General features: G+C 66.4%; 60 protein-coding genes and 1 tRNA gene (2 of these 61 running past the window's edge). 28 read left to right on the forward strand and 33 right to left on the reverse strand.

Annotated features, from left to right (window positions below; genetic code table 11):
* From ACZLIB_RS18160 to ACZLIB_RS18210, 11 genes are all read right to left on the reverse strand, one after another.
* Positions 1 to 230: the beginning of a lysis system i-spanin subunit Rz gene (locus ACZLIB_RS18160; RefSeq protein ID WP_478468337.1), read on the reverse strand. The gene continues 247 nt to the left of window position 1, outside the view; the window shows 230 of its 477 coding nt (coding positions 1–230); the start codon lies at positions 228 to 230; the stop codon falls past the left edge of the window.
* Positions 227 to 541: a hypothetical protein gene (locus tag ACZLIB_RS18165; RefSeq protein ID WP_032129818.1), complete on the reverse strand. Its 315-nt coding sequence runs from the start codon at positions 539 to 541 to the stop codon at positions 227 to 229. The genes ACZLIB_RS18160 and ACZLIB_RS18165 overlap by 4 nt, the downstream gene beginning before the upstream one ends.
* Positions 538 to 1,026 carry a glycoside hydrolase family 24 protein gene (locus ACZLIB_RS18170; protein WP_478468338.1) on the reverse strand — a complete coding sequence of 163 codons (489 nt, stop codon included), beginning with the start codon at positions 1,024 to 1,026 and terminating at the stop codon, positions 538 to 540. Before ACZLIB_RS18170 ends, ACZLIB_RS18165 begins: the two co-directional genes overlap by 4 nt.
* Before the next feature lie 97 nt (positions 1,027 to 1,123).
* Positions 1,124 to 1,822, reverse strand: coding sequence for a hypothetical protein (locus ACZLIB_RS18175; RefSeq protein ID WP_478468339.1), 699 nt, complete (start codon positions 1,820 to 1,822; stop codon positions 1,124 to 1,126).
* 109 nt (positions 1,823 to 1,931) lie between these two features.
* A complete protein-coding gene (locus ACZLIB_RS18180) occupies positions 1,932 to 2,312 on the reverse strand; it encodes a hypothetical protein (protein WP_478468340.1) in 381 nt (126 codons plus the stop codon).
* A complete protein-coding gene (locus ACZLIB_RS18185; RefSeq protein WP_478468341.1) occupies positions 2,309 to 2,512 on the reverse strand; it encodes a hypothetical protein in 204 nt (67 codons plus the stop codon). Before ACZLIB_RS18185 ends, ACZLIB_RS18180 begins: the two co-directional genes overlap by 4 nt.
* Positions 2,509 to 2,877: a Ref family recombination enhancement nuclease gene (locus tag ACZLIB_RS18190; RefSeq protein ID WP_032129813.1), complete on the reverse strand. Its 369-nt coding sequence runs from the start codon at positions 2,875 to 2,877 to the stop codon at positions 2,509 to 2,511. Before ACZLIB_RS18190 ends, ACZLIB_RS18185 begins: the two co-directional genes overlap by 4 nt.
* Positions 2,877 to 3,071 (reverse strand): hypothetical protein, encoded by a 195-nt coding sequence (locus tag ACZLIB_RS18195; RefSeq protein WP_058982029.1) that lies wholly within the window; start codon positions 3,069 to 3,071, stop codon positions 2,877 to 2,879. The genes ACZLIB_RS18190 and ACZLIB_RS18195 overlap by 1 nt, the downstream gene beginning before the upstream one ends.
* Positions 3,068 to 3,739 carry a hypothetical protein gene (locus tag ACZLIB_RS18200; protein ID WP_478468342.1) on the reverse strand — a complete coding sequence of 224 codons (672 nt, stop codon included), beginning with the start codon at positions 3,737 to 3,739 and terminating at the stop codon, positions 3,068 to 3,070. The genes ACZLIB_RS18195 and ACZLIB_RS18200 overlap by 4 nt, the downstream gene beginning before the upstream one ends.
* Positions 3,729 to 4,622, reverse strand: a complete 894-nt coding sequence (locus ACZLIB_RS18205; RefSeq protein WP_032129810.1) for a helix-turn-helix domain-containing protein — start codon at positions 4,620 to 4,622, stop codon at positions 3,729 to 3,731. The genes ACZLIB_RS18200 and ACZLIB_RS18205 overlap by 11 nt, the downstream gene beginning before the upstream one ends.
* A 15-nt stretch (positions 4,623 to 4,637) precedes the next feature.
* Entirely contained in the window at positions 4,638 to 5,159 is a 522-nt protein-coding gene (locus tag ACZLIB_RS18210) for a phage regulatory CII family protein (protein ID WP_478468343.1), read from the reverse strand.
* A gap of 67 nt (positions 5,160 to 5,226) precedes the next feature.
* On the opposite strand from ACZLIB_RS18210, the gene ACZLIB_RS18215 reads away from it, so the two are divergent.
* A complete protein-coding gene (locus tag ACZLIB_RS18215) occupies positions 5,227 to 5,589 on the forward strand; it encodes a hypothetical protein (protein ID WP_478468344.1) in 363 nt (120 codons plus the stop codon).
* Between the two features lie 118 nt (positions 5,590 to 5,707).
* Entirely contained in the window at positions 5,708 to 6,481 is a 774-nt protein-coding gene (locus tag ACZLIB_RS18220; protein ID WP_478468345.1) for a S24 family peptidase, read from the forward strand.
* A gap of 69 nt (positions 6,482 to 6,550) precedes the next feature.
* On the opposite strand, the gene ACZLIB_RS18225 is transcribed toward ACZLIB_RS18220, so the two are convergent.
* Both ACZLIB_RS18225 and ACZLIB_RS18230 read right to left on the reverse strand, forming a co-directional pair.
* Complete coding sequence (locus tag ACZLIB_RS18225) at positions 6,551 to 6,760, reverse strand: hypothetical protein (protein WP_478468346.1); 210 nt, start codon at positions 6,758 to 6,760, stop codon at positions 6,551 to 6,553.
* 89 nt (positions 6,761 to 6,849) lie between these two features.
* Positions 6,850 to 7,365, reverse strand: a complete 516-nt coding sequence (locus ACZLIB_RS18230; RefSeq protein WP_227852987.1) for a hypothetical protein — start codon at positions 7,363 to 7,365, stop codon at positions 6,850 to 6,852.
* Positions 7,366 to 7,864: 499 nt separating this feature from the next.
* Between ACZLIB_RS18230 and ACZLIB_RS18235 the strand changes: the two genes are divergently transcribed.
* The 9 genes from ACZLIB_RS18235 to ACZLIB_RS18275 all read left to right on the forward strand — a co-directional run bounded on the left by ACZLIB_RS18235 (position 7,865) and on the right by ACZLIB_RS18275 (position 11,594).
* Positions 7,865 to 8,056: a hypothetical protein gene (locus tag ACZLIB_RS18235; protein WP_478468348.1), complete on the forward strand. Its 192-nt coding sequence runs from the start codon at positions 7,865 to 7,867 to the stop codon at positions 8,054 to 8,056.
* Positions 8,053 to 8,268, forward strand: coding sequence for a hypothetical protein (locus ACZLIB_RS18240; protein ID WP_180835492.1), 216 nt, complete (start codon positions 8,053 to 8,055; stop codon positions 8,266 to 8,268). The genes ACZLIB_RS18235 and ACZLIB_RS18240 overlap by 4 nt, the downstream gene beginning before the upstream one ends.
* Positions 8,265 to 8,528 (forward strand): hypothetical protein, encoded by a 264-nt coding sequence (locus ACZLIB_RS18245; RefSeq protein ID WP_478468350.1) that lies wholly within the window; start codon positions 8,265 to 8,267, stop codon positions 8,526 to 8,528. The genes ACZLIB_RS18240 and ACZLIB_RS18245 overlap by 4 nt, the downstream gene beginning before the upstream one ends.
* On the forward strand, positions 8,525 to 8,743 hold the full coding sequence (locus tag ACZLIB_RS18250) for a hypothetical protein (protein ID WP_478468351.1): 219 nt from the start codon (positions 8,525 to 8,527) through the stop codon (positions 8,741 to 8,743). Before ACZLIB_RS18245 ends, ACZLIB_RS18250 begins: the two co-directional genes overlap by 4 nt.
* Positions 8,740 to 9,075, forward strand: coding sequence for a hypothetical protein (locus ACZLIB_RS18255; RefSeq protein ID WP_478468352.1), 336 nt, complete (start codon positions 8,740 to 8,742; stop codon positions 9,073 to 9,075). The genes ACZLIB_RS18250 and ACZLIB_RS18255 overlap by 4 nt, the downstream gene beginning before the upstream one ends.
* 109 nt (positions 9,076 to 9,184) lie before the next feature.
* Positions 9,185 to 9,427 (forward strand): hypothetical protein, encoded by a 243-nt coding sequence (locus tag ACZLIB_RS18260; protein WP_478468354.1) that lies wholly within the window; start codon positions 9,185 to 9,187, stop codon positions 9,425 to 9,427.
* Between the two features lie 77 nt (positions 9,428 to 9,504).
* Positions 9,505 to 9,717, forward strand: coding sequence for a hypothetical protein (locus tag ACZLIB_RS18265; protein ID WP_478468355.1), 213 nt, complete (start codon positions 9,505 to 9,507; stop codon positions 9,715 to 9,717).
* The gene (locus ACZLIB_RS18270) at positions 9,714 to 10,712 is read left to right on the forward strand and encodes a phiTE_015 family protein (RefSeq protein WP_478468356.1); all 999 of its coding nucleotides are present in this window, start codon (positions 9,714 to 9,716) and stop codon (positions 10,710 to 10,712) included. The genes ACZLIB_RS18265 and ACZLIB_RS18270 overlap by 4 nt, the downstream gene beginning before the upstream one ends.
* A 195-nt stretch (positions 10,713 to 10,907) precedes the next feature.
* A complete protein-coding gene (locus ACZLIB_RS18275) occupies positions 10,908 to 11,594 on the forward strand; it encodes a hypothetical protein (protein ID WP_478468358.1) in 687 nt (228 codons plus the stop codon).
* Positions 11,595 to 11,599: 5 nt separating this feature from the next.
* On the opposite strand, the gene ACZLIB_RS18280 is transcribed toward ACZLIB_RS18275, so the two are convergent.
* A complete protein-coding gene (locus tag ACZLIB_RS18280) occupies positions 11,600 to 12,082 on the reverse strand; it encodes a hypothetical protein (RefSeq protein WP_478468359.1) in 483 nt (160 codons plus the stop codon).
* Positions 12,083 to 12,132: 50 nt separating this feature from the next.
* On the opposite strand from ACZLIB_RS18280, the gene ACZLIB_RS18285 reads away from it, so the two are divergent.
* From ACZLIB_RS18285 to ACZLIB_RS18300, 4 genes are all read left to right on the forward strand, one after another.
* Positions 12,133 to 12,426: a hypothetical protein gene (locus ACZLIB_RS18285; protein ID WP_478468360.1), complete on the forward strand. Its 294-nt coding sequence runs from the start codon at positions 12,133 to 12,135 to the stop codon at positions 12,424 to 12,426.
* Between the two features lies 1 nt (position 12,427).
* Positions 12,428 to 12,625 (forward strand): DUF4224 domain-containing protein, encoded by a 198-nt coding sequence (locus tag ACZLIB_RS18290; protein ID WP_478445893.1) that lies wholly within the window; start codon positions 12,428 to 12,430, stop codon positions 12,623 to 12,625.
* Between the two features lies 1 nt (position 12,626).
* Positions 12,627 to 13,667, forward strand: a complete 1,041-nt coding sequence (locus ACZLIB_RS18295; RefSeq protein ID WP_478468361.1) for a tyrosine-type recombinase/integrase — start codon at positions 12,627 to 12,629, stop codon at positions 13,665 to 13,667.
* 116 nt (positions 13,668 to 13,783) lie between these two features.
* On the forward strand, positions 13,784 to 14,044 hold the full coding sequence (locus ACZLIB_RS18300; protein WP_478468362.1) for a hypothetical protein: 261 nt from the start codon (positions 13,784 to 13,786) through the stop codon (positions 14,042 to 14,044).
* 78 nt (positions 14,045 to 14,122) lie between these two features.
* Here the strand turns inward: ACZLIB_RS18300 and ACZLIB_RS18305 are convergent.
* Together ACZLIB_RS18305 and ACZLIB_RS18310 are read right to left on the reverse strand one after the other, a co-directional pair.
* Positions 14,123 to 14,196, reverse strand: a tRNA-Gly gene (locus tag ACZLIB_RS18305).
* A 958-nt stretch (positions 14,197 to 15,154) separates the two neighbouring features.
* Entirely contained in the window at positions 15,155 to 17,008 is a 1,854-nt protein-coding gene (locus ACZLIB_RS18310; protein ID WP_032128836.1) for an autotransporter domain-containing esterase, read from the reverse strand.
* A 207-nt stretch (positions 17,009 to 17,215) separates the two neighbouring features.
* On the opposite strand from ACZLIB_RS18310, the gene thiS reads away from it, so the two are divergent.
* The 4 genes from thiS (at position 17,216) to ACZLIB_RS18330 (ending at position 20,973) form a co-directional block, all read left to right on the forward strand.
* Positions 17,216 to 17,416: a sulfur carrier protein ThiS gene (gene thiS / locus ACZLIB_RS18315; RefSeq protein WP_125892724.1), complete on the forward strand. Its 201-nt coding sequence runs from the start codon at positions 17,216 to 17,218 to the stop codon at positions 17,414 to 17,416.
* A gap of 153 nt (positions 17,417 to 17,569) precedes the next feature.
* Positions 17,570 to 18,364: a thiazole synthase gene (locus tag ACZLIB_RS18320; RefSeq protein ID WP_010481470.1), complete on the forward strand. Its 795-nt coding sequence runs from the start codon at positions 17,570 to 17,572 to the stop codon at positions 18,362 to 18,364.
* Positions 18,364 to 19,098: a tRNA (guanosine(46)-N7)-methyltransferase TrmB gene (gene trmB, locus ACZLIB_RS18325; protein WP_010481468.1), complete on the forward strand. Its 735-nt coding sequence runs from the start codon at positions 18,364 to 18,366 to the stop codon at positions 19,096 to 19,098. The genes ACZLIB_RS18320 and trmB overlap by 1 nt, the downstream gene beginning before the upstream one ends.
* Before the next feature lie 27 nt (positions 19,099 to 19,125).
* The gene (locus ACZLIB_RS18330) at positions 19,126 to 20,973 is read left to right on the forward strand and encodes an SLC13 family permease (protein ID WP_010481466.1); all 1,848 of its coding nucleotides are present in this window, start codon (positions 19,126 to 19,128) and stop codon (positions 20,971 to 20,973) included.
* 342 nt (positions 20,974 to 21,315) lie between these two features.
* On the opposite strand, the gene ACZLIB_RS18335 is transcribed toward ACZLIB_RS18330, so the two are convergent.
* Positions 21,316 to 21,651, reverse strand: a complete 336-nt coding sequence (locus tag ACZLIB_RS18335) for a Rieske (2Fe-2S) protein (protein WP_478468363.1) — start codon at positions 21,649 to 21,651, stop codon at positions 21,316 to 21,318.
* A gap of 178 nt (positions 21,652 to 21,829) precedes the next feature.
* Here ACZLIB_RS18335 and ACZLIB_RS18340 point away from each other — a divergent pair, with 178 nt between their 5' ends.
* The 4 genes from ACZLIB_RS18340 to ACZLIB_RS18355 all read left to right on the forward strand — a co-directional run bounded on the left by ACZLIB_RS18340 (position 21,830) and on the right by ACZLIB_RS18355 (position 25,027).
* Positions 21,830 to 22,111: a hypothetical protein gene (locus ACZLIB_RS18340; protein WP_005410817.1), complete on the forward strand. Its 282-nt coding sequence runs from the start codon at positions 21,830 to 21,832 to the stop codon at positions 22,109 to 22,111.
* Positions 22,112 to 22,186: 75 nt separating this feature from the next.
* Positions 22,187 to 22,903 (forward strand): fumarylacetoacetate hydrolase family protein, encoded by a 717-nt coding sequence (locus tag ACZLIB_RS18345; protein ID WP_478468364.1) that lies wholly within the window; start codon positions 22,187 to 22,189, stop codon positions 22,901 to 22,903.
* A 55-nt stretch (positions 22,904 to 22,958) separates the two neighbouring features.
* Positions 22,959 to 23,363, forward strand: coding sequence for a large-conductance mechanosensitive channel protein MscL (gene mscL, locus ACZLIB_RS18350; RefSeq protein WP_032130206.1), 405 nt, complete (start codon positions 22,959 to 22,961; stop codon positions 23,361 to 23,363).
* Positions 23,364 to 23,605: 242 nt separating this feature from the next.
* Positions 23,606 to 25,027 carry a M28 family peptidase gene (locus tag ACZLIB_RS18355; RefSeq protein WP_478468365.1) on the forward strand — a complete coding sequence of 474 codons (1,422 nt, stop codon included), beginning with the start codon at positions 23,606 to 23,608 and terminating at the stop codon, positions 25,025 to 25,027.
* A 146-nt stretch (positions 25,028 to 25,173) separates the two neighbouring features.
* On the opposite strand, the gene ACZLIB_RS18360 is transcribed toward ACZLIB_RS18355, so the two are convergent.
* The 8 genes from ACZLIB_RS18360 to ACZLIB_RS18395 form a co-directional block, all read right to left on the reverse strand.
* Entirely contained in the window at positions 25,174 to 26,007 is an 834-nt protein-coding gene (locus ACZLIB_RS18360; RefSeq protein WP_478468366.1) for a TrmH family RNA methyltransferase, read from the reverse strand.
* Positions 26,000 to 27,520, reverse strand: a complete 1,521-nt coding sequence (locus ACZLIB_RS18365; protein WP_032130211.1) for an alanine/glycine:cation symporter family protein — start codon at positions 27,518 to 27,520, stop codon at positions 26,000 to 26,002. Before ACZLIB_RS18365 ends, ACZLIB_RS18360 begins: the two co-directional genes overlap by 8 nt.
* A gap of 178 nt (positions 27,521 to 27,698) precedes the next feature.
* Positions 27,699 to 28,238 (reverse strand): GNAT family N-acetyltransferase, encoded by a 540-nt coding sequence (locus ACZLIB_RS18370; protein WP_107432154.1) that lies wholly within the window; start codon positions 28,236 to 28,238, stop codon positions 27,699 to 27,701.
* Positions 28,231 to 31,356 (reverse strand): efflux RND transporter permease subunit, encoded by a 3,126-nt coding sequence (locus ACZLIB_RS18375; RefSeq protein WP_478468367.1) that lies wholly within the window; start codon positions 31,354 to 31,356, stop codon positions 28,231 to 28,233. Before ACZLIB_RS18375 ends, ACZLIB_RS18370 begins: the two co-directional genes overlap by 8 nt.
* The gene (locus ACZLIB_RS18380) at positions 31,353 to 32,459 is read right to left on the reverse strand and encodes an efflux RND transporter periplasmic adaptor subunit (protein WP_071228524.1); all 1,107 of its coding nucleotides are present in this window, start codon (positions 32,457 to 32,459) and stop codon (positions 31,353 to 31,355) included. The genes ACZLIB_RS18375 and ACZLIB_RS18380 overlap by 4 nt, the downstream gene beginning before the upstream one ends.
* 276 nt (positions 32,460 to 32,735) lie before the next feature.
* A complete protein-coding gene (locus ACZLIB_RS18385; protein WP_478468368.1) occupies positions 32,736 to 34,799 on the reverse strand; it encodes a TonB-dependent copper receptor in 2,064 nt (687 codons plus the stop codon).
* 72 nt (positions 34,800 to 34,871) lie between these two features.
* Complete coding sequence (locus ACZLIB_RS18390) at positions 34,872 to 35,303, reverse strand: DUF2946 domain-containing protein (protein WP_032130216.1); 432 nt, start codon at positions 35,301 to 35,303, stop codon at positions 34,872 to 34,874.
* Positions 35,304 to 35,906: 603 nt separating this feature from the next.
* On the reverse strand, positions 35,907 to 36,890 hold the full coding sequence (locus ACZLIB_RS18395) for a LysR family transcriptional regulator (protein ID WP_043403003.1): 984 nt from the start codon (positions 36,888 to 36,890) through the stop codon (positions 35,907 to 35,909).
* A 207-nt stretch (positions 36,891 to 37,097) separates the two neighbouring features.
* Here ACZLIB_RS18395 and cysK point away from each other — a divergent pair, with 207 nt between their 5' ends.
* Positions 37,098 to 38,057, forward strand: coding sequence for a cysteine synthase A (cysK, locus tag ACZLIB_RS18400; RefSeq protein ID WP_014038293.1), 960 nt, complete (start codon positions 37,098 to 37,100; stop codon positions 38,055 to 38,057).
* Between the two features lie 292 nt (positions 38,058 to 38,349).
* A complete protein-coding gene (locus tag ACZLIB_RS18405) occupies positions 38,350 to 38,949 on the forward strand; it encodes an O-acetyl-ADP-ribose deacetylase (protein ID WP_032127873.1) in 600 nt (199 codons plus the stop codon).
* Positions 38,950 to 39,040: 91 nt separating this feature from the next.
* Here the strand turns inward: ACZLIB_RS18405 and ACZLIB_RS18410 are convergent, their stop codons facing one another.
* The 8 genes from ACZLIB_RS18410 to gap all read right to left on the reverse strand — a co-directional run bounded on the left by ACZLIB_RS18410 (position 39,041) and on the right by gap (position 50,849).
* Entirely contained in the window at positions 39,041 to 40,189 is a 1,149-nt protein-coding gene (locus tag ACZLIB_RS18410; protein WP_049400593.1) for a hypothetical protein, read from the reverse strand.
* Positions 40,190 to 40,318: 129 nt separating this feature from the next.
* Positions 40,319 to 41,323: a class I fructose-bisphosphate aldolase gene (locus tag ACZLIB_RS18415; RefSeq protein ID WP_010481439.1), complete on the reverse strand. Its 1,005-nt coding sequence runs from the start codon at positions 41,321 to 41,323 to the stop codon at positions 40,319 to 40,321.
* A gap of 196 nt (positions 41,324 to 41,519) precedes the next feature.
* Positions 41,520 to 42,986, reverse strand: coding sequence for a pyruvate kinase (gene pyk / locus ACZLIB_RS18420; protein WP_032127871.1), 1,467 nt, complete (start codon positions 42,984 to 42,986; stop codon positions 41,520 to 41,522).
* 214 nt (positions 42,987 to 43,200) lie between these two features.
* Entirely contained in the window at positions 43,201 to 43,854 is a 654-nt protein-coding gene (locus tag ACZLIB_RS18425) for an HAD hydrolase-like protein (protein ID WP_049463104.1), read from the reverse strand.
* Complete coding sequence (locus ACZLIB_RS18430; RefSeq protein ID WP_032127869.1) at positions 43,851 to 45,026, reverse strand: phosphoglycerate kinase; 1,176 nt, start codon at positions 45,024 to 45,026, stop codon at positions 43,851 to 43,853. Before ACZLIB_RS18430 ends, ACZLIB_RS18425 begins: the two co-directional genes overlap by 4 nt.
* A 644-nt stretch (positions 45,027 to 45,670) precedes the next feature.
* Positions 45,671 to 47,047, reverse strand: coding sequence for a DUF3999 domain-containing protein (locus ACZLIB_RS18435; RefSeq protein WP_049422663.1), 1,377 nt, complete (start codon positions 47,045 to 47,047; stop codon positions 45,671 to 45,673).
* Entirely contained in the window at positions 47,044 to 49,719 is a 2,676-nt protein-coding gene (locus ACZLIB_RS18440; protein WP_478468369.1) for a DUF2339 domain-containing protein, read from the reverse strand. Before ACZLIB_RS18440 ends, ACZLIB_RS18435 begins: the two co-directional genes overlap by 4 nt.
* Before the next feature lie 125 nt (positions 49,720 to 49,844).
* Positions 49,845 to 50,849: a type I glyceraldehyde-3-phosphate dehydrogenase gene (gene gap / locus ACZLIB_RS18445; protein WP_032127866.1), complete on the reverse strand. Its 1,005-nt coding sequence runs from the start codon at positions 50,847 to 50,849 to the stop codon at positions 49,845 to 49,847.
* A 193-nt stretch (positions 50,850 to 51,042) separates the two neighbouring features.
* Between gap and ACZLIB_RS18450 the strand changes: the two genes are divergently transcribed.
* The 3 genes from ACZLIB_RS18450 to ACZLIB_RS18460 form a co-directional block, all read left to right on the forward strand.
* The gene (locus ACZLIB_RS18450) at positions 51,043 to 51,672 is read left to right on the forward strand and encodes an OmpW/AlkL family protein (protein WP_478468370.1); all 630 of its coding nucleotides are present in this window, start codon (positions 51,043 to 51,045) and stop codon (positions 51,670 to 51,672) included.
* 559 nt (positions 51,673 to 52,231) lie between these two features.
* A complete protein-coding gene (locus ACZLIB_RS18455; RefSeq protein WP_049461819.1) occupies positions 52,232 to 53,050 on the forward strand; it encodes a S1/P1 nuclease in 819 nt (272 codons plus the stop codon).
* 11 nt (positions 53,051 to 53,061) lie between these two features.
* Positions 53,062 to 53,370: the 5' end (the start) of an MBL fold metallo-hydrolase gene (locus ACZLIB_RS18460; protein WP_478468371.1), read on the forward strand. It continues 492 nt past the right edge of the window; the window shows 309 of its 801 coding nt (coding positions 1–309); the start codon lies at positions 53,062 to 53,064; the stop codon falls past the right edge of the window.

Consider the following 53,370-nt stretch of genomic DNA (forward strand, 5'->3'; position numbering starts at 1 on the left):
GCCGCAGTGCGGTCTTCTTCATGCTTGGCTCCGATGGTTGCCAGGCTGTCGGCCTGGCGGTGTTCGACTGCGCGGGTCTGGTTCACCTGGTCCGCCACTGCCTCGGCGCCGGCGGCGCGCTTGGTGGCTTCCGTGCCCTCTGCACGATCACCACGCCAGGTCCAGCCCACGCCGAGCATGGCACCAGACCACAGGATGAAGGCTGCGCCAGCGATGGCTATGCGGTTCACTCCGATCCTCCTGCCCTGATCGTGTCGCTGTCCGGATCGAACGGCGGCGGCTCGAGGCCGGCCGCGCGCATCAACCCCTCAAGCCGGTAAATGTGGCGGATGAGCCGCAGCTCCCTGGCCTCCATGCGGCCAACCCGTTCGCCCAGCCGGGTCACTTCCTCGCGCATCAGCTGGATCACGTTGACCTCGGCCCCTTCCCTGGCTGTCTCTACGAACTGCTTGCGCCACCACAGCGCCACACCGCCGGCGCCGACCATCAGGCCGCCGACGGCCGTGCCGATTGCCTGCCAATCCACGTCGACCCCGATCATGGCGCCACCGTCCCGCCGGCCTTGCGGTACACGGCCAACAGGTCGGCAAGCGCATGTTCGTGTTGGCCGTAACCAGCACCCGGCAGGCTCGCCCAGATGTTTCTGACCGCCTTGATGGCCTCCGGGATCTTGCCCGCCTGGATCAGCGGCAGCGCGCGGCGCTCCCGGATCTGCTGCAGCGCGATCAAGTCCTGGCTCAAGGGCGCGAAGTCCTTCAGGCCCAGCGTCTTCTTGTACGCGTCGTAGTAGCGGCGAAGCAGCTGGTAGCGGCCGGCTGCCGTGGACTGAATCTTCAGCTTCGGCAGATCCACCAGCACGCGCGGATGGTCGGCGTAGCTCTTGAACAACTGCCCGCCGACGATCACGTCATAGCCGCGGTCCTTGGTGGCCAGCTTGCCGTTGTCCGTACCTTCGGACCACGCCAGCATGTCGAGGAAGGCCACGACGTTCACGCCGCCAGCCTGTTGGGGAGTGATCTGCGCCATAGCGTCTCCGGGCAAAGAAAAAGCCCCGGCTTGGCCGGGGCTTGCGATTGGATGGTGGCAAGATTGCCGCCTTTTTCGATGACCTAGGAAGTCATCGCTATGCCGCCTGCGTGAGTGCCTTGCTGAACTGCCTGGCAGCGCGCGCTTCAGCTGCACGGAAGTTGAAGAGCATCCACTCATAGACCGGTCGCCAGAACCGGCTGTAGGCAGACCAGTCGGCTCCGATGGCGGCCGCACGCTTCCGGCCGCTGAGCGGATCGAAGCCACTCCCCCCGCAGCTATCGCAGCTCACGATTCCCGCAATCGCGGGATCCAGCAGGACCTTTTTGCCCCCACAGCGCGAACACTCGCACGCCCCGGCCATCTCTTCGATCACCGCCCCGGCCAGCACCCCAAGTTGCTCCATGGTGTTGTTCGGCCACGCTGCCGCCCGTGCATCTTCCAGCGCCTGCTCGGCACGCCGCAGTTCACGTCGCTGCACATCCGTCACCGTGCCCCCACCCCAGCCCATGCTGGCCTTGGCGATCCCGAACTCCGTCCGGGCATCGGCAAGCTCGTGCATTTGCCGGGTGAACTCGGGCGCGACCAGGCCAACGACAGCCTGGCGCAACTGCTCACGTCGACGCTGGCCGCTCTCGGGCCACCACAGTGCCTGCAGCAGCTCATGGCCCAACCCGTGAGGGACATATGCCAACGCTGCGACGATCTCCTGGGTGGACGGGCCACCGGCAGACCCGTCGAAGCTCATTGTTTTTGGGCCAGTCCGGCTGGACAGCAGTTCGCGGGCGTTGTTCATTTGCATGCGCCTTCCCCTTGGTGATTTGCTCGTGCAGCGCGCGATCGCGCCTGGTGGTCATTCAGTGCGGGCCTTTTGACGACCTCTTTCACCTCCAGATGTTGGTCCATCACGAAGGCACCTCCGGGCCGGCCGGCTCGGCCGCAAAGTGCGTGATCGCCGGGTTGTCCCCGCGCCAGCTCCCGAACACCGGCCGCCTGCTCACCGAGTCCCACAGCATCAGCCGCGTGCCGTCCTGCGGCGCCTCGGCGATAGGAAGCCACTCGGGCCTCGGCGGAAGCGCGATCAGGTCCTCCAGCCACTGCAGGGCTGCGTCGGTGTCCTCGAAGAACTGTTCCTCGCTTTCGCCGTATAGCTCATCGATCTCCGGTCCGAAGTCGACAACCCATTGGGGGTAGCGCTCGCCACCACCCACCGTCCATTCCCACGCCGCGTTGACGACAGACAGGCCACGCCGCTTGGCCGCAGCGATGATCTTCCGCTTGCTCATGCTCGCTGCTCCCAACTGGCCGTCAGGCGCTGCACCTGCCCGCCGCGTGCCTTGAACTGCTCCACCGTCTCGGCCGGGCCGGTCGCGTTCTTCGCCGGTTTCAGCCGCTTGGGGCGGGAAACAGTGTTGTGATCCATTCGCCGCTCGCGTGGCGCACGCTGGGGGTTGATCCTCGGCGCAATGGCCTTCGTCTTCTTCATGCTGCCGCCCTCAATTCGTTCACGCAGGTCTGGTTTGCAATCAGCTCGTCGTCGGAGCCGTACGTCTCGTGGAAGGTCCGCGAGCCATCCATCAGGCTCGGGCCGTAGATCTGGCGCATCGTCGCGAAGGTGTTCCCCTCCAGCGGATACCGCATGTGATGCCACTTGCAGAGGCCATAGCCCTCCGCGTGACCCCGCCGCACGTTCCCGCTCTTGGCGTGGTTGTAGTCGCAGCCATAGACCACCAGCTCCGGCTCCAGCAGGCCCTGCATCTGCAGCGCCAGGCAGGCCATGCACGGGCCGGTCTTGGCCAATTCGATGCGGGCCGACTCTTCCTTGTTCGGCGGTGGTGCTTTCGACCACATCAGCGCAGCTCCGGGATCGGGCCGGCATAGCGGGTGATCGGGATCTGGCGCATCCCATCGCGCCACACCCGGGTGCCACGGGTGGCGTACAGCACCAGCGGCTTGATCCCGTACCCATAGGCCAGATACCAGCCGGCCACCGCCACCGGCTCGGACACCGGGCGCACTTCCAGTTCAACGTGGTCCTGGCTCATGCCGCGGCGTCCTGAGCAGAGCCGAGCAGCTCGGCGATCTCGGCCAGCCGCTTCCGGGTGCGCTCGTTCGCTTCCGGGCTGGCCTCCACTCGGCCGGCCAGCAGCGCCAGAGGGTTGAACACGGGCGTTGCCGCCGGGAGTGCGAGGTGTTCCGCCACCTGTTGGTGCGCAAGGCGGCCGGCGTCGACCGCCAGCTGCAGCGCCGCGGCCCGGGCGCTCGCGTCGTGGCCCAGCGAAGGCTGGTAGACGGCGCAGCCACCCACAGCGCGCGCGCTCTTCACCAACCGGGCGTACACCTCTAGGAACGCCTGCCGGGCTGCGATCTTGTCGCCCTCCTCGACCAGCGGCAGCGCAGCCGTCCATGCGTCTCGGGTCTGCTCAGTCCACACCAGGGTCACCGCTTCATCAGTGGCGCGGATGGCCACGGCCCACGCTTCGTTCGGTGCCGGGTGGCCGTCGTCGATGCGCTCCATGATCGCGGCCAGGCTCAGCCGGCCCTTTACCTCGCGGCGGCACGCTGTCAGTGCATCGGCCAGCACCCGCAGCGGGTAGGTCGCCAGATCGGTGACCATGTAGGCCGCTGCTGTCGGACGGATCTGCTCGCCCATCACCTCGGCCGTGGCCACCAGCATTTCGACCAGCCTGTCCTGATCAGCATCACTGAGCATTCGCGTTCCCCTTCAAGCGGCGCAGCAGCGCCTTGGCGTCGTCGGCCGCGTTGGCATTGGCCTGCGTCTGGTCCTGCTGTCGGGCGCTGGTGTCGGTCACCTGCCGCCCGGTCGCCCACTGCGTGCGGTACGCCTCGGCCCCGGCCAGCAGCACGCCCAGGTCGTGCATCCGCTTCACGGCGTAGTTCTCGTTGACGCTCAGGAACCAGCCCGCCACCTGCGGCGCCTCTTCCCGGCCCAGCCGCTTCACCAGATCCCGAACGTTGGTGTTGACCTTGGCGTTGCGGACAGGGTCCACGCCGTGGCGGATGCGGTAGGCGGCCCGGTAGGCAGCCCACGTCGCCTTGCAGGCCAGCTGCATCTGCTCCTCCAGCTCCGCCTTCGTCGGCGGCGTCGCCACCGGCGGCGCAATTGGCGGTTCATCTGACGGTTCAATGGGGGTTATATGACGGTTAGGCGGCACGGGGCGCACCTCCAGACCTGCGCCCGGTGCATCCCCTCCTGCAGCGGGCGCATCCCCTCCTGCACCGGGCGCACCCCCTGCATGGGGCGCAGCACCTGCGCCCGGTGCAGTACCGTTCTTTCCGGTCTTGCGGGTGCCCTTGGACGGCGCAGCGGCAGCGTTGAACTTGGCCGGCGTAACCGAGTAGACGGTGCTGCTGTTGAATCGGCGATCGCGCGCCAGCAGGCCAACGGCCTCCAGATGATCCATGGCGCTACGTACAGCGCGCGCCGACATGCAGCAGCGCGCAGCGATGGTGCCGACCGCCGGCCAGCACACGCCGTCGTCGTTCGCTTGGTCAGCCAGCGAGATCAGCACAGCCTTCTGCGTGACGCTCAGACCCTGCAGCGGCCAGCACTGCGACATGATGATGGTCGACATGTCAGAGCCCCAGCGTCATGTTTTCGCCCGGCGCCACCGGCCACCAGGTGCAGGCGCTGCGGCCCGAGACGGAGCAGGGCTTCTTCGGGCCGCGCCAAACACGGCCCGTTTCTGCCAGCTCGGGTGGCGATCAGCCATGGCCTCCACCGCAGTGCCCGACAGCCGGCCCACCCGCGTGGTGATCTCCAGCAGCTTCGTCTGGATCGCGCCGATCTCGTCCGACCAGCCACCCTCGGGCGGCGGCGGAACGGTGGCCACGGCCATTCCAAACTGCCCGGCCAGTGCCTGCATCCAGTCCAGGGCGTAGTCGCTACCCCCGGCCTTCTCCTGCATCCACTCGGTCAGCAGTTCGGCGATTTCCATCGTCACCGATTCACCCTCCAACCCGCGCAGCTTCGCGCGCAGCGTCTCCGGGTGCATCGACTTGCCGCGGCGGTCGGCCAAGAAAGCGGCTGCGTCCACCACACCGCCGGGCGTCTTGCGCACCGAGTTGTAGAGAACGTCGAGCCAGTTGAGTGCAGATGTACGGCAGGTCATGGGTCACCTTGGGGAAGGCTGTGTTTCAAGGTTTCGGGCTGGGCCCGGGTGGCGCACGATGGACGCCATGGAGATCAACAACTCAGGGACGACGGCCAGGGATGGCCTTTCAGGCGGTGTCGACCGGGGCGATGCGATTCGCGTCGGGATCCTCGTTCGCGGGCTCCGCAGCGGCCTGTGGCTCAATGCCGAGCAGGCGGCGGATCTGCGGCAGTGCCGGCAGGACGCCCTCTTCAGGCCATGCCTCGACTTCCTCAGTCGGAAGCTGGAGCAAAGTAGCCAAGTGCCTATCGCTTGCGATGCGAAGCCGCGCACGCAGCGCGCGCTTGCTCATTCGGGCGTCGACTTCAAGCCCAATTTCTCTGGCAGAAGTCCCCAGGTCGCCGGGCTTCATTGCGGCAAGACGGAACGCGGCGTCAGCGCGTGGTGAGCGCGTCCTGCCCGCCCTTATCTCGCGAACGGCATTCGGGGTAACCCCCATTCCGGCGGCCAACTGATCAACCGTGGCGCCGGCGCTCAACAACCCTTCGATGTGGGATTTCCAGTCCATGGACACGCAAGCTACAGGATTCTGTAGGTTCGATCAACAGCATTCTGTTACAGATTTCTGTGAGCATTCGGGGATGGAGACGATTGGCGATCGCGTAAAGAAGGCCCGAGAGGCCATCAACATGACCCGGCCGCAGCTGGCGACGGCTTCGGGCGTCGGCTACAGCACCCTTTCAGAGCTCGAACGGGGCGGCATGCAGACGAGCACCAAGCTCCGCGTCATCGCCGATGCCCTGGGCGTCTCTCTGTCATGGCTCGAAACGGGACGGGGAGAAAAAGCCCAGCAGCAGTCCCATGCACTCAAAGTGCGCGAGGAGCCTGTCTCATATATCTCAGAGACTGAGACACCGTCCGGCTATGTTCGCTTCGACTTGTTTGAAGGGGGTGCGGGAATGGGCGCAGGGATGGTCAACCAGGACTACCCAGAGGTGGTGAAGACCATCGAGGTCGCAGAATGGGAAGTTCGCAGGAAGCTCGGTTACCTACCCAAGCCAGGCAGGATCCAGATCATCACCGGCCGCGGGCCGTCGATGCGGCCCAAGCTCGAAGACGGCGACATTGTCTGGGTCGACACCAGCTGCGACTACTTCGACGGCGACGACTACTACCTGATCAACATCGGGGGCGAGACCCAGATCAAGATGCTGCAGAAGCGCGGCGATGGTCTCTACGTCGTGAGCGTCAACACTGACTTCCCAGCCTACCGTCCGGATCCGGACGACGTGAGCATCCTGGGGAAGGCGCTGATCCACGCAGGTCTGCGGAAGTTTTAAGTAGCGAAGAAGTTCCCACTACTGTCCCAATTTGGGACGAACAAGAAAGCCCCGCCGAAGCGGGGCTTTTTATGGTGCTCGGTCAATCTCATTGTGGGTTGCCACGCGCCTGAGCCAAGCGGTTGTGCCATTGATCTCAAACGAAATCTTGTAGTTGCCGGTGACGTGCAAGGTGTAGATGTCAGGGTTCTTGAACCCTTGCAACTTCTCGAACCCCAATCCTGGTGGCCTTGGGTTCTTCTGCAGATCGTCAAGCTTTCCATCTACACGCGTCTGCATGTCGATCGTTAGCTTCTTGTACTCTTTGGTGTAACGACGTGATGGAGTCCAGTCCGCGATGACGACTCCTCCTGAGCCTATGGACGTCATTAATGAAGAATGCCTCGCCTCAGCTCTTCAACCGTCGAGTAGCGGACTCCGTCACGGGGCTCCGCAGCAAGATCATGCGAGATGATTGCCGCCTGCAGGTCCTTCGTGACCTCGATCACAGCAGCCAACGCAACCAGCATGTCGTCATACGACGTGTGCAACATGTCGCAATGGCTTTCGTTCAAGCGGCCATCGGTGTCAATGCAGCTCTTCTTCGCAGTAAGCACGGCTAGCCCAGACTCAAAACGCGGGACGAGCTCACCCAGCCCGTCAACCAACTTGTCGTCGGGGTCCATGTACTGGCCAATACGAACGGTAGCAGTACGGGTCACCTGGACCACGGCGCGGCCAACGTTTGCAATTCCGTAATACGTCTTCACGTGCGCGGCGATAGCGTCGACAGTCTCGTCAACTGCGCGGTGGAGGCCAAGGTCTGCTAGTCCTTCAACAGTATCGGTGAAGGACACGACCGCATCGGCGATCGTCATGTCCTTCTTTAGGGACGCGGCCATCATGGTCACTGTCCTCCTTCTCCTAATCATTGGCACTTAGGGGTGCCCATCCCGCCGTTGGAGCGGTCAACGGCCAGCGAATAGTAATAGTGAAACCCCCATACCACAACTACCGTTAGCATCAATGGTTGACTTTCTATGCTGAACGAAGTTGCGGAAGGGCTACCGCATTTCCACTATCGGCACCTACCAATCAAAGTTAAGTGAAACCTTGTGCCATAAGGGTTTCACTGAGGCACGACGCCGTCTACGAGTACTTGGACCGACGACCAAGCCGAAAGTTTTAACGTTAAAGACGCTCGTTCATAGGCCGTTGCCCTCTCAGCTTTCGGGGTCCCTGCTTAGGGTCCCAGCCTGGCTCAGCCGTATCACTTGCAGGGGTGCTCGCACGCCGCCTAAAGAAAATTACAGAATCCTGTTGACTGTGATCTACAGAATCCTGTAGCTTGATCTACGTCGCCCAACACCACCCCATCCCGGGGCCGGGCGCAGGAGATCACGCATGGCCACCCTTTCCTTGGGCTGCCGATCGGCAGAGATGAAAGTCACCGCTGACCACGTCAGCGAACGCGTCATCGCAGACATGGGCGCTGCCCGCCTGCACCTCACCGCCGACGAGGCGGAGCAGCACGCTCACCAGCTGCAGGCTGCAGCCAAGCAGCTGCGCACCGCGCTCCAGGGCGCCGCCGCATGAGCGCCGCCCTCGCCCACCACTCCAACGCTCAGCGCGCCGCTGCTGCCGCCGGCATCGTCGCCCGCGCCGGCCGCCGCTGGGGCCTCCTTCCCTACCAGGTCGTCATCGCCTCCAGCATCGCCGCCAATGCCGTCCTGCGGCACGGCCAGAGCGCTGCAGGCGCAGTCGCCGCCGTCCGCCGTGCAGCGCGCGCCAAAGGCGGTGCTGCATGAACGCGCCTGGTGAAGTGCTGGCGGCCAAGCTGGCCGGCCGATGTGCGAATGGCCTCGAGCGCGGCCAGGGCACCAAGCTGCACGCGATCCCCGCCGCCCAGGTGCGGCGCAACGGCGGATATGTCGAAGCCACTGGCAAGGCACTGTGCGGTGCACAGCCTGGTCGCCGGTCCGTGGGTTGGACCGTGTGCGAGCAGCATCTGGTGTCCTGCCCTCGCTGCCAGCGGGTCATTGCCCGCGTCCAAGGCGGTGCCGCATGAACCCCTTTAAGAGCGGTGATCGAGTGAAGATCACGGCGACCGACTACGAACAGCCGCACCTCGCCGTAGGGCAGACCGGAGTGGTCGCCTACACCCTCGGTCGCAATTCGCTGATGGTCTGCATGGACTCGGGGCCCTACCGCACCCCGCCGACCGGCGACGGTTGGATCTTCCTTGTCGAAGAAGTCCGCAAGCTCGAAGGCGGCGCCGCATGAGCCGCAGATACAGGAACGAGCTGCCGCAGCTCGACACAGCACTGTCGACTTTGGAGCGGGCCGCCCGCGAGGCATTCGGTGTCGCACAGGATGACTATCCCCCCGGCGCCAGCTGCATCGTCCGTTCCCAGCGCTACGGCCATCCCGTTGTCGAACGCAGGGCGCTGATCGTCAGCACGACCGTGGATCTGCACATCGGCATCGATGGAAAGCCCTGGGCGTCGGTGAGCATCCGGACAAGGAACCTAAAAACCGGAAAGCACCGCGTCTTCTATCCATCCGTAGAGGTCGCCGGGCAGCCCAGCCTACGTGCCATGGCCGGTGCCGAATGACCGACCACGACTTCTTCGCCGCCATGGCCGTCGGCATCCCGCCCATCAGCGCGCCCGCCGGCCCGGCGCCCGCGCCGGCCGAGACCACCAGCGAACAGGAGACCGAGTAATGCGCCACCTGGCCCTGCCCTTCTTCTGCACCGTCGTCGTCGGCCTGCTCCTCGCACTGCTCCCTTGGGCACTGCGCAGCCACGTCGATGCCGTCGCCCTCGCCTGCGCCATCGGTGCCGTGTTCTTCGCATGGCGCTGCTGGGAAGACCTCCAGACCACCTGGCCAGCCTTCAAGGCCGAAATGCGACGCCGCACCGCCGAGCGGCAGCGCGCGCCGCTGGCCGCTGACGACACCCACTGAGCAACCGCCCGCCCGGGTGACCGGGCTCCGCGCCGGCCGGACTTCCACTCGCCGGTAACCCATTCCAGGAGTCCAGCGTGCGTAACCAGCTCGACATCTTCGATCACGACCCAGCCCGTATGGCCGCAGCCAATCGAGCCGCAGCCGACCACGCGCTGCACGACGTGCAGTTCACCGAGGCAGAGCGACAGGCCCGTGCCGCTCACTACCTCGGCGAGGCCGAACGCTGGGACAACCTCGCCGCGCACAGCGCGCGCGCCATTACCGAACGCAAGGAGCAGCACGCATGACCACCGACAACAAGACCCTGGCGGACGCGCAGCCCGGTGGGAGGGTGAGGCTGGGGGATCAGGCCGAGCGGGCGCGGTTTGAGGCGTGGGCCGGTGAGAACTACCACCTCCAGCGCATGGGCGATGTCTACCGTAGCGCGATCACCACCGATGCATGGCGCGCATGGCAAGCCGCCCTCTCCGCCCAGCCCTCCCCGGGTGGTCAGGGGGATGCGTTGGCGCTGATCCAACGCTACGACGAAGCCGCCCAAGCGTTCGCGCTGTCCGTGGCAGACGACCGCTACACCGACGCTCGGCGCGCCGAACTGCGCCGGGCAGTCACTGCCGCGCGCAATGAAGTGGTGTCCGCGCTCGCCGCCCGCCAGCCGGTAGAGGTAAGCGAAGGCGGGTTCCGTGCGGCTGCCTCGCGCCAGACCGCCAGCGCCGAAAGCAACGCCACGGCTGAGGCGCTGATTGCTGCCGCCCGACAGCTGAACAAGCAACCGGATAGCGTTGCTCTGGGCGAAGCAACGGAATTCTGCATCGAGAAGGGCGGACGACAGCCGGCGGGCGAGCAGCTGTGGTGCCTGCATGTCCTTGGTATGGATGACGTGTATCCGGCGCCGAGCAAGGCCCATGCCGAGAAAGCCGCCGCGTGGCACAACGAGCAGTTCAAGGACCAGGCTGCGCGCCTTGGTATCAGCATTGAGGCCAAGGCAGTGCCGTGGCCGCATAGTGCTGAGTCGCATGCTGCAGGGGTGGCGGAATTCATCCCGGATTGGCTGATCCCTCAGTGGCAGTTGGACGCGCTTGAAGCGAACGCCAAGCAGCCCGCGCAGGCCGTGGACCTGGACAAGGTTCGCCAACTGATCGGCGATCTGCGGACGCTGGATGTGAAGGAATCGACGAAGAACGACAACGCCGGCTTTGTTGATCTCCGCTGCTACTGGGCCCTGCTCGGTCTCGCGGGCGAAGTCGAGCGCTCGATGACCGACAGCCAGGCGGTGGGCAAATGAGCCGCCGCGTCGTGATCCTTGTCGGCGCGGCGATGGCTGTACTGGCGCGAGAGGCCGCGCCCGTCCAGAAGGTCGAGCGCGTCACGCACCACATCCGTGGCGTACACCACTCCGACATGCCCACTTGGACGTGTCCGATACGTGACCCCCTCCCTTACGGCAAGAAGGCGCGCAGGGCGCAGCGAGGCGGCGCCCATGGCTGACCAGCTGCTCACCGCTGCAATGGTCCACGTGTTCGACCAGCGCGCACGCGTGATGCATCGGGAGATCGGAATGGATCTCGCAGAGCGTGTCGTCCTCGACCTGCTGGAAAGCGGCTGGTCGCGACAGTCGCTGCGGAAGCACGAGGCGGCCGGGCCGACCACGTGCGGCACCGCCTTCTACCTGCTGCGGGAAGGCGGCATCGCGGTCGCCCACTTCCCCATTGCCGAGTTCACTGACGCGAACGGCCGCGGGCTTTTCTTCGCGATCCGGGACTTCTTCCCGCCGGTCCACAAGTCTGCGCACGGCGACGTCGAGAGCCTGAAGCCTTTCGAGGTGGGCGATCAAGTTCTCTCGATGGACCGCGATCTGAATGGCTCGTGGCACTACGAAGAAGAAGTGCGGGCCAGCAAGTGGCATCGTTTGATCCCGGTATTCACTGTCGTTTCGGTGCGGCCACGCGCCGGGCACCACACACAGTTCGGCGGAAGGGACTACTACCAGGTGAAGATCAAGGACCGCGTGGGCGGTGGTGGCGGCTTCCACGACCTTGTGCCCATCGCCGGCAGACCGTGGCAGATGCGTGGCGAGGGAGAGTGCCTGATCCGTGTAAGGGCTGCCGCCTTGGCCGTCGCTGCGCCGCCGCCGGCGCTGCCGGCCCAACTGGACCTGTTCGCATGACCGCCCTATCGCTTCCGACGGGCTTCCAGCTCCTGCAGTACAGCGGCCAAGCCGCCGTTGCTGGCCAGCGACCGCTCGTGTGGCGTTTGCCCCGCCTCTCCACCATGCAGCCAAGTCGACGAGTCTTTACGAAGGACCACGTTGGCCGCCTCCAGCACCACCAGGTGCCGCGCATTGCGCTGATGCTCGACCAGCTTCGGGCCGAACACCGACAGAAGGCTGGTGGCCGGATCCTGCAGAAGCTGCTCGGCATCGCCGGGGATGTGTCGGCCATGGTGTATCTGGCTGGCAAGTGCATCCAGAAGGTCGGCCAGCGACCGGTCAGCGCCCGGAGCCATGGCGGCTCGGATCTGCTGCCGCTGCCAATGCGTCGTCGGCCTCTTGGCCAATACCAAGTCCTGAACGTCAGCGCTCTGTCGCAGAGCGCCCGCCTCAGCCTTGGCGCGGAGCCACAACTCCGCATGCGTCGAATTCGCATATTGACTCATGCACGCCAGTGTATGCCTGCCATCAACCACGTTTCCAATGGAGCTGACACATGACCCAGGAACATATCAGCCACCCGGAAGGGTTGCCGAACTGCGCCGCCGGGCACCGCGCGCGCCACATCCACGACAAGCGCTGCGCCTCCGCCGGCGGTGGCCACCTGGTCGAGTGCGCCTGCAGATCGACCAGCAAGCATGCCGATCCGGAAAAGGCCATTGAGGCGTGGCGCCGCCTGAACCGTCCGGCGCGCAGCGCGCGGGCTTCGTCGCCTGCAGCTGTTGCCGACAACGTCGTACAGATGCGTCTGGTGATGGCAGGCGGAGGGAAGGTGGCCAGTGCCGTCTGACATGTACTTGTCCCGGGACGAGATCGCCGGCTTGTGCCGCACGCCACAGCGCGCGCGCCAGGCCGCATTTCTCCGCAAGAACGGAATCAAACACTACCTGGACGCACACGACTGGCCAGTCGTACTGCGCTCCAGCGTTGAGGGAACGGCGCATACACCAAAGGCGCCGCCGACATGGACTTCCAGCAAGGTCGCTTGAAATGGGACGGAAACCGAGCAAGCCGGGGGCAATCCCCCGGTTCAGGCCACGCAAGCAGAAATCGGGCGTGACCCACTACTACTACGACCACGGTGGCAAGCCGAGGCGCGAAACACCCCTCGGCAGCGACTACGGCGTGGCCATCAAGCGATGGGCCGAGATCGAGCACGCGAGCACGATCCCCGCAGCGGCCGTCGTGACCTTCCGGCACGTTGCCGATCGCTACCGAGCAGAGGTGGTGCCTACCAAAGCCGTTACCACCCAGCGCCTCAACAATCGCTGCATCACTGCGCTGCTGAGCTACTTCGACGCGCCGCCTGCGCCGTTTGAAGCCATCCGCCCGATCAACATCCGGCAGTATCTGGATTGGCGGAAGGCGAAGGTGATCGCGAACCGCGAGGTTTCGCTGTTCTCGCATATCTGGAACTGGGCGCGCGGCAAAGGCATTACCGATCTACCCAACCCGTGCGAGGGCATTCGTCGCAACAAGGAAGCCGGCCGCGACGTTTACGTGGACGATGACGCTTTCAGGGCCGTCTATGCACACGCTGACGCAGCTCTGCGCGACGCCATGGATCTGGCCTACCTGACCGGCCAGCGCGTCGGTGATGTGTGGTCCATGGACGTGCGCCAGGTTACAGCGCGCGGTCTCATCATCCAGCAGTCGAAGACCAGCAACCGCGTCACCATGGAGATCACGGGCGAGCTGGCTGCGCTGCTCGAGCGCATTGCAAAGCGTAAGGGGGAGAAGTGCCCGAACGGGCGAGAGAAGGTCTACAGCACGCGGCTGATTGTGGACGACGACGGCCTGGCCCTGGGTCGCGCAGCCCTGCGCTACCGGTTCGACAGAGCTAGGGAGGCGGCTGGCATTGCAAAGGGGGAATTCCAGTTCCGAGATCTCCGCGCCAAGGCGGGTACGGACAAGGCCGATTCGGCAAAGGACATTCGCGAGGCGCAGGCCCAGCTGGGGCACTCCTCGGTTACTACGACCGAGATCTACGTGCGAAAGAAACGAGGCTCGAAAGCAACGCCAACGAGGTAGAACCATAACGCAAGCCGCCTCAAAACCTTCCAGAAGATGACTGTTACGCGGGCGTTACTGCAGATATCAAAGACGATGGTGGGTAATCTCCGCACACAACAGGAGGAGGGAAAACCATGATGACTACCGAATCACCGTACCAGCGAGTGCAGTTTGATCGCCTGGCCCTGTCAGTCAATCCAGGTCAGCGCAAGGAGGTAATGGCGGCGCTTGATGCGGCTCCGTGCAAAGGCAGATGGGAAGCCCATGGCGGCGTGTCGAAGTTCGACGACAAACCCGGCAGCTCGGAGGTCAGCAGCGTCGGAATGTGGACGTTCTATGCGGCCAGTACTGAAGACGCGCAACGCGGCCAGCTTCAATTGGACCTGATGCCATAGAAGACGGGCGCCAACGGATTTTGCGGAGCGCCTTTCATATTGCGGAGCGCTGGAAAATCAGCAAACCGTTGGGAGACATGGAGCGGGCGATGGGAATCGAACCCACGTCAGTAGCTTGGGAAGCAACAGCTCTACCATTGAGCTACACCCGCCCAGAGCCCGTCAGGGGATAGACGCCCCAAAGGGGAGTCGTTCCCCGTTGGGTGTGAGTTTGCGAAGCCTGTCTAGCGACAGACCACCCGGTGGAAGTCAGCACCCTTTCGGGTTGGGGCGATCTTTTCATCCCCTATCCCCTCGATTACAGAGAGGCATTCGCTTACTCCACCATCCTATACCCACTTGGTCATCGTTTCTCCTTGCGGAGAACCTAGTCGCCGAGGCGACAACCAGTTGGGCTTACCACGTTCCGTACATGCAACAGAGTACCTAGGATCTCGCCTTTTCGCCGGAGGTGCAATTGTCAGCGTGTCTCTACCAAGCAGAGAAACATCCGACCTCGTCCCGTTTTGGGTAGGGCCCAGTCGCAGTTGGCCCGTCTAGCTTGACGACGTTTATATGGCGATTCGTTTGTACTGATCCTTGATACTCAGCCTAGCGCCTACTCGGTTACGACTACCGAGGTCACGAGTCCTCCCTCACGGGAGAATCGTATCCGTGAGGATGGCTACATTAACGGAGAGCTTAGCACCGGAGAATTACTTCTCCCGCACCACTCCTTGGCTACCGGTGGCTGAACACCGGGTTGGTTCGACAACCCTTGGCAGGGTGGACGACCAACAATTGCATGCACAGCCTTCGCCGTGCCAGTAGGGATGTACTCCTACCGTTCAACGTATCGTCCACCGTGTTGCTGGGGGACGTTTTGCTGTCAGACCGAGATCTGTACAGCTGTGGCCAGGAAACCGCCTGGTCGGTTGAACGTGCGGCACGGCTCGTGTCGCACGCTTGGGAAGCTACAGCTCTACCATTGAGCTACGCCCGCATTGCGGGTGAAAGTCTATGCGGAGCGGCCGGTGTTGCGCAATGGTGGCCGCCGCACCCGCCGGGCATGGCCCGGCGCTGCCGTGCAGGCATCCCAGGCACCTTGCGGTGCCCGGGATGTTGCATTCATCAGAAGCTGCCACCCACGGTGGCGAAGATCGTCGCGTCACGGGCACGCTTCTGCGCGGCCGTGGTGCTCAGGCCAACGTTGCCCTGCAGGCCGAACAGGTCCATGCGCGCACCCAGAACAGCGGTGGCGTAGTTCTTGTCGAAGTCCAGGCCCGGCACGCGGTAGCTGCCCAGTTCCGGCAGGGTCTGCAGCCACGCGCTGGCCTGCTTGGTGTCCTCGAACTCGTGGTCGTAGGTCACCTGCACGTACGGCTTGACGGTGCCGCCATCGAAGCGGGCCTGCCAGCCGATGCGGCCGACGGTCGAGTCGACGTTCTGGCGGTCGTAGCCCAGGGCGGTGGCCAGCGTGCCCGCAGCAGCGCTTTCGCTGTAACCATCGATCTTGACCTTCTGCCAGATCACCGCAGCGATCGGGCCGTGGCGGAAGCCACCTTCGGTGCCGAACTCGTAACCGGCATTCAGTGCAGCGGTCAGGTTGCTGCCGTCCGGCGAGCCACCGTGTTCGCGGGTAGCCGGGCCCAGCTGGACCTTGCGGTTCACGTCATACGACAACCAGGTGTAGCTGACCTGGCCGTTGACCCAGACGCGGTCGCCATACCAGGCAGCGAACAGGCCGGCGGTGGTGTCCTTCTGGGTGAAGTCGCCACGGCTGTTGCCGAAGTCGGCACTCATGCGACCGAAGCCGGCGAAGCCGCCGACCACCACACCGTTGCGTGCCCAGTCGACACCGAACAGGCCGGCCGGCGCCACGCCGTCGTACAGGTCGGCGTGGTCATAGCGCTGCAGGTCACCGCGCACGCCACCCCACCACGACAGGCCATCGGCCGGACGGGCGCCGAGGTGGTTGCTGACCTGGTCGGCACGCGAACGGCCGACGGTCTGTGCCGAGTGGCTCAGCACCTGCTGCAGGCGCGGAGCCTCCAGCACCGAGACGGCGTACTGGCCCAGCAGCTGGTGACCGGTAACGGTCGGATGCACGCCATCAGCGAACAGATAGGTCTGGTACGCATCGGGGCTGACGTAGGTGGTCGGGTTGCAGCCGATGATGCTGCCCGTGGTGTTGGCCGGGTTGATCTTGCAGGCGGTGCCGGTGACGTTGGTGAAACCGTACATGCCCGGGTTGGCGGTCACTTCACGCAGGATGCTGAAGGTATCGAGCGGAATGAACTCGATGCCCGCCTGCTTCAGGCCGCCATACAGCGCCTTGTTGTAGCCGACCGACATGGCGGTGGCAGCCGCTGCATTGGGGCCGCGGAACTGCGGGGTGATGCCCACGTCCGGCAGGTTCGGCACCAGCACGTACTGGGCACCGGCCTGCTTCAGGGCACCGACCAGCGCGATCTGGTCGGTGACCGCCGCACCGATGATGCCCTGCACCTGGGCCGGCGGCGCACCCGCACCGGCAGCGCCGGCGGCGGCAAACAGGTCGTTTGCGCCACCCCAGACGGTATACAGGGCGTTACGGTCAGCCTTGCCACCGTTTGCCGCCAGGTAGCGGGCCGCCTGCGACTTCAGAGACGGGATCGCGCCGAGGGCACCGCTGCCTTCGACCGACACGCGGGCGCCGCCGACAGCGTAGTTGTCGCCGTTCTGGCCGTTGCCGTTGGGGTCCTTGTTGAGGCCGTAGTAATTGGCGACCTGCTGCGACCACACCCAGCCCGGGTTGGTGGTGAACTGGCCGGAGAGCCCCTGCGTGGCCTCGGGCAGCAGCGGGCGGAAGTAGCCGGCGTCGGTGAGGCTGTCACCGAAGAACACCGCCTTGGAGTACGGATTTTCGCCTGCCATGGCCGGCAGCGCGGCCAGTGCGATCGCAGCCGCCATGAGGGAGCGGATCGGGTGTTTGCTGAGCTGCATCTAGGAACTCCTGTGGGGTAAACAAGTTGGAATCCGGCGCACGTACGCCGGCGCACGGTCAATGGTTTCACCGCGCCGCCGTTTGCTCACGCTGCGCCGCCGCATGGATTGTCGCCTGACCACGCCGAAACCTGCTGTGCCGGAGCTGGCGCCCGGTTCAAATTACAAACGTTCCGATCCCGACGGGCTATCAGCGACAATGCAGGGATGAACATCCAGCTCAACGGCGAACCCCGCACCCTGCCCGCCTCGGCGACCCTCCACGACCTGCTTGAGGCCGAGCAGCTGCTGCAGCGCCGGGTGGCGGTGGAGGTCAACGGCGAGATCGTCAGCCGCAGCCGCCATGGCGAGCATGTCCTGGTTGAAGGCGACGTGGTGGAGATCGTGCACGCGCTGGGCGGGGGCTGAGGCCATCCCGGGCAGTGCCGGCCGCTGGCCGGCAATCCGACGCTGTCAGGCACCCTGCATCTGCCGGCCAGCGGCCGGCACTAACCCTACCCATCCACGGCCTGCACGCCATTGCGTGATCCCATCTTCAGGCGGATAAGCGATAATCGCGCCATGAACGTTCATGTCTCCCCCGATTCGCTGGTGATCGCCGGCAAGACCTATGGCTCGCGGCTGCTCACCGGCACCGGCAAGTTCAAGGATCTGGAAGAAACCCGCCTGGCCACCGAGGCTGCAGGCGCCCAGATCGTCACCGTGGCCATCCGCCGCACCAACATCGGGCAGAACCCGGGCGAGCCGAACCTGCTCGACGTGCTGCCGCCGGAGCGCTACACCATCCTGCCCAACACCGCCGGCTGCTACACCGCCGAAGACGCGGTGCGCACCTGCCGGCTGGCGCGCGAACTGCTGGACGGCCACAACCTGACCAAGCTGGAAGTGCTGGGCGACCAGAAGTCGCTGTACCCGGACGTGGTGCAGACCCTCAAGGCCGCCGAACAGCTGGTCAAGGACGGCTTCGAGGTGATGGTCTACACCTCCGACGACCCGATCCTGGCCAAGCGCCTGGAAGAGATCGGCTGCGCTGCAGTGATGCCGCTGGCTGCGCCGATCGGTTCGGGCCTGGGCATCCAGAACAAGTACAACCTGCTGCAGATCATCGAAGACGCCAAGGTGCCGATCATCGTCGACGCCGGCGTGGGCACCGCGTCGGATGCGGCGATCGCGATGGAGCTGGGCTGCGACGGCGTGCTGATGAACACCGCCATTGCCGGTGCGCGCAGCCCGGTGCTGATGGCCAGCGCCATGCGCAAGGCGGTCGAGGCCGGCCGCGAGGCCTTCCTGGCCGGGCGCATCCCGCGCAAGCGCTACGCCAGCGCCTCCTCCCCGGTGGATGGGTTGATCGGCTGATGACCAATCCCTTCGACAGCGCCGGTTCCAAGGCCCCGCCCAAGCCCTTCACCGTGAGCGAGGGCCGCCGCGAGGTGCGCAGCTTCGTGTTGCGCCAGGGCCGCTTCACCCCCGCCCAGCAGCGCGCGTTCGACGAGCGCTGGCCGCGCTTCGGCATCGACTACAACGGCCAGCCGCGTGATCTGGACGCCACCTTCGGCCGCCCGGCGCACAAGGTGCTGGAAATCGGCTTCGGCAACGGTGCCGCGCTGCGCTTCGCCGCCCAGCATGATCCGTCGCGTGACTACATCGGCATCGAAGTGCACGCGCCCGGCGTGGGTCGCCTGCTGAACGCGCTGGCCGACGACAACGCCGACCACGTGCGCCTGTACCACCACGATGCGGTGGAAGTGCTGCAGAACGAGATCGCCGATGGCGCGCTGGATGAAGTGCGCATCTACTTCCCGGACCCGTGGCACAAGAAGCGCCACAACAAGCGCCGCCTGCTGCAGCCTGCATTTGCCGAGCTGCTGGTGCGCAAGCTGCGCCCGGGCGGCCGCCTGCACTGCGCCACCGACTGGGAAGACTACGCCGAGCAGATGTGGGACGTGCTCGACGCCACCGCTGGCCTGGTCAACCGCGCCGGCCCGCGTGGCAGCGTGCCGCGCCCGGACTGGCGGCCGCAGACGCACTTCGAGACCCGCGGCCAGAAGCTCGGTCACGGCGTCTGGGACCTGCTGTACGACCGCACCTGACGATCGCCTGAGGACACCGCGCCCCACATGGATACCGCGCTGACGCTGACCAACGACATGAAGCTCGTGCTCGGGCTGGTCGGCTTCACGATGGCGATGTTCCTGTTCGAGCGCATCCGCGCCGACGTGGTCGCGCTGGTGGTCCTGGTGGTGCTCGGTGTCACCGGGCTGATCGCGCCGGAGGAAATCTTCGGCGGCTTCTCCGGTAACGCGGTGATGAGCATCATCGCCACCACCATCCTCGGTGCGGGCCTGGACCGCACCGGGGCGCTGAACCGGCTGGCCGCCTGGCTGTTGCGGCGCGGCCATGGTGTCGAGCAGCGGCTGCTGATGATGACCACGGCCATTGCCGGCCTGAATTCCTCTTTCATGCAGAACCCGTCGGTGATGGCGCTGTACCTGCCGGTCGCCTCGCGACTGGCAGCGCGCACCGGGTTGACCCTGCAGCGCCTGCTGCTGCCCATTTCGGCGGCAATCGTGATGGGTGGTGCGCTGACCATGGTCGGCAATTCACCGTTGATCCTGCTGAACGATCTACTGGCCTCGGCCAACAACAACCTGCCTTCCGGCCTGGCCACGATCGAGCCGCTGCGCATGTTCGCGCCGCTGCCGATCGGCGTGGCGCTGCTGATCGCTTCGCTGCTGTATTTCCGCTACTACGGCGACCGCAAGCTGATCGAAGAAGAGAACCTGGTCAACGACGGGGTCACGCCCGCGCGCACCGAGAGCTACTTCGCCAAGACCTATGGCATCGAAGGCGATGTATTCGAGCTGGTGGTCAGTGCCGAAAGCCCGCTGGTGGGCATGACCCTGGGCGAGGCCGAGAACCTGCACGATGCCCCGCTGCTGCTGGCCCTGAAAACCGGCAATGACACCCGCCTGGCGCCACCGGCGGAGATGCGCATCTGGGTCGGCAGCGTGCTCGGCGCGATGGGCCCGCGTGAGCAGATCAACGATTTCGCGCAGAACCAGTTCCTGCGCATGTCTTCGCGGCTGAAGCACCTGGGCGACCTGTTCAACCCCAGCCGCGCCGGCATTTCCGAAGCGGTGGTGCCGCCGACCTCGAACGTGATCGGCAAGAGCGCGGCCGATCTGCGCCTGCGCAAGGAGCGCGGCATCAGCCTGCTGGCGATCAACCGCGACAAGCAGGTGATCCGCGAGGACGTGCGCGACGTGCAGCTGCGCGCCGGCGACATGCTGGTCTTCCACAGCATCTGGACCGACCTGGCGCAGGCCGCCCGCAGCCGTGACTTCGTGGTGGTGACCGACTACCCGACCGGCGAGCAGCGCCCGCACAAGTTCAAGATCGCGATGGCGATCTTCGCCTTGACCATCCTGATCGCGCTGACCAGCAAGCTGCCGGTGGCGCTGACGCTGATGACCGGCGTGGCCGGCATGCTGCTGACCGGCGTGCTGCGCATGGACGAGGCCTACGCCTCGATCAACTGGAAGACGGTGTTCATGATGGCCGGGCTGATCCCGCTCGGCTGGGCGATGGATTCCAGTGGCGCGGCGGCATGGGTGGCCGGCCATACCATCGACAAGCTACCCACCGGTATTCCGGTATGGGTACTGGAGGTGGCGCTGGCGCTGCTGACCACGGCGTTCTCGCTGGTCATCAGCCATGTGGGCGCCACCATCGTGATGGTGCCCATTGCGGTGAACCTTGCGCTGGCGGCGGGCGGCAACCCGACGGCGTTCGCGCTGATCGTGGCGCTGTCGGCGTCCAACAACCTGATGACGGCCTCCAACCCGGTGATTTCGATGATCACCGGCCCGGCCAACTACACCCCGCGCGAGATGTGGCGGGTCGGCGGCCCGCTGTCGCTGATCTACACCTGCGTGGTGGTGCTGATGATCAACCTGATGTTCTGAGGGTTGGGTTTGTTGGCAGGGCTGCGCCCTGCACCTGCAGAGGCCAAAGCAACGGCAACGGCAAAAGCGTGCATTTCGTGGGATGGCGGGGTGGGTCCGGTTGCGGGGGACGCCGTAAACCCGTCCGTGGGGGCTTGGCCGCGGCATCCATGCCGCGGACACCCCCGCAACCGGACCCACCCCGCCTTCGACAGATTGCCGCGAGCTGTCGAAACGGCATTCTGTGCTGCTGTTGGTAGGTGTCGACCTTGGTCGACACGGTAGATCCACGCCATGCGTGGATGGATCTCTGGATATCTGTTGATCCGGTGGGTGCGGACCGTTGGTCCGCACACCGATAGGTCAGGCCAGGTAGATTTGCCCGTCGCGCACATCCACCGGCACGGCGCGCAGGCGATCGCCCTTGCAGGGGCCGGCGATGCAGTCGCCGCTGTCCAGCGCGAACGAAGCGCCGTGGGCGGCGCACACCAGGTGGCCTTCGCGGCTCTTCAGGAACTGGCCCGGCGCCCAGTCCAGGCGACGGCCGGCGTGCGGGCATATGTTCAGGAACGCACGCACCTGCGCGCCATCGCGGTACAGCACCAGCGATTCGGCATCGCCATCAACCACCGCTTCGACCTCGGCAAACGCGCCGTCGGCAATGGCATCAAGGGCGATCAGGGCAGCAGCGACAGTCATGGCGAAGGCTCGGACAGTAAACGCGCATTGTCGCACGCCCACTCAGGTGACTGGCTGCAACATGAACACAAGTCATTGATTCGTAATAAGCACAGGCTATATTTAACGAGTTTTTCACTCAATGACAGTGGCACGTCCCGATACTCTGGTTTCGCTGATCCCAGCCTATCGAGCCGCCATGTTCAATCGCGCATCCGCCTTCAACCAGTTCCGCACCCTGTTCGCGCCGCGCAAGCCGCGTCACCCGCTGGTGCGCGTTGCCGTGGGCCTGCTTGGCCTGGCGATCCTGGCGGCGATGGTGTTCATCGGCGTGTTCGTCGGTGCGGCGATGATCCTGGTCGGCCTGGCGTGGAAGCTGCTGGCCTCGCGCAAGCCGGGCGTTGCCCGTCCGGTCGATCCGACCGTGGTCGAAGGCGAGTACCGCGTGGTGCGCAAGCCGGTGCTGCCGGCCTCGCGTTGATCCACGCCCTCCGCGCCCGCTGACGGCGGGCGCCATGCGTTCTAGACTGCGGGCACGCCCTTCCTGGATGCCCGCATGTCCGATGTCTCCGATGTGATCCCTGCCGTAGCCCTGCCGCGTGTGCCGGTAGCCGGTGGCGGCAGCTTCCCCGTGCACCGTATCTACTGCGTCGGCCGCAACTTCGCCGACCATGCCCGCGAAATGGGCGCAGCAGTGCCGGCGGCCGACGATCGCGGCCGTCCGATGTTCTTCAGCAAGCCGGCCGATGCGATCGTGGTCGGCCACGACGATGCCATTCCCTATCCCCCGGCAACCGCCAACCTGCACCACGAAGTGGAGCTGGTGGTGGCGATTGGCCGTGACGCGCCCGTGGGCGAGCTGGCCATGGCCGACGCCGAGGCGCTGGTCTACGGCTATGCCGTGGGACTGGACCTGACCCGCCGCGACCTGCAGGCCGCCGCCAAGGACAAGGGCCATCCGTGGGATGCAGCCAAGGGCTTCGATGCCTCGGCACCGATCAGCGAGATTGTCCATGCCGCTGAAGTGGGCGACCTGGCCGCGCTGAACCTGTCGCTGGAGGTCAACGGCGAAGTGCGCCAGCAGGCGCTGCTGGACCAGATGATCTGGAACGTGCCGGAGATCCTGCATGAGCTGTCCAAGCTGTGGCAGCTGCGTGCCGGCGACCTGGTGTTCATGGGTACCCCGTCCGGAGTGGCCGCGCTGAAGCCCGGCGACCGCTTCAGTGCCCGCCTGGAAAACGTGGCCGAGCGCCACGGCGTGATCGCCGGCTGACATCACCTGCGCTACCCTGCGCGCTGTCCACTTCCCCCACCGGAGAAAAACAACAATGGGAATGCTCACCGAGTTCAAGGAATTCGCGATGCGCGGCAACGTCATCGACCTCGCCGTCGGCGTGGTGATCGGCGCGGCCTTCGGCAAGATCGTGACCGCACTGGTCGAGAAGATCATCATGCCGCCGCTGGGCATGCTGATCGGCAAGGTGGATTTCTCGCAGTTGGCGTGGACGTTGTCACCGGCCAGCATCGGTGCCGACGGCAAGGAAATCCCGGCCGTGGTGATCGGCTACGGTGACTTCATCAATACGCTGATCCAGTTCGTGATCGTGGCCTTCGCCATCTTCCTGGTGGTCAAGACGATCAACCGCCTGTCGCGCAAGCAGGAAGCCGCCCCGGCCGCACCGGCCGAGGAAGTGGTGCTGCTGCGCGAGATCCGCGACAGCCTGAAGAAATGAGGGTGCTGGGCGCCGACTGGCGCCCCCCCCATCTGTAGAGTCGAGCCATGCTCGACTGGGCGAAATGAAGCAGTCGAGCATGGCTCGACTCTACATAAGCATGTGAAAGCCCCGCCCCGGCGGGGCTTTCGCTTTGCCGGTCATGGCGGAAAACAGCGTTCGCGCCAGCCATGACCTCCCGCCCATGCGCCGGGCTGAACGACTGTTAAGCTCCAAGGCTTGGTCCCTTCCCGGAGCTGTCCATGCGTCGCCGCGTCCTTGCCATCGCATCCTCCCTCGCCCTGCTGGCCGCCCCGGCCTTCGCGGCGCCGCATACCACCACCCTGCCCCCGGCGTCGCTGTCCACCGCTGCGCAGCTGCGCGACCAGGCGCTGGCTGACGACACCGGCTGGAAGGTGGTTGAATCGCTCACCACCGAAATCGGCCCGCGCATCGCCGGCAGCGAGGCCGACGCCCGCGCCGTGGCCTGGGCCGAAGCCAAGTTCAAGGCCCTCGGCTTCGACAAGGTATGGAAGGAACCGGTGACGTTCCCGAAGTGGGAGCGCCGCAGTGAACACGCCGCGGTGACCGGCAGGAATGCGCAGCCGCTGCAGATCACGGCGCTGGGTGGCAGCCCGGGCGGCACCGTTGAAGCCGAAGTGGTCCGCTTCGCCGACCTGGCCGCACTGCAGGCCGCACCGGCCGGTTCGCTGAAGGGCAAGATCGCGTTCGTCGATTACCAGATGCTGCCGTTCCGCGATGGCCGCGACTATGGCCGTGGTGGCGCGATCCGCAGCAAGGGCCCGTCCGAAGCAATTCGCAAGGGCGCGGTCGGTTTCCTGATGCGCTCGGCCGGTACCGACTCGCACCGCGTGCCGCACACCGGCATCACCCGTTTCGATGACGGCCTGACCCCGGTGCCGTCTGCAGCACTGTCGGTGCCCGACGCCGACCAGCTGGCCCGCCTGCTGGCCCGCGGCAGCACCACGGTGAAGGTGGCGCTGGACTGCGGTTGGGATGGCACCGCCACCTCGTACAACGTGATCGGTGAGATCACCGGCCGCAGCCTGCCGAAGGAAGTGGTGGTGATCGGCGGCCACCTGGATTCCTGGGACCTGGGCACCGGCGCGGTGGATGACGGCGCAGGCGTGGGCATCACCATGGCCGCCGGCCACCTGATCGGCCAGCTCAAGCAGGCGCCGAAGCGCACCATCCGCGTGATCGCCTTCGCCAACGAAGAACAGGGCCTGTACGGCGGCAAGGCCTACGCCGAGGCGCATGCCAAGGACGTGGCCCTGCACCAGCTGGCGGCCGAGAGTGACTTCGGTGCCGGCCGCATCTATGCCTTCAATACCGGTTCGCCGAACCCGGAAGGCTCGCGCGAAGCGACGAAGCAGATTGCCGAAGTGATGAAGCCGCTGGGCATCGAGTACCAGGCCGACAAGGGTGGCCCGGGCCCGGACGTCGGCCCGTTGGCCGCCAAGGGTGGCGCGTGGGCATGGCTGGCGCAGGACGGCTCGGACTACTTCCACCTGCACCACACCGCCGACGACACGCTGGACAAGATCGACCCGAAGGCGCTGGCGCAGAACGTGGCCGCGTACACCGTGTTCGCGTACCTGGCCGCGGAAGCCGATGGCAGCTTCGGCAGCGAGGCCAAGGCGACCACGCCGCCGAACGAGTGATGCGGTAGCGCCGGGCCATGCCCGGCGAACGCAGCGGGAAGGGCGGTGCGAACCAAGGTTCGCACCCACCACTGCAGATCCTGCACCGGGAACCGGACGGGGTCAGATCCCTCGCCTTGGCAAGGGATCTGACCGCGCGCAGAGGTTCAATCGCGGCGGCTCGCCCACTGTGCCAGCAGCACGGCCGTGGCCGAGGCCACGTTCAGGCTTTCCACCGCGCCGCTGCCGGGAATCGACAGCTGCTGGTCACACTGACTGGCGAGCCCGCGGTCCATGCCCTCGCCTTCGGCGCCCATCACGTACACCAACCGTTCCGGCAGCGACGCACGGAACACGTCGTCGCCACCATCAACGAGGGTCGCGGCCAGCCCGAAGCCGGCCGCACGCAGCTGCGCCATCGCCTGGGCGGTCTCCGGCAACTGCACCAGCGGCACCGACTCCGCACCACCTTCGGCCACGCGCGCAGCGGCACCGGACAGCGCCAGCGTGCTGCCAGCCGGCAGCAGCAGCGCCTTGACGCCGAAGTGCGCGGCCGAGCGCAGGATCGCACCGAAGTTGTGCGGATTGCCGACACCGTCCAGCCACAGCGCCATTGCCGGGCCTTCGCCCAGATCCTCCAGCCACTGCGCCAGCGGCACGACGGGCGCGCGCAGCACGTCGGCCACCAGGCCTTCGTGGTGCGTGGTAGCGGCCAGTTTGTTGAGGTCGCCCTCCTCCACCACGCGGTAGCCCACACGGTTGGCCACGCACCACTTCAACACCGGCTGCATGCGCGGAATCAGCGCGTCCACCAGGTACAGCTTGCGCAGCGCCTGCGGGCGCTTGGCGAACAGGGCCTGCACGGCGTTCCAGCCATACAGGCGCAGTTCGTCATTGCCACGCCCCGGCGGTGGCGGGGTGCCGCCCTCACGCGGTGGCAGCGGGGTGGCCCGCGGCGGTCGCGACGACGGGCGGCGGGCGTTCTTCCAGGGATCATTCACTACGGGACAACTCCAGCTTGCGTTGACGCCAGAAATCGGCGTTCTTGATGCCCAGGGCATCGGGGTCGAAGATCGGATCGAGGCCGAGCTTCTTCTGTCGTTCGTAATCACGCAGGGCCAGCATGGCCGGCTTCTGGATGATGAGGATGGCAATGATGTTCAGCCAGGCCATCAGGCCCACGCCGATGTCACCCAGCGCCCAGGCCAGGGTTGCATTATGGAACGCGCCGAACACCACCATGCCGATGATGCCCAGGCGCAGCACCAGCACGGTCAGCGGTCGCTTCTTGTTGTGGTTCACATAGCTGAGATTGGTCTCGGCCATGTAGTAGTACGCCATGATGGTGGTGAAGGCGAAGAAGAAGATGGCGATGGACACGAACGCCGAACCCCAGCCCGGCAGCACGGCTTCCACACCCGCCTGGGCGTAGCCCGCGCCTTCCGGAATGCCGGCCAGGCCCTGGAAGATCGGCGGGGCGCCGGCACCTGCCGGCGAGTACACGTTGTAGGTGCCGCTGGCCAGGATCAGGAACGCGGTGGCGGTGCACACCATCATGGTGTCGAAGTAGATGGCGAAGGCCTGCACGTAGCCCTGCTTGGCCGGGTGCGAGACTTCCGAGGCGGCTGCCGCGTGCGGGCCCGAGCCCTGGCCGGCTTCGTTGGCGTAGATGCCGCGCTTGATGCCCCACTCCACCGCCAGGCCCATCATCGCGCCGAACGCGGCGTGGGTGCCGAAGGCGCTGCTGAAGATGATGTTGAACATCTCCGGCACACGGTCGTAGTTGATGATCATGATGACAATGGCCATCAGGATGAAGCCGGCTGCCATGAACGGCACCACCACTTCGGCGAAGTTGGCGATGCGCTTGACGCCACCGAAGATCACCACGCCCAGCAGCAGCGCCACCACGATGCCGATGCCCAGCTTCAGCGCCTGCACCGACTCCATGCCGAAGGCCTGGCCATCGAGCGGGCCGCACAGTGCGGTGCCACGGCAGGCGTTGATGATGCTGTCGGCGATGGCATTGGCCTGCACGCCGGGCATCAGGAAGCCGGCGGCAATGATCGTGGCGATGGCGAAGGCCAGCGCGTACCACTTCAGGCCCATGGCCTTTTCGATGTAGTACGCCGGGCCACCACGGTAACGGCCTTCGGCGTCCTTGGTCTTGTAGATCTGTGCCAGCGTACATTCCACGTACGAGGTGGATGCGCCGAGGAAGCCCATCACCCACATCCAGAAGATCGCACCGGGGCCGCCGAAGGCGATGGCGGTGGCCACGCCGGCGATGTTGCCGATACCCATGCGCCCGGCCATCGACATGGCCAGGGCCTGGAAGGACGACACACCGGCGTCGGATTTCTCACCCTTGACGGTGAGGCGGCACATCTCGAGGAAGCCGCGGATCTGCATGAAGCGCGTGCGCAGGCTGAAGAACAGGCCGGCGCCCAGGCACACGAAGATCAGTGCCTTGCTCCAGATGATGCTGTTGATGAAATGTACGGTAGCTTCCACGCGCGCTCTCTCCAGTCGGCGGGTTGTGAGGACGTCCCGTCGGCTGGAGGGGACCGGTCGATTCTCCCTGATCGAAGGCCGCTGCGGTAGCGCTGTGTTGTAGAGCCGAGCCCATGCTCGGCGTGGTGATGACGGCGGCTGAGCACGGCCTCGGCTCTACCGCGGCCGGCCCGCGTGTTCAGGGCAGCTGCGTGCGCACCCGGGCGAAGCGGCGCAGGTCGTGCAGCACCCCGCGCTTGTAGACCGCGCAGCGGTCCACGCCTTCTTCCTGGAAGCCGTTCTTTTCCAGCACCCGGGCCGAGCCGAGGTTGAAGTCGACCACCCCGGCCTGCAGCCTGAACAGGCGCAGCTCGTCCATCACCCAGGGTGCGAACAGGCCGACCACCCGGGTCATCAGCCCCTGGCCCCAGTAGGCCTGGCCCAGCCAGTAGCCCAGTTCCGCCATGTGCCCGCGCTCGGCACTGCCCTGCTGGGCCCCGACGCTGCCGCAGGCCTGGCCGTCGATCTCGATGGCCAGGTTCAGGGTGCCAGGGGCCAGCACGCGACCGGCGAGGAAGGCCTCGCCATCCTCGCGCGTGTACGGGTAAGGGAAACGATCACGCAGGCCCCGCGATACCTCGGCGTCGTTGGCATGGCGCAGCAGCGATTCCAGATCATCCGGGCGCCAGGGGCGCAGTTGGAAGCCGTCGCCTCGCAGCACGGTGGTCGGATCAGGCATGACCACCCACCGAGGGCGACTCCGCCTCCTGCTTCTCCAACTCGCGCTTCACCGCTTCCGGCGAGCGCGTGTACGGCGCCAGCCGCGCGTAGAACGCCGGCACCACGAACAGCGACAGGAACGTCGAGAGGGTCACACCGAAGATGATCACGATGCCGATGGTGCCACGGCTGGCCGAACCGGGGCCACCGGCCACCACCAGCGGAATCGCACCGACCACGGTGGCGATCGAGGTCATCAGGATCGGGCGCAGGCGCACCATCGCCGATTCGATGATCGCCTCGCGCACGGTTCTTCCGTCGTCACGCAGCTGATTGGCGAATTCAACAATGAGGATGCCGTTCTTCGCGGCCAGGCCGACCAGCATGACGATGCCGATCTGGCTGAACAGGTTCACGGTACCGCCACTCACCCACAACCCGACCAACGCGCCGAGCACGCCCAGCGGCACGGTCAGCATGATGGTGAGCGGGTGGATGAAGCTCTCGAACTGCGCGGCCAGCACCAGGTACACCACCAGCAGCGCCATGGCGAAGGTCAGCAGCACCGCGCCACCGGCACTCTGGTATTCGCGCGATTCACCCTTCCAGTTCACCTGTGCGTACTGCGGCAGCTCCTCGCGCGTGACCTGCTGCGCCCAGGCAATGGCTTCACCCAGCGGATAGCCCGGCGCCAGGCCCGCGTTGATGGTGATCGAGCGCAGGCGATTGAAGCGGTTCAGGGTGCCGGCCTCGGCCACCTCACTCAGCGTGACCAGGTTGGACAGCGGCACCAGCTCGCCGGACGTCGCGCGCACGCGGATGGCGGCCAGGTCGGCCGGGCTGGCACGGCCATCGCGACCGGCCTGCACCAGCACGTCGTACTCTTCGCCGTTGTCGACGAAGGTGGTGACGCGGCGCGAACCCATCATGGTTTCCAGTGCCGAACCGATCGCGGTGACCGGCACGCCGAGGTCGGCCGCACGCTGGCGGTCGATGTTGACCCGCATCTGCGGCCGCGTTTCCTTGTAATCCGAGTCCGGACCGACCAGGCCGGGGTTGTCGGCCATGCGCAGCAGGATACGGTCGCGCCACTGCGCGATCTCGGCATATTCCGGGCCGCCCAGCACGATCTGGAACGGCTGCCCGCCGCTGCGCACCAGGCCACCGCCCACCTGCGTACGCACGCGCACGCCGCGGATGGTGTCCAGTTCCTTCTGCAGTTCGTTGGCCACTTCCGGCGTGCCTTCGCTGCGCTGGCGCCACGGCTGCAGGAAGATGCTGACGCGGCCGGTATGCATTTCCTCGCTGGCGCCCCAGCCACCCGGCACGCGCGGGTTGGCGCGCACGATTGGCTTGTCCGGGCCGACATGCGGTGCCAGCATCGCTTCCACCTGCTGCACCTGCTGCACGGTGTAGTCGTAGCCGGCGCCTTCCGGGCCGTCGATCATGATCTGGAACGAACCGCGGTCTTCGGCCGGCGCCAGTTCCGACGGCAGCAGCTTGAGCAGGCCCCAGCTGGCGGCCAGTGCAGCCACCATCACCAGCAGGTAGATCCAGGTGCGGTCCACGTGGTGGTCGAGCACCCGCCCATAGGCCCCTGCCAGGCGCTCCAGGTTGCGGTTGACGAAGCCATGCAGGCCACGCGGCGCGTGCCCGGTGTGCGGCTTGAGCAGCTTGGAGGCCATCATCGGCGTCAGCGTCAGCGCCACGAAGGCGGACAATGCCACCGCGGCGGCCAGCGCTACCGCCAGCTCACGGAACAGGCGCCCGGTGTTGCCTTCCAGGAAACCGACCGGCAGGAATACCGCCACCAGCACGGCGGTGGTAGCAATCACCGCGAAGGCGACCTGCGCGGTGCCGCGCTTGGACGCCACCAGCGGGGGTTCGCCCAGATCGATGCGGCGCTGCACGTTCTCCACCACCACGATCGCATCGTCCACCACCAGGCCGATGCACAGCACCAAGGCAAGCAGGGTCAGCAGGTTGATCGAGAAGTCGAACGCATACAGCGCGATGAACGCCGCGACCAGGCAGACCGGCACGGTCACCGCCGGAATCAGCGCAGCGCGGAAGCTGCCGAGGAACAGCCAGATCACTGCCAGCACCAGGATCATCGCCTCCACCAGCGTGGCGTAGACGCGGTCCACCGCGGCTTCGATGAAGGTGGTGTTGTCGAAGGCAACGAAGATCTGCGTGCCCTTGGGCAGCGTCAGCGCGACCCGCTCGGCTTCAGCGCGCGCAGTACGCGCCACGTCCAGCGAGTTGGCGGTGGAGGTCTTGACGATGCCCAGGCCGATGCCCGGCTCGCCGTTGCTGCGGTAGTACGCGCGGCGCTCGGCCGAGGCCAGCTCGATCTTCGCCACATCGCCCATGCGCACCACGTAACCGTCACGCCCCTTGCCCAGCGGGATGGTCGCGAAGTCTTCGGGCTTGATGTAGTTGCGCTCCACGCGCAGGGTGAAATCGCGGTCGGTCGACTCGATGCGGCCGGCCGGCAGTTCCACGTTCTCGTTGCGCAGCGCGGTTTCCACGTCGCCGGTGGTCAGTCCGCGCGCCGCCAGCTGGTCACGGTCCAGCCAGATCCGCATCGCATAGCGCTGGCGGCCGCCGATGCGGACCTGGGCCACGCCATCGAGACTGGAGAAACGATCGACCACGTAGCGGTCGGCGTAGTCGCTCAGCTCCAGCGTGTCCATGGTCGAGGAGACCATGTTGAACCAGATGATCGGGTCGGCATCGCTCTCGACCTTGGCGATCTCCGGCGGACGCGCTTCCTCCGGCATGCGGTCGGCGACGCGGCTGACCGCATCGCGCACATCGTTGGCCGCCGCTTCGATATCGCGGTTGGAGGTGAATTCGATGCTGACCTGCGAGCGGCCGTTGGTGCTGCGCGCGTTGATCGTATCGATGCCTTCGATGCCGGCCAGCGCATCTTCCAGCACCTGGGTAATGCGGCTTTCGATGACCGCGGCCGAAGCGCCGGTGTAATCCACCGATACCGAAACGATCGGCGGATCGATGGCGGGCAGTTCGCGCAGGGTCAGGCGGGTGAAGGACATCACGCCCAGCACCAGCAGCAACAGGCTCATCACCACGGCGAACACCGGCCGCTGGATGGAGATGTCGGACAGCTTCATCCGCCGTGGCCCTCGGCCGCGACCGGCGCCGGTGCATCAGCCGGCTTGGCACCCGTGGCCGGTGCCGCGTCCTTGGCTGCGACCTTCAGGCCCGGGCGCAGCTTGCCGGTGCCATCGACCACGATGCGCTGGCCCGCTTCCAGCCCCTGCCTGATCTCGACCACGCCGGCACGGCGCGCGCCGGTGACCACATCCACGCGTTCGACACTGTCGTCGGCGGTGATGCGGTACACGAAGGTATCGCGACCGACCTGCACCACGGCGATTTCCGGAATCACCAGCGCCGGGCGCTCGGGGTGGAACAGGCGCACGTCCAGCAGCATGCCCGGGCGCAGGGCATGGTCGCCGTTGGCGAAGTCGGCCCGTACGGTCACCGCACGGGTGGCCGGATCGATGCGTGCGTCGACGGTGCTGACCACCCCCTCGAAGGTACGGCCTGGCCACGCCACGCTGGTGGCACTGACCTTGTCACCGACGCCGAGCGCGGCCAGTTCCACTTCCGGCACCTGGAAATCGATGTGCATGTGTTCGATGTCGTCGAGCGTGGCGATCACCGTGGTCGGCGTCAGCAACGTGCCCGGGCTGACCTGGCGGATGCCGAGCACACCGGCGAACGGTGCACGCACGCGGCGGTCACCGATGTCCGACTGCATCTGCGCCACACGCGCCTCGGCGGCATCGCGGATCGATTTCTGCGTATCCAGCGTGGCGCTGGACACCAGCCGCTGCGTGGCCAGCTCGCGCTGGCGCCTGTACAGCTGGTCGGCCTCATGGAAGGTGGCCTGCGCCTGCACCAGCGCGGCCTCCTGGGCCTGCCCGCGCAGGGTCACGATCGGCGCACCAGCGGCAACATGCTGGCCGCTTTCGAAGTGCACCTTCTCGACGATCTCGCTGACCTTGGCGGTGACGCTGATCGATTCGCGCGCCTTGGCCGTACCCAGTGCCTGCAGCGTGTCATTCCACTGCGTGGACTGCACGACCTGCGCGGTGACCGGCACCGCTTCTCCCTGCCGACGGGCGGCGGCCTCCTGTTTGCCCGCGCACCCGGCCAGCACGGCCAGGCTGAGGCCAAGGGCCAGGGTCGAAGCGATGCGAGCCAACATGAACGGTCCTGAGTGATCCACGGCCGCCGAGTGTAGGCAAGCGCCCACAGAAGCGATATGTGCCAAGCGTTTACTGGCGTGGAACCGGCGTCGCGATAGCGCCGTGAACCCGTTCCGTGCAAGGCTGACCGCAGCGGTGTCGGCATGTGTCGAGGTGTATCCAGCCGTGCACCGCAGGCGTTGCCATCGTAGAGTCGAAGCTGCCCGGCAGAGGGCGTCGGGCGGGGGCGGATCCTGGCGGGGATCCGGCCCCGGTTTTTTTTTACACCCGGCGGATCAGTACCGGTAGTTCACCTTCATCCACAGGCTGCGGCCCGGCTCGTTGATGCGCACCGGGTCAGCCGGAAAACCGAAGTCGGCGCTGCCGGCCAGATTCAGGTGCTCGCTGTAGGCACGGTCGAACAGGTTGTCGACGCCCGCGCTGAGCTGCAGCTGCGAACTGAAGCGGTAAGCAGCGTTGAGCGCGAAGGTGGCGAAGCCGGCACTCGGCCCCAGGTCCTGCGCGACCACATTGCCTTGGCCATCTGCCACACGATGCTGGTGGGTCACCGCGCGCAGCAGCGCACCGGCACTCCAGCGCTGGCCTTCCCAGTTCGCGCTCAGGCGTGCTTCCAGTGGTGGCATCTGCGGCAACGGGCGATGCTGGTCGCGGTTCTCACCCCATGCATAGGCCAGCGTGCCGCCCAGCTTCCACTGCTCGGCCATGCTCACTTCCAGGCCCGCCTCGGCACCGGCAATGCGGGCATCGACGTTGCGGGCCTGGCTCATGCCCATCATGCCGCTGCCGTGGTAGGTGAACAGGATGTAGTCCTGGATCTGCCCGGCGTACGCCGACACCCAGGCCTGCACACGGGGCCCCTTGTATTGCATGCCGACATCAAGCTGGGTGGTGCGCTCGGGCTGCACGCCGGTGAACGCGTTCACCGCACCGGCCGGGCCGTGGTTGGGCGAGAACAGCTCCCAGTAGTCGGGCATGCGTTCACTGTGGCCGAGGCCGGCGTACCAGGTCAGGCCATCGGCCAGGTCCTGCTCGTAGCGCAGGAAGCCGCTGCCAAGCCATTCCTTGCGCTGCAGGCCAGCGGTCGGGTTCGGCCGGTTGCCCATCATCCCGCGCACCGACTGCCGCTCATCGCGGACGCTGGCGCGGTCGATGCGCAGGCCGCTGATCCAGCGCTGCTCGGTGCCCGCACCCAGGGTCAACTCGGTGAACACGCCATAGCGGCGGAAGTTGGCATCGGTTTCCCAGGCGGCCTGGCGGTAGGTGTCGCGGCCCATGCCCATGCGGCCACGATGGCGGCTGTCTTCGCCATCCATACCCGCCACCAGCTGCACATCCTGCCAGCGCCACTCGGAACTGACCCGGCCGCCCTGGGTACGGCGATCCACGTTCGACGCCATCGGCATCGGCATCATGCTGTTCGGGTTCGGCGTGCGCAGCGTGTAGTTGTCCATCACATGGTCGGCGTTGTTGTAGTACACGTTGGCCTGCAACGTGTCCCATGCCCCCGGCAGGTTGCGCTTCTCGAAACGCGCCGCGTAGCTGGTGCGTTCGAACGCGGCACCGTCCATGCCACGGCCCGCGTAACGCGCGATCGCATCACCGGCACCGGCGGAAATTTCCAGCAGCGTGTCGGCATCCGGCGTCCAGCCGATGGCCACGTCGCCGTTCCACTTGCGCCACTTCGACGGCACCACGTCACCGTGGCCGTCCTTGTAGTCATCGGCTTCGGAACGGTTGCCGCTGGCGCGTACGTAGCCGGTCGGGTTGCCCAGGGTCAGGTCCAGCACCTGGTCGTTGCGGTTGCGCGAACCGACCAGCGCACTGGCATCGGCACGCAGGCCCGGCTCCTCGAAGCGCGGCGTATCGCGCTCGAAACGCACGGTGCCGGCCGACGCGCCCGCCCCCCAGCGCACGCTCTGCGGGCCCTTGATGATGGTCAGCCGGTCGAAGCTTTCCGGCGCGATGTAGGACAGCGGATTGTCCATGCGCGACGGGCAGGCACCGATCAGGTTGCCATCGTTGCTGAGGATGTTCAGGCGCGAACCGAACATGCCGCGCAGCACCGGGTCACCGTTGGTGCCGCCGTTGCGGATGGCGGAGAAGCCGGGGACGGTCTTCAGGTAATCGGCACCGTCGCTGGCCGGCACCGGCTGCCGCGGCAGGCGCGGATCGGTCACCCAGTGCAACGGGGACGACGGTGCGGCGGCGGTGACCACCATCGTGTCGAGGGTACGTGCCTCTTCGGCAGGCGCAGCGTGGGCCAGTGACGCAGCCACGGCCAGGCCAAGGGCAACCGGCAGGCGCGCGCAGGCGCCCGCGGGGCGGGAAGTCATTTTCATCGGAACAGCTCCAAAGTACGCACGCGCGCACGGCGCCGGGTCAGGCGTCGTGCGGCAGATTCGATAGGGATATCAGCGGACGAAGGAGAGGCGCGGCGGCCCGCGCGCGGCATGCGCCGGCCAACGCAGCGCCGGCAGCACCTGTTGCGACCACGGGAACACCAGGCGCGGCCGCCACAGCAGCGGCAACAGCAGCACCAGCACCGCCAGCCACGGCAGCAGGCGCATGGCCAGCACGCAGTATTCGCAGGCTTCGCCGTGCATGGCGTGGGGGTCGGGCGGGCGGCTGGGCGCGGCCGGCGCGGCGCCGTGCTGATCGTGCCCGGCCATGGCCATGTCGTGCATGTCATGGCCCATGGCGGCGTGGTCCATGCCTGCCATCGCGGCATGCTCCATCGGCTGCGCCTGCAGCGCGCGGCTGACCAGTGGCGCAAGCACCATCAACAGCGTCGCCAGGACGGCGAGCTGGAGCAGGAGGCGCTGCGGGCGGGACAGGCGGGTCACCCCGCTAGTGTAGAGCCGGGTCCAGGGTTACCCGTGCGACGAACCGTCGCAGGAGGGGGTTTATCGGCAGGGCTGCGCCCTGCACCCGCAGAGGCCACGTCCACGGCAAGAGCCGAAGCAACATCAAAAGCTGGCTTCCTGTGGGTAGGCGGGGCGGGTCCGGTTGCGGGGGCCGCTGCAAGTACGTCCATGTAAGCTCGGTCGCCGCATCCATGCGGCTCACGCCCCCGCAACCGGACCCGCCCCGCCTTCGACAGATCTCTGCGATCTGCAGTAGATCCACGCCATGCGTGGATGAATCTCCATCGGAATCGAATATTTCGAATTGGAATCGAAATGCATCCACGCATGGCGTGGATCTACCGTGTCGACCAAGGTCGACACCTACCAACAGCCGCCGGAATCTGTCAGAGGTGGGGCGGTGTGGGCAGGCAGGACCGTTGGCGCCATGGATGGGTTTACGGCGTGTCCTGCCTGCCCACACCGTCCCGCCACCCCACGCAATGCCAGCTTCTGCTGTTGCTGTTGCTGTTGCTTCTGAGGTTGCCGGCCAGCGGCCGGCACTACCGCGGGTGCAGGGCGGCACGCCCTGCTCGACCCACCTCACACCGTGATGGTCTGGGTCAGTGACTCCCACGTCGGTGGCACCGGCCACGCCGCCGCCTGGTTGCCATCCAGCACCCTGCGCAGATCACGCGGATCGATCTGCGGTGCCAGCACGTGCACCAGCTCCAGCGCGTAATCGCGCAGCACGCGATCGCGAGGCAGCACCGCCCAGGCAATGCACTCAGTGATCGGCTCCGGGGCCGGCCACGACCTCAGGTCTTCGTCATTGGAACTGACCGCCATCTCCGCCAGCAGGCCCACGCCCAGACCGGTACGCACGTAGGTCTTGATCAGGTCGGCATCCAGCGCGGTCAGCGCCAGATCCGGCACCAGGCCGTTCGCAGCAAAGGCGCGCTGCAACGAGGAATTAGGCCGGGTCGAGGATTCGTAGCTGATCAATGGCTGGCGGGCCAGCGCGGCCAGGTCTGGGGCGCGGCCGGCGCGGTCCAGCGGGTGGCCCTTCGGTACCACCACCAGACGTCGCCAGCGGAACAGCGGCACCGCGATGCCGTCGGTGGGCTCACCGCCAGCGGTGCTGATGATCGCAATATCGGCATCACCCTGGTTCAAGCGGTCCAGCGCGTCGGCTTCACCGGCCTGCTGCAGATGCACGCTCACCTGGGGATAGGCCTGCTTGATCGCTGCCACCGCCGGCGGCAGCACGAAGCGCGCCTGGGTGTGGGTGGTGGTCAGGATCAGCTGGCCCTGGCTCTCGCGGCGCTGGTTGGCCGCGTAGGTGCGGATGTTGTTGGCCTCGGCCAGCACCGCGCGGGCGCGGGCGATGACCTCGGTGCCGGCCGGGGTGACCGACTCCAGGCTGCGGCCCTTGCGCACGAACAACAGGAAACCCAGCTCGTCCTCCAGCTGCTTGAGCTGCTTGGACAGGCCGGGCTGGGTGGCGTGCACGCGCGAGGCGGCCAGCGTGATGTTCAGCTCGGCGTCGGCGATGGCAACCAGGTAGCGCAGCTGGGTCAGCGTCATGGGAGGCAGGCGGCGTGGGGCGGAGGTCCACTCTAGGGTCAATTGCCGTCACCAGCTTATAACCAAAGGTTGTTTAAGAAAGGTATCTGGTCATTTCCGGGCGTCATATGCCGGCGCTACGGTCAGCCGGCAGCCGCTGGCCTGAACAGCCAGCCCTCCCCCTTCGCCCGCCGAAGCCCGGCGCGGCCCCGTTTCCGGAGCGCTTCCATGGCCCTGTACGACTCCATCCTCGATACCGTCGGCAACACCCCCATCGTCAGGCTGCAGCGCCTGGCGCCCCCGCAGGTCAGCGTCTACGCCAAGGTCGAGTCGTTCAACCCGGGCGGTTCGGTGAAGGACCGTCTGGCGCTGGCGATCATCCTCGACGCCGAAGCGCGTGGCCTGCTCAAGCCGGGCGACACCATTGTCGAAGCCACTTCAGGCAACACTGGCGTGGCACTGGCGATGGTCGCCGCCGCGCGCGGCTACAAGTTCGTGGCCACCATGGTCGAGACCTTCTCGGTGGAGCGCCGCAAGCTGATGCGCGCCTATGGTGCCAAGGTGATCCTGACCCCGGCCGCCGAGCGCGGCAGCGGCATGGTGCGCAAGGCGGCCGAACTGGCCGAGCAGCACGGCTGGTTCCTGGCCAGTCAGTTCGCCAACCCGGCCAACCCGGCCTATCACCGCAACACCACCGCTGCCGAGATCCTGCGCGACTTCGCCGGCAAGCGGCTGGACTACTTCGTCAGTGGCTGGGGCACGGGTGGCACGCTTACCGGCGTGGGCGAAGTGCTGAAGGTCGCGCGCCCGCAGACCCGCATCATCGCCACCGAACCGGCCGGTGCCGCGCTGCTGAAGGGCGATGACTGGAAGCCGCACAAGATCCAGGGCTGGACCCCGGACTTCGTGCCGGACGTGCTCAACCGCGATGTGGTGGACGAACTGGTCTCGGTCGAAGATGACCGCGCGATCGCCACCGCGCGTCGCCTGGCTGCGGAGGAAGGCATCTTCGTCGGCATCTCCGCCGGCGCCACCGTGGCCAGCGCGCTGGACGTGGCCGCCCGCGCTGAACCGGGCTCGGTGATCCTGGCAATGCTGCCCGATACCGGCGAGCGCTATTTCTCCACACCGCTGTTCGCCGATGTGAATGAGGGTTCCGACGACGACTGGCTGGCCGGCCTGCCGTGAGCTCAGGGTCGGATCCCGTTTTCGTTCAAGGTAGCGCCGGGCCATGCCCGGCGTTGCTGTTTCCGGCATTCGCTTCGTTCACCATCCGCCGGACATGGCCCGGCGCTACCGTTTCGCCTCCTCCCCCTTTCTGCTTCAGCCTGCGTGAAGGCGTCGCCCGCCATCGTGCGTGAAGGCCGTCGGATCGCAGCGCGTGAGACGGTCATGACGCAGTATCGATGCCCTGTCCCCTACCGTGGGAACAGCCGGCGCAGATGCTGCGCGGAACACCTCACAGGCAGGAGACGGACGCATGAAGATCGAAGTTTGGCAGGGCGATATCACGACCCTGGCGGTGGATGCGATCGTCAACGCGGCCAATGAAACACTGCTCGGCGGCGGCGGCGTCGACGGCGCGATCCATCGCGCGGCCGGACCGGCATTGCTGGCCGAGTGCGAGCAGTTGCCGGAACTGCGTCCGGGCGTGCGTTGCCCGACCGGCGAAGTGCGCGCCACCGACGCTTACGCATTGCCTGCGCGGCATGTACTGCACACGGTGGGCCCGGTCTGGCACGACGGCCAGCGCGACGAACCGGCATTGCTGGCCAACTGCTACTGGAAATCGCTGCAGTTGGCCGAGTCGCTGGGCGTGAAGTCGATCGCGTTCCCGGCGATCAGCTGCGGTGTGTATGGCTATCCGCTGTACCAGGCCGCGCAGATCGCAGTGACGGAAACACTGGCGTGGCAGCGCAGCCATGCACAGCCGATGCGCATCGTGCTGGTGGCGTTCAACACTGCTACGGCGAAGGCCTACCAGCAGGCATTGAGCGCCGCGGGACAAAGCACGGACAACGAACCGCGCGGGTCGATGCTGCCGCCTCTGGGCGATGCGGGCTTCGCCGCTGCGCACTGAACCGCAGCGCTTCCGGTAAAAGGAAAGGCCGGGCATTGCCCGGCCTTTCCCGTTGCGGCCTTGAGGTCATCCACGCTACGTGTGGATCACCTCAACGGCTGGCTGCTTCCACTGCAGCAGCGGCGTCATCGGCCACGGCAGCAGCTGCATCCGCAGCGGCGCGTGCGGCCGAGGCGGCAGCACCGTCGGCGCTGGCACCTTCGACCTGCACGCGCACTTCCACCAGGCCCGCACCGTTGTTCAGGCTGGACACGTCGACGGTGTAGTGGCCGGCCGGCAGCGTCTCTTCCAGGCGTGCATTGGTGCCATTGCCACCGTCGTCGTCGGTCAGCTCGACGTCGCCGCCAACCACGCGCAGCACGGTATCGACCTGGCTGGAAATCGCATCCAGGCGCACGTCGGCCGGACGATCCAGGGTCAGCAGGAAGCGGCGGCGGCCTTCGTTGTCGAGCATGGTGTACGCGCTGCCCGACTTCGGCAGTGCCGTGCCATCGCGATCCACCAGGTTGCCTGGCAGTTCAATGCGGGTGGCCGACAGGGTGAACATGCCATTGACGCCGTCGCCGAGGCCGCGTGCAGTCAGGGTGTACTTGCCCGGCTTCAGCGAGAGGTTCAGGCGCGAGTTGGTGCTGTCGCCGCCATCATCGTTCTCGGCATCCACGCCCTGGCCGGACAGCTTCAGCACCGGATCGAAGACATCCGAGACCAGGCGGATCTCGTACAGGCCCGCCTTCTCCACCTGCAGGGTGTAGTCCTGCGAGTTGCTGGCCAGCATGTCGACGATCTCACCACTGCCCACCAGCGGCTTGCCGTCGTACGGCTTCAGCTTCTCGGCGCGCAGGCGGTACGGACCAAAGGCGCTGGGACCGTTGGCGTTGACCGCCACCTGGTAGGTGCCGCCACCGTTGGCACGGAAGGCCAGCGAGACATCGCCTTCGCGTTCGTAACCGGTATTGCTGGTGGACACCAGGCTGCCGTTGTTGAATACGGCGATCGAACCGGTCAGTGCCCCGGTGAGCTTCAGGCCGACCAGTTCCCTGTCTTCCAGCTTGATCTGGTACAGCTGGTGATGGCTGCCGTCGTTGAAGTTGATGCCGCTGCGCGAGGTGATCTCGCCGGACACCGGCTTGTCGAAATCGAGCGACGCGGCCTTGCCTGCGTCACCACCGCCACCGATGCGGTTGCAACCGCCGGCGATCAGGACCGTGGCGACGGCCAGTGTGATTGCTGCCAAACGCATGTTTTTTCTCCTTGGCCTTCCATGTATGTCCCGCACACCGGCCCGGTGCGTGGGGGCGGAAAAGATACCCGCAAAAGCAAACGCCGGCGTGATGCCGGCGTTGCCCTGTTCATCCTGCGATGGGACGGATCAACCGTTCCACTTGCCCAGCGCGGCCAGGCCGTTGTCCTTGGCGCGCTCGTACACGGTCTTCTGGGCGGCAGCGTAGTTGCCCTTCATGTCCTTGGCCCACAGCTTCAGCGCGGCCTGCTGCATGGCGCGGCCGTAGGAGAAGCTCAGCGGCCACGGCAGGTTGCCCAGCTGGTTCATCGCGTTCAGATGCTCGGTGGACTGCTCGTCGCTCTGGCCACCGGACAGGAACACCACGCCCGGCAGGATGGCCGGCACGGTGCTCTTCAGGCACATCACGGTCGACTCGGCCACTTCCTCGACGTCGGCCTGCTCATCGCAGCCCTTGCCGGAGATGACCATCGAGGCCTTCAGGATGGTGCCTTCCAGCAGCACGTTCTGCTGGTACAGGGCATCGAACAGCGAACGCAGGGTGGCTTCGGTGACTTCGTAGCAGGTCTCGATGTCGTGGTCGCCGTCCATGATCACTTCCGGCTCGACCATCGGCACCAGGCCGCATTCCTGGCACAGGGCGGCATAGCGGGCCAGCGCGTGGGCGTTGGACTCGATGCAGGTGCCCGACGGAATGCTTTCGCCGATGTTGATCACCGCACGCCACTTGGCGAAGCGCGCACCCAGCTTGTAGTACTCCTGCAGGCGCTCGCGCAGGCCGTCCAGGCCTTCGGTCACCAGCTCGCCCGGGCAGCCGGCCAGCGGGTGCGCACCCTTGTCCACCTTGATGCCCGGAATCATGCCGTGGTCGGCCATGTACTTGGCGAACGGCACGCCGTCCTTGGTCGACTGACGGATGGTTTCGTCAAACAGGATGGCGCCGGAAATGTGCTCGTTGAGCTTCGGCGTGGTCAGCAGCAGTTCGCGGTAGGCACGACGGTTCTCCTCGGTGTTCTCGATACCGACGCCTGCGAAACGCTTGGCGATGGTAGCGGTGGATTCGTCGATCGCGATGATGCCCTTGCCCGGGGCAACCATGGCCTGGGCGGTTTCAGCCAGCTGTTCGATGCTCATGTACTTCCTGTGGCGGGTGCGGGAAAAACGTAAGTATAGCCCCGCCGCCCGTTGCACCGACGTGCAGGGCAGTCTGGAAACGATTCCAATGTCCGCACCGGACAGGCGATGTCCTGTTGCGCCGGGTCACGACCCCTTCAGGGATCTGACCCTAGGTCGGACCCGCGCAGCGGCTCCGACCCAGGGCCGCCTGGGTTTACAGATCGCCCAGGCCGCTGGCGCGGCCGTCTTCGCCCACTTCCAGCAGGCGCAGGGTGTTGGTCGCGCCCAGGGTTTCCATGTGCTCACCGCTGGTGAACACGACGCGGTCACCGGCCTGCAGCAGTTCGGCTTCCACCAGCAGGCGGATGCTGCCGCGTGCGGCTTCACGCGGGGTCAGGCCACGGCTGTCGAAGTTGATCGGGTAGACATCGCGCATCAGCGCCATCTGGCGGCGTGCACCGTCGTGGCGGGTGACCGCGAACACCGGCGCCTTGGCGCGGAAACGCGACAGGTAGCGGGCGGTGCCACCGGATTCGGTCATCGCCACGATCGCGCGCACGCCCACGTGCTGCGACAGGAACATGGTGGCCATGGCAATGGCCTGGTCGGCACGTTCCAGGTTGCGCGGCGAGGCGTTGAAGTCGGTCTCGGTCTGGAACTGGCGCTCTGCACCCAGGCAGATGCGCGCCATCGCTTCCACGGCCTTGACCGGCCAGGCACCGGCAGCGGTCTCGGCCGACAGCATCACCGCGTCCGTGCCATCGATGACCGAGTTGGCCACGTCCAGCACTTCGGCACGGGTCGGGATCGGGCTTTCGACCATCGACTGCAGCATCTGCGTGGCGGTGATCACCACCTTGTTCTGCGCCAGCGAGGCCTTGATGATCTTCTTCTGCAGGCCCGGCAGTTCGGCATCGCCGATTTCCACGCCAAGGTCGCCACGGGCCACCATCACCACGTCGCTGGCCTCGACGATCTCTTCCAGGTTCTCGATCGCCTCGGTGCGCTCGATCTTCGACACCAGCGCGGCATCGCAGCCGTGCGAGCGGGCGATCTCACGCGCGTCGTTCATGTCCTGCGCATTGCGGCAGAACGACACGGCAATGAAGTCGACACCGATCTTGGCGACGATGCCGATCAGCTCCTTGTCACGCTCGGTCAGCGCGCCCAGCGACAAGCCACCGCCCTGCTTGTTCAGGCCCTTGCGGTCGGACAGCACGCCGTCGTTGAGCACGGTGTTGATGATGCGTTCGCCCTGCACCTCGACCACCTGCAGCTGCATCAGGCCATCGTCGAGCAGCAGCACATCGCCCGGGCCGACGTCCTGCGGCAGGCCGAGGTAGCTCACGCCCACCTGGGTGGCATCACCGGGGCCGGCGCTGGTGCTGGCGATCAGGTCGAAGCGGTTGCCCGCCTTCAGCTGTACCTTGCCTTCGGCGAAGCGCTCGATGCGGATCTTCGGGCCCGGCAGGTCGGCCAGGATGCCGACTTCCACGCCCACGCGGGCCGCGGCAGCGCGCACTTCGGCAGCACGCTTGGCCTGGCCGGAGGGATCGCCATGGCTGAAGTTCAGGCGCACCACGTTGACGCCGGCGCGGAACAGATCCTCCAGCACGCCCGGCGGATCAGTGGCCGGACCGAGGGTGGCAAGGATCTTGGTGCGACGCTGACGCTCGAACATGGTGAATGGGCCTCTCCCGATAAAGAACGGAAATTAGCACATCCTTCACGCCGCATGTATACGGTTACAGCCTTGTGCCGCCTGACTTCGCGGGTCATGGAACGGACATCGGCCGGACATACGCTGGCGCAGGGTGGCGGTAGCGCCGGGCCATACCCGGCGGGTGCTGGGTTAAGCCGCCGGGCATGGCCCGGCGTTACCGATCAACGGCGCATCACGCCAGCAGCGTTTCCAGCTGCGCCGGCTCACGGGCCAGCTGCCCGGCACCGGCTTCGGTGAGTTCGGCCTCACCGCCAAAGCCCCACAACACACCGACGCTGCGCAGGCCATGGTGACGCGCGCCTTCAATGTCCATGCGGCGGTCGCCGATCATCCAGCACTGCGCGGGCTGCACCTGCAGCCGACGCAGCGCCTCACCGACCAGTTCCGGCTTGTGGCTGCGCGAGCCATCGAGGGTTGAACCGACGATCTCCTCGAACAGCCCACCGAACGGCAGGTGGGCAAGGATGCGGCGCGCGTGCGGCTCGTTCTTGGCAGTGACCACCGCCAGGCGATGGCCACGACCATGCAGCGTGCGAAGGGTGTCTTCCACCTGCGGGTACACCGTGTGCTCGCGCCAGCCCTCGACGTCGAAGCGCTCACGGTAGTAGCCCACCGCCTGTTCCACCCGCGCCGGTTCACCGAACAGCGGCGCGAAGGTGGTGCGCAGCGACGGACCGATCCAGCCCAGCAGGGTCTCCTGCGGTGGCACCGGATGGTCCATCTTCTGCAGCGCATAGGCGATGCAGGCGGTGATACCCACCTGCGAATCGATCAGCGTGCCGTCCAGGTCGAAGAACAGGACATCCTTGCTGCGATCGGCACTCATGCGCCGCGCGCGTCGAGTGCGGCCACCGCCGGCAGGGTCTTGCCTTCCAGGAATTCCAGGAACGCACCGCCACCGGTGGAGATGTAGCTGACCTGCTGGGCGATATCGAACTTGTCGACCGCGGCCAGGGTGTCGCCACCACCGGCGATGGAGAATGCCGGCGAACTGGCGATGGCACGGGCCAGCGCTTCGGTGCCCTTGCTGAAGGCCTCGAATTCGAACACACCGACCGGACCGTTCCAGACCACGGTACCGGCCTTCCCGATCAGCTGCGCGTACTGCGCCGCGGTCTGCGGGCCGATGTCCAGGATCAGGTCGTCTTCGGCAACGGCGTCGACCGCCTTCACTTCGGCAACCGCGTCCGGCATGAACTGCTTGGCGGTGACCACGTCCACCGGCAGCGGGATATCGGCGCCACGCGCCTTGGCATCGGCCACGATCTTCTTCGCGGTGTCCAGCAGGTCCGGCTCGTACAGCGACTTGCCGACGTTGTAGCCGGCGGCAGCGATGAAGGTATTGGCGATGCCACCACCGACGATCAGCTGATCGACCTTGCCGACCAGGTTGGCCAGCAGTTCCAGCTTGGTGCTGACCTTGCTGCCGGCGACGATGGCCAGCAGCGGCTTGGCCGGTGCATCCAGCGCCTGCGCCAGCGCGTCCAGTTCGGCCATCAGCAGCGGGCCACCGGCAGCGACCGGGGCGAAGCGGATGACGCCATGGGTCGAGGCCTGCGCACGGTGCGCGGTGCCGAAGGCATCCATCACGAACACATCGCACAGGGCGGCGTACTTCTTCGACAGGGCTTCATCGTCCTTGCCCTCGCCGACGTTCATGCGGCAGTTTTCCAGCAGCACCAGCTGGCCCGGCTGCACGTCGACACCGTCGACCCAGTCGCGCACCAGCGGAACCTCGCGACCGAGCAGCTCGGACAGGCGCTGGGCCACCGGCGCCAGCGAATCGGCTTCGCTCCACACACCTTCCTTCGGGCGCCCCAGGTGTGAGGTGACCATCACCGCCGCGCCCTGCTCCAGCGCGCGCTTGAGCGTCGGCAGCGAAGCGGTGATGCGCTGTTCGGAGGTGATGCGGCCATTCTCGATCGGCACGTTCAGATCCTGGCGGATCAGCACGCGCTTGCCGGAGAGGTCGAGGTCGGTCATGCGGACGATGGACATGGGCAACTCTTTGGCTCAGGGACGGGATGCCGGGGTACGGCAGACGGCCATTGTATCGGGTGCGGGTGGTGGGAGGGCCGATGCCTGCGGCAGGCAGAGGCGCACAGCAACGGCAACGGCAACAGCAACAGCAACGGCCAAAGCGCTGGCGCTTCGTGATGCTGGGGCTGGGCCGGGGTAGTGTGGGCTGGCAGGGGACGCCGTGGATCCGTCCCTGGAGGCTTGGCAGCCGCATCCATGCGGCTGACACCCCTGCCAGCCCACACTACCCCGGCCTCGACAGGTTCATGAGGTGATGCGGATGGCAAAGGCACAAGCAGTGTGTGGTGTCGGATGGAGAAAGAAGGGGTCAGATCCGTTTTCCTGCGGAAAACGGATCTGACCCCGATGGCCGTCGAGCGAAGCGACCCGCTTCCGCTCTTGCTTTTCTTTTTCCTCTTCCGTGGGTGGACGCACACGGAAACTGTCAGAGGCCGGGCGGGGTGGGTTCGCGGGGGTGTCAGCCGCATGGATGCGGCTGCCAAGCCTACAAGGACGTACTTGCGGCGTCCCCCGCGAACCTACCCCGCCCGGCCAAGCGCGGCTTTTGCTTTTGCTTTGCACGACCAACCCCACCCACGAGGGGCTGCGCCGTTCGCCGGAACCTACGCCGAAGGCGCAGGCTTCTGCCGAAGCAGACTGACCGCCAGGCCGCCAACAACCAACACACCCAGCCCCAGCAACGCCCACAGCAGCCACGACTTCCAGTCGTGCTGCGGCTTCAGTGCCGACTCACCGGCCAGCGGCTCCGGGCTGCCCTCCAGGCGCGCCAGCGTCGGCTGCCACGACGGATCATTGCGCTGCCGCAGCTCCTCGATCAGCACACCGATCGGCGCCTCCATCCGGCGCGCAGTCGAGCTGCCCACCGCCAGCGCATACGGCGCCGCGCCCTGGCTCAGGAACACCAGCACTTCCGGCTGATAACCCAGACGCAGGGTCGGCGCCGTCGCGGTTTCAGCCGGATTCGCTACCAGCTTCCAGTAACGATCCCGATGCACGCCGCCCAGCGGCTGCGCGGCCGATTGCTGACGCTGGCCCTGCGCGCCCTGCTGCAGCTGGTAGGCAATCCACGGTGCGCTGCGGCGCTGCCATTCCGCGCTCTCGTCATCGCGGCTGAACAATGTCCACTGCACCAGGCTGTTGTCGGTGCTGGCCACGTCAGCGCGCGCCGCTGGGAAGCGGCCATCCATCTCGAAGGTGTATTCGCCCTTGCGCTTCGAGGTCGGTTCCAGCGACAACCACTCCCACGGCAGTGTGGCCGGTGCCGGTGGCAGCTCGGCCAGTACGCTGCGCAACGTTGGCAGACGGGCATCGCCCTGCGCCAGCACACGCAGATAGCGCGCTTCACCATCCACCTGCAGACGGCGCTGCAGCAGGCGCTTGCCGGCGCGCTGCAGATCCACCAGCGGAATGTCGCGGCCAATCGCACGCCAGTGCTGCAGGTCGTCGCTGACGTCCAGCTGCACCTGTGCCTGCAACGGCTGGCCACTATCCGCCCAATCCAGCACCAGTGCCGCCAATGGTTGCTGGCCGAGCACGCTGGCATCGATCAGCCAACCGCCCTGCCCGTTCGCTACCGCACCACCACCCACACGCGCCTCGACCCGGCGTACGCGACCATCGGTATCGCGCTCGGTCAGCAACTGCAGGTCGTTGCGCTGCGCTTCGGCCAGCGGCGGCAACGCGAACCACGGCAGCTCACGCTGCACCGGCGGCTGTGCCAGCGGCTGGTCCGGCGCCAGCAATGCCGACGGCAACGATTGGCCGGCGGCATTGAACACCTGCACATCGCCCAGGTCCGCACTACCGGCGCGACGGTAGATCGCCGGTTCCAGCACGACACGGTAGGCACCCGATTGTGCGCTGGACAACGTCAGCGGCCACTGCTCGGCGTACTGGGTACGGTAATCGGCGGCCTGTGCGGTGACGGCGGCCAGCATGCCGAACATCGCCGGCAGCAGCGCCCTGCTCCACGTCTTCATTGTTTTTCCTCCACGGTCGGCGCCGCGCTCGGCGGTGCCGGTGCCAGATAACCCACGACCGTGCACAGCAGGCCGTAGGCGATGAACGATGCGATGCCCAGCAGGTTGCCCAGGTGCTGGCGATCGACGATGACCAGCTTGGCCAGCACCACGCCCATCAGCACGGCACCGACCATCCACAACACGCGCTGGCCGCGGCGCGAGCCCCACACCCAGGCAATCACGCCGAGCACGCTCCACAGCACGGTCAGGCTGGTCTGCGCCAGGCTGAAGCGCATCATCGACGCGTTCCACGACAGGCCGCCCCACTGATGCACGCCATGCAGCACAACGCTGGTCAGCGCGACGAAGGTTGCCAGTGACAGCAGCGGCATGCGGATACTCAGCAGCGCCTGCGGCGCCTGATCGCTGTACAGCCAACGCGCCAGCAGCAGCAGGCTCAGCCACTGCCCGATCTCCGCCGGATTCAGCACCGGCAGCCACAGCAGCGGCGCAGCATCGCCCGGCAGCAGCTGGCCGGACAGCCAGCCGATCGACAACAGGCCGAACAGCACGCACTGCAGCGGCTGGCGCACGCGGTCGAACGCTGCACCCAGCGGCCAGCGCAGCGCATTCCAGCGCCACAGCGACAGCGCCGCCATCAGCAGCCACGGCAGCGTCACCAGCAACGTGGTCCAGCCTTGTGCCAGCCCGGCTTCACCACCGCCCCACAGGGCCAGCAGCGAAAGCAGCGACGGCCACAGCAGCCACCACAGGAACTGCGCGATGCGTGCCACGGTATTGCCGCCCTGGCGCAGGCACAGCAGCGTGCGCACGCCCAGCACCGCGAACACCGCCCAGGCCAGCGCGCCGTAGCCGGCGAACGGCTGATGGTGCGCGTCGCTCTGTATCAGCGCCAGTGGGAAGCCCAGCGCCAGCATCGCGAGTGCGGTCACCCCCAGCGCACGCGCCGGCTGGCGCCGCTGTACTTCGGCGGCCAGCCATGCAGTAACGGCAGCCAGCACCAGCAGTGCATCCACTTCGGTACGGTACGGGAAGAACCGGGTGATCTCGTGCACCAGGCCACCCAGCCACCACAGCAGGCCCCACAGGTAGTAGACCAGGGCAATCTCGTGGCGCTGCCTGCGCTGGTAGCTCCAGGCCGACGCGAAGCCGGCAACGGCCAGCAGCAGTGCACCGATCGCGGTCGGGTTGAGCAGGAAGCGCAGGTCCTCATGCCAGTGATCGCCACCGGCCACGAAAGCGAACGCCGCGCCCATCTGCAACAACGCACCGGACACCTGCGGCAGCCAGCGTTTCTGGCGCAGGCCCAGCCAGGCCAGGCCTGCACCTTCCAGCGCGAACACCGCGCCGGTGGCACGCGCCGACAAGGCCAGCGGCACCGCCAGCGTGGCGAAGCCCACCGCCAGCACCGCATGCGACTGCGCCAGCACGGTGTACGACGCGCGCGCAATCAGTGCCCGCGCCAGTACGGCGTAGATCGCCGCCAGGCCCAGTGCGCACAGCGCCAGCGTCATCGGCTGCTCGTGCAGCATGCCGGCCTGCAGCGAGAAAGCGACCAAGGGCGTACCGAACACCAGGCTGCCGTCGACCAGGTCACGCCGCCCGGCGGGCTGCCGGCGTGCGTACAGCAGCGGGATCAGCAGGTAGAAGGCGAAGAACAGCAGCAGGAACGGCTCGGTGCTGCTGAACTTGTCCGGCGCGTACTGCAGCACGCCCCAGAACGTACCGATGCCGAAGGTGAAGGCGAAGCCCAGCAGGTTCAGCGCGCGCCACGGCCGGAACCAGGCAATGGCGAAGATGCCGGCGTTGAGCACCGCGTAGTAGCTGAACAACCCCACGTGGTTGCCGCTGCCGGTGGACAGCCACAGCGGTGCCATGAAGCCGGCGAGGATGCCCAGCACCGCCAGCGTGCGCGAGTTCTGCACCACCGCCAGCACGCACAGCCCGGCCACCAGCGCGATCGAACTGGCGAAGGCAAACCCGGGGTTGAGCAGCTCGAACCGCTTGAACGCGGCGAAGATGGTCAGCAGCAGCACGCCGATGGCACCGCCCTGCAGCGCCAGTGCGAACAAGCGCCGGCGCTCGCGCTGATGCCAGCCGAACGCCAGCAGGCCCAGCGCACCCACGGTGACACCGGCCAGGCGCAGCTCGATCGGCAGCACCAGCCAGCCCTGGTCACTGACGTACTTCAACAGCGCGGCAACACCGGCCAGCAGCACCAGCATGCCGATCTTGACCGGCACGTTGCCCTCGGTGAACCAGCGCTTGACCGCTCCGATGCCGCGCTCGATGAAGTTCGGCAGCGTCGGTTCGGAAGGCAACGGCGGCTGCACTGGCACGGGTGGCACCGGCGGTGGCGTGACCGGGCGCGGCGCCTCCGCTGCCGCAGGCACCGGTTCGTGCACCGGCGGCGGCGTTGGCTTGGGGGGAGGCGGCGCGGCAGCCGCCACCGGCCGCAGGAACGGTGGATCGGCACTGGCCGCAGGCATGGGCGCAGCCCGTTCCGGCGCAGGCTCGGCTGCAGCCGGGCGGGCGGTCGGCGCGGCGGCCAAGGCACCTTCCAGCGCGGCCACACGGCGGCGCAGGCCGGCAATCATCACCAGCGCTACCACCAGCAGCAGCGGGATGGCCAGCAGAACCAGTACCACCAGGGCTATCAATGCTTCCATTGCATGCTTCCATTGCAATCCCGCGCCCCAGCGGCAGCGGTCGACCGCCCCATGCTACGACAGGGCTGGCCCCATAAACGACGAACCCCGGCCAGGCCGGGGTCCGCGTGCGATCTTGGCCAGCCTTACTTGGCGGCGACGACCTTGGCCATTTCCAGGCACTTGTTCGAGTAGCCCCACTCGTTGTCGTACCAGGTGACCAGCTTGACGAAGGTGCCGTCCAGGGCGATGCCGGCTTCGGCGTCGAACACCGAGGTGCAGGTCTCGCCGCGGAAATCGGTGGCCACGACCTTGTCTTCGGTGTAGCCCAGGATGCCCTTCAGCGGGCCTTCGCTCTGTGCCTTCACTTCAGCGCAGATCTCGGCGTAGGTGGCTTCCTTTTCCAGCTCGACGGTCAGGTCGACCACCGACACGTCCGAGGTCGGGACACGGAAGCTCATGCCGGTCAGCTTCTTGTTCAGTTCCGGGATGACCACGCCGACGGCCTTGGCCGCACCGGTGGACGACGGAATGATGTTCTCCAGGATGCCGCGGCCACCACGCCAGTCCTTGTTGGACGGGCCATCGACGGTCTTCTGGGTAGCGGTAGCCGCATGCACGGTGGTCATCAGGCCACGCTTGATGCCCCACTTGTCATTGATGACCTTGGCCAGCGGGGCCAGGCAGTTGGTGGTGCACGACGCGTTGGAGACGATCGCCTGGCCGGCGTAGGTCTTGTCGTTCACGCCGTAGACGAACATCGGCGTGTCGTCCTTCGACGGAGCCGACATGATGACCTTCTTGGCGCCGGCATCGATGTGCTTCTGCGCGGTTTCCTTGGTCAGGAACAGGCCGGTGGATTCGATCACCACGTCCACGTCCACTTCGTTCCACTTCAGGTTGGCCGGGTCGCGTTCCTGGGTCAGGCGGATCTTCTTGCCGTTGACCAGCAGGTCGTTGCCCTGCACCGCCACGTCAGCCTTGAAACGGCCATGCACGGAGTCGTACTTGAGCATGTACGCCAGATAGTCCGGCTCCAGCAGATCGTTGATGGCCACGATTTCGATGTCGTCGCCGAAGTTCAGCACCGCCGAGCGCAGGACGTTACGCCCGATGCGACCGAAACCGTTGATACCAACCTTGATTGCCATGTTCTCAAGCTCCTGCGGCCGCGACGGGTGCGGCGGGATGGATAGGGCCCACAAGTCTAGCAAACCGGGGCTGGCCACCGCCGGCCAGCCCCGGCAGGCAGCAGGCCGGCGGACAGGATTTGATCCGGATCAAAGCGTTAGCGCGATGTGAGGCCGAGACTGGCCGCATCCACCCAGCAACGAGATCACCCCCATGCGCAAGACCTCCCCCCTGATCGTGGCCAGCCTGGCCGCCGCCCTGTACCTCGCCGCCGCCCCGGCCATGGCCCAGTCCAAGGGCGACTGGACCCTCTCCGCCGGCGTGCACCAGGTGGCCCCGAAGTCGAACAACGGCTGGCTGGCCAACCACACCCTGAAGGTCGACGTCGACAACGACGTCAAGCCGACCATCACCGGTGAGTACTTCATCGCCGACAACCTGGGCATCGAAGTGCTGGCCGCGCTGCCGTTCAAGCACGACATCAACATCAACGGCCTGGGCCGCGTGGGCAGCACCAAGCAGCTGCCGCCGGTGGTGACCGTGCAGTACCACTTCAACAGCAAGGGCAAGGTGTCGCCGTTCATCGGTGCGGGCGTGAACTACACGACCTTCTTCAGCGAAGACACCACCGGTGCGCTGAAGGACAGCCGCCTGAAGCTGCAGGATTCGTGGGGCCTGGCCGCGCATGCGGGCGTGGACTTCGCGATCGGCGAGAAGGGCGCACTGCGCGTGGACATGCGCTGGATCGACATCGACAGCAAGGTGAAGTTGAACGGCGAGAAGATCGGCACGGTCAACATCGATCCGCTGGTCTACGGCGCTTCGTACGTCTTCAAGTTCTAAGCGGTGTGTTGAGCGCGGGGGCTTCGCCCCCGCTCCCCCGCTACACGCAAAACCCTCGCAGCATGTTGCCCCGGTGATTGCCGGGGCTTTTTTTGTTTGCGCGAAAAGCACCGGCATCTGGAATTGGGCGGAGAGGGTGGCGTGATCGGGACACGCCGTAAATACGTCCCTGTAGGCTCGATCGCCGCATCCATGCGGCGAACGGTCCCGATCACCCCACCCTCTCCACCCTTCCCATCTGCGCGCGCGTGCCAGCTCAAGCAAAGGCAATAGCAGAACCCGTGCATCCGAGGCGCAATGATTGCCTGTAATTGCAGGAGGCCGATTCTGATCCTGCATTTGTTTTTGATGTTGCCTTTGACGTTTGCATCCGCCTCCGCGGCCATGTTTGGAGGGGAGCGCAGCGGGAGGGGCGGCGGGACCGTTGGTGCCATGGATGGCGCCATCGAGCCCCCATGGATGGGTTTACGGCGTGTCCCGCCGCCCCTCCCGCTGCGCCCCCCCTTCAGAACAGGAACGCGCCGCTCTTCAATCCACCTGCCCCCGCTAGAATGTGCGCATGAAAGCCCTGCACTCTCTGTTCCTCGCCGCCGCCCTGGCGCCGGCCCTGCTGTCCGTCTCCGCCCCCGCCCATGCCTGGGGCGCGCAAGGCCACCGTCTGGTCGCCGAAGTCGCCGACGCCCGCCTCAACCCCACCGCCCGCGCCGAAGTGGACCGCCTGCTGGCCACCGAACCGGATGCCACGCTGGCCAGCATCGCGCCGTGGGCCGACCAGCTGCGCGCCAAAGACCCGGGCCTGGGCCGTCGCTCGGCCGGCTGGCACTACGTCAACATCGCCGAAGACAACTGCCACTACGAAGCACCGAAGCACTGCAAGAACGGCAACTGCATCGTCGAGGCCCTGAAGGCACAGAGCGCCATCCTCGGCGACCGCAGCCTGACCGACGGCGAGCGCCTGCAGGCGCTGAAGTTCGTCGTGCACCTGGTCGGCGACATCCACCAGCCGATGCACGCCGGTTACGCCCACGACAAGGGCGGCAACGACTTCCAGCTGCAGTTCGGCAACCGCGGTACCAACCTGCACTCGCTGTGGGACAGCGGCATGCTCAACACCCGCAAGCTGGACGACGCCGGCTATCTCCCGCTGCTGCAGAGCCAGCGCGCGCCGAAGCTGGCGCGCCAGTCCAACCCGCAGCGCGACCCGCAGACGTGGGCCGAAGCCAGCTGCCGCATCTCCATGCAAGCTGGCGTTTATCCGGCCTCGCGTAAAATCGGTGACGAATACACCGAGCGCTACCGGCCGCTGGCCGAAGCGCAGCTGCGACTGGCCGGTGAGAACCTGGCGCAGTTGCTGAACCGCGTGCTCGGCACGCGCTGAGGAGAGTTCCGATGCCGGTCCAGGTGCAGTCGTTCTTCCACCGTGACAGCAACACCTTCAGCTATCTGGTCAGCGACCCGGCCAGCGGCGAGGCAGCGCTGATCGACCCGGTCCTGGACTACGACCCGGATACCGACGCCAGCAGTGAAGCGCCGCTGCATGCCGCGTTGCAGGCCATCGAACAACAGGGCCTGCAGCTGCGCTGGCTGCTGGAAACCCACGCCCACGCCGACCATGTGTCGGCCGGGCGCCGCCTGAAGGAGCGCTTCCCGGAGGCCACGCTGGCCATCGGCGAAGGCATCCGCGCGGTGCAGGCCACC

The organism is Stenotrophomonas sp. 220_Sma, from assembly GCF_056487375.1.

What these genes read in the sequence shown, in the direction of transcription:
- ACZLIB_RS18165 (WP_032129818.1), bottom strand. Translation starts at nt 541, where the DNA reads ATGATCGGGGTCGACGTGGATTGGCAGGCAATCGGCACGGCCGTCGGC.
- ACZLIB_RS18245 (WP_478468350.1), top strand. Translation starts at nt 8,265, where the DNA reads ATGAACGCGCCTGGTGAAGTGCTGGCGGCCAAGCTGGCCGGCCGATGT.
- ACZLIB_RS18375 (WP_478468367.1), bottom strand. Translation starts at nt 31,356, where the DNA reads ATGAAGCTGTCCGACATCTCCATCCAGCGGCCGGTGTTCGCCGTGGTG.
- ACZLIB_RS18395 (WP_043403003.1), bottom strand. Translation starts at nt 36,890, where the DNA reads ATGACGCTGACCCAGCTGCGCTACCTGGTTGCCATCGCCGACGCCGAG.
- ACZLIB_RS18205 (WP_032129810.1), bottom strand. Translation starts at nt 4,622, where the DNA reads ATGTCGACCATCATCATGTCGCAGTGCTGGCCGCTGCAGGGTCTGAGC.
- ACZLIB_RS18335 (WP_478468363.1), bottom strand. Translation starts at nt 21,651, where the DNA reads ATGACTGTCGCTGCTGCCCTGATCGCCCTTGATGCCATTGCCGACGGC.
- ACZLIB_RS18240 (WP_180835492.1), top strand. Translation starts at nt 8,053, where the DNA reads ATGAGCGCCGCCCTCGCCCACCACTCCAACGCTCAGCGCGCCGCTGCT.
- mscL (WP_032130206.1), top strand. Translation starts at nt 22,959, where the DNA reads ATGGGAATGCTCACCGAGTTCAAGGAATTCGCGATGCGCGGCAACGTC.
- ACZLIB_RS18340 (WP_005410817.1), top strand. Translation starts at nt 21,830, where the DNA reads ATGTTCAATCGCGCATCCGCCTTCAACCAGTTCCGCACCCTGTTCGCG.
- ACZLIB_RS18270 (WP_478468356.1), top strand. Translation starts at nt 9,714, where the DNA reads ATGACCACCGACAACAAGACCCTGGCGGACGCGCAGCCCGGTGGGAGG.
- ACZLIB_RS18410 (WP_049400593.1), bottom strand. Translation starts at nt 40,189, where the DNA reads ATGCGTTTGGCAGCAATCACACTGGCCGTCGCCACGGTCCTGATCGCC.
- ACZLIB_RS18425 (WP_049463104.1), bottom strand. Translation starts at nt 43,854, where the DNA reads ATGAGTGCCGATCGCAGCAAGGATGTCCTGTTCTTCGACCTGGACGGC.
- ACZLIB_RS18250 (WP_478468351.1), top strand. Translation starts at nt 8,525, where the DNA reads ATGAACCCCTTTAAGAGCGGTGATCGAGTGAAGATCACGGCGACCGAC.
- ACZLIB_RS18285 (WP_478468360.1), top strand. Translation starts at nt 12,133, where the DNA reads ATGACCCAGGAACATATCAGCCACCCGGAAGGGTTGCCGAACTGCGCC.
- ACZLIB_RS18355 (WP_478468365.1), top strand. Translation starts at nt 23,606, where the DNA reads ATGCGTCGCCGCGTCCTTGCCATCGCATCCTCCCTCGCCCTGCTGGCC.
- ACZLIB_RS18185 (WP_478468341.1), bottom strand. Translation starts at nt 2,512, where the DNA reads ATGAAGAAGACGAAGGCCATTGCGCCGAGGATCAACCCCCAGCGTGCG.
- ACZLIB_RS18405 (WP_032127873.1), top strand. Translation starts at nt 38,350, where the DNA reads ATGAAGATCGAAGTTTGGCAGGGCGATATCACGACCCTGGCGGTGGAT.
- ACZLIB_RS18300 (WP_478468362.1), top strand. Translation starts at nt 13,784, where the DNA reads ATGATGACTACCGAATCACCGTACCAGCGAGTGCAGTTTGATCGCCTG.
- ACZLIB_RS18380 (WP_071228524.1), bottom strand. Translation starts at nt 32,459, where the DNA reads ATGTTGGCTCGCATCGCTTCGACCCTGGCCCTTGGCCTCAGCCTGGCC.
- ACZLIB_RS18220 (WP_478468345.1), top strand. Translation starts at nt 5,708, where the DNA reads ATGGACACGCAAGCTACAGGATTCTGTAGGTTCGATCAACAGCATTCT.
- ACZLIB_RS18320 (WP_010481470.1), top strand. Translation starts at nt 17,570, where the DNA reads ATGAACGTTCATGTCTCCCCCGATTCGCTGGTGATCGCCGGCAAGACC.
- gap (WP_032127866.1), bottom strand. Translation starts at nt 50,849, where the DNA reads ATGGCAATCAAGGTTGGTATCAACGGTTTCGGTCGCATCGGGCGTAAC.
- ACZLIB_RS18275 (WP_478468358.1), top strand. Translation starts at nt 10,908, where the DNA reads ATGGCTGACCAGCTGCTCACCGCTGCAATGGTCCACGTGTTCGACCAG.
- ACZLIB_RS18175 (WP_478468339.1), bottom strand. Translation starts at nt 1,822, where the DNA reads ATGAACAACGCCCGCGAACTGCTGTCCAGCCGGACTGGCCCAAAAACA.
- trmB (WP_010481468.1), top strand. Translation starts at nt 18,364, where the DNA reads ATGACCAATCCCTTCGACAGCGCCGGTTCCAAGGCCCCGCCCAAGCCC.
- ACZLIB_RS18255 (WP_478468352.1), top strand. Translation starts at nt 8,740, where the DNA reads ATGAGCCGCAGATACAGGAACGAGCTGCCGCAGCTCGACACAGCACTG.
- ACZLIB_RS18280 (WP_478468359.1), bottom strand. Translation starts at nt 12,082, where the DNA reads ATGAGTCAATATGCGAATTCGACGCATGCGGAGTTGTGGCTCCGCGCC.
- ACZLIB_RS18235 (WP_478468348.1), top strand. Translation starts at nt 7,865, where the DNA reads ATGGCCACCCTTTCCTTGGGCTGCCGATCGGCAGAGATGAAAGTCACC.
- ACZLIB_RS18210 (WP_478468343.1), bottom strand. Translation starts at nt 5,159, where the DNA reads ATGACCTGCCGTACATCTGCACTCAACTGGCTCGACGTTCTCTACAAC.
- ACZLIB_RS18435 (WP_049422663.1), bottom strand. Translation starts at nt 47,047, where the DNA reads ATGAAGACGTGGAGCAGGGCGCTGCTGCCGGCGATGTTCGGCATGCTG.
- cysK (WP_014038293.1), top strand. Translation starts at nt 37,098, where the DNA reads ATGGCCCTGTACGACTCCATCCTCGATACCGTCGGCAACACCCCCATC.
- ACZLIB_RS18310 (WP_032128836.1), bottom strand. Translation starts at nt 17,008, where the DNA reads ATGCAGCTCAGCAAACACCCGATCCGCTCCCTCATGGCGGCTGCGATC.
- ACZLIB_RS18230 (WP_227852987.1), bottom strand. Translation starts at nt 7,365, where the DNA reads ATGATGGCCGCGTCCCTAAAGAAGGACATGACGATCGCCGATGCGGTC.
- ACZLIB_RS18345 (WP_478468364.1), top strand. Translation starts at nt 22,187, where the DNA reads ATGTCCGATGTCTCCGATGTGATCCCTGCCGTAGCCCTGCCGCGTGTG.
- ACZLIB_RS18215 (WP_478468344.1), top strand. Translation starts at nt 5,227, where the DNA reads ATGGAGATCAACAACTCAGGGACGACGGCCAGGGATGGCCTTTCAGGC.
- ACZLIB_RS18170 (WP_478468338.1), bottom strand. Translation starts at nt 1,026, where the DNA reads ATGGCGCAGATCACTCCCCAACAGGCTGGCGGCGTGAACGTCGTGGCC.
- ACZLIB_RS18370 (WP_107432154.1), bottom strand. Translation starts at nt 28,238, where the DNA reads ATGCCTGATCCGACCACCGTGCTGCGAGGCGACGGCTTCCAACTGCGC.
- ACZLIB_RS18330 (WP_010481466.1), top strand. Translation starts at nt 19,126, where the DNA reads ATGGATACCGCGCTGACGCTGACCAACGACATGAAGCTCGTGCTCGGG.
- pyk (WP_032127871.1), bottom strand. Translation starts at nt 42,986, where the DNA reads ATGTTCGAGCGTCAGCGTCGCACCAAGATCCTTGCCACCCTCGGTCCG.
- ACZLIB_RS18180 (WP_478468340.1), bottom strand. Translation starts at nt 2,312, where the DNA reads ATGAGCAAGCGGAAGATCATCGCTGCGGCCAAGCGGCGTGGCCTGTCT.
- ACZLIB_RS18455 (WP_049461819.1), top strand. Translation starts at nt 52,232, where the DNA reads ATGAAAGCCCTGCACTCTCTGTTCCTCGCCGCCGCCCTGGCGCCGGCC.
- ACZLIB_RS18200 (WP_478468342.1), bottom strand. Translation starts at nt 3,739, where the DNA reads ATGCTCAGTGATGCTGATCAGGACAGGCTGGTCGAAATGCTGGTGGCC.
- ACZLIB_RS18290 (WP_478445893.1), top strand. Translation starts at nt 12,428, where the DNA reads ATGTACTTGTCCCGGGACGAGATCGCCGGCTTGTGCCGCACGCCACAG.
- ACZLIB_RS18415 (WP_010481439.1), bottom strand. Translation starts at nt 41,323, where the DNA reads ATGAGCATCGAACAGCTGGCTGAAACCGCCCAGGCCATGGTTGCCCCG.
- ACZLIB_RS18190 (WP_032129813.1), bottom strand. Translation starts at nt 2,877, where the DNA reads ATGTGGTCGAAAGCACCACCGCCGAACAAGGAAGAGTCGGCCCGCATC.
- ACZLIB_RS18430 (WP_032127869.1), bottom strand. Translation starts at nt 45,026, where the DNA reads ATGTCCATCGTCCGCATGACCGACCTCGACCTCTCCGGCAAGCGCGTG.
- ACZLIB_RS18195 (WP_058982029.1), bottom strand. Translation starts at nt 3,071, where the DNA reads ATGAGCCAGGACCACGTTGAACTGGAAGTGCGCCCGGTGTCCGAGCCG.
- ACZLIB_RS18295 (WP_478468361.1), top strand. Translation starts at nt 12,627, where the DNA reads ATGGGACGGAAACCGAGCAAGCCGGGGGCAATCCCCCGGTTCAGGCCA.
- ACZLIB_RS18385 (WP_478468368.1), bottom strand. Translation starts at nt 34,799, where the DNA reads ATGAAAATGACTTCCCGCCCCGCGGGCGCCTGCGCGCGCCTGCCGGTT.
- ACZLIB_RS18450 (WP_478468370.1), top strand. Translation starts at nt 51,043, where the DNA reads ATGCGCAAGACCTCCCCCCTGATCGTGGCCAGCCTGGCCGCCGCCCTG.
- thiS (WP_125892724.1), top strand. Translation starts at nt 17,216, where the DNA reads ATGAACATCCAGCTCAACGGCGAACCCCGCACCCTGCCCGCCTCGGCG.
- ACZLIB_RS18225 (WP_478468346.1), bottom strand. Translation starts at nt 6,760, where the DNA reads ATGCAGACGCGTGTAGATGGAAAGCTTGACGATCTGCAGAAGAACCCA.
- ACZLIB_RS18440 (WP_478468369.1), bottom strand. Translation starts at nt 49,719, where the DNA reads ATGGAAGCATTGATAGCCCTGGTGGTACTGGTTCTGCTGGCCATCCCG.
- ACZLIB_RS18260 (WP_478468354.1), top strand. Translation starts at nt 9,185, where the DNA reads ATGCGCCACCTGGCCCTGCCCTTCTTCTGCACCGTCGTCGTCGGCCTG.